Source organism: Gordonia malaquae, assembly GCF_037148075.1.
GTDB lineage: Bacteria > Actinomycetota > Actinomycetes > Mycobacteriales > Mycobacteriaceae > Gordonia > Gordonia malaquae.
This window is the reverse complement of record NZ_JBBCUB010000002.1, coordinates 978,433-1,035,286: the sequence shown is the minus strand read 5'-3', so window position 1 is coordinate 1,035,286 and position 56,854 is coordinate 978,433. Positions and strand designations below refer to the sequence as shown.

Sequence of the window (56,854 nt, the reverse complement as noted above, 5' to 3'; positions counted from 1 at the left end):
CGAATACTATCTACACCCTGTATGACGGGCGCATCCACTATCGTTCTCAAGATGAGCGAGCAGGCGACGACGACACCGACCGACGACGAACAGCGGGGTGCGTCCACGCTCGAGCTGTTCTTCGACCTCGTCTTCGTCTTCACGATCACACAGTTCACTCACGCGTTCGGCCACGAACCGACGTGGAAGTCAGCCGGAACGATCGCACTGCTCTTCGCGGTCATCTGGTGGATGTACTCGGGATATGTGTGGCTCACCAACGAAGTCGCTCCGTCGACGCCGGCACGACGAACGGTGCTCGTCGCCGGAATGTTCGGCTTCTTCACCCTCGCTCTCGCGGTGCCCGATGCAGTCCATGGTCACGGGGTCGTGTTCGGGTGGGCATTTCTCGGCGTCACGCTCGTTCACGCTGTGCTGTTCCGAGTCAGTGGAGGTGACGACGCGTCCGCGGCGATCCTGCGTATTCTGCCGACCAATCTGGCGTCGGCGATCTGCATGGTCGTTGGCGGGTATGCCCACGGAAACGCGACATACCTCTGGTGGGTCGGCGCCCTGCTGGTGATCGGGGTGTCGCCGCTACTGAGCACGGCTCGGGGATTCGTCCTGCGGACCAAGCACTTCTGCGAACGCCATGCTCTGGTCCTGATCATCGCCATCGGCGAATCCATCATCGGCGTCGGGACCGGTCTGGCAGAGGAGACGATGAACCTGCAGTTCTTCGTTCAAGTATTGCTCGGCTTGACGGTGATCTACGTGATGTGGTGGTCGTTCTTCGGAAACGACAACGAGCACGGTGAAGCTGCGCTCGACGACTTGCCCATGACCGACCGGACGCGCACTGCGCTCATCGCATACGGATACTGCTTCGTCCCGATGCTGCTCGGCATCGTCTTCGCCGCGGCAGGACTCGGCATGGCGATCGGACAGGGGGAGCGACAAGCGAGCTGGGCGGCGGCCGCAGCGTTGTCTGGAGGTGTGGCGCTCTATCTCGCCGGACAGGCGTTGTTCCGGGCCGCACTCGGACTACCTCGACCGTGGATGCGACTTCTGGCCGCGATCCTGGCCGTGCTGACCATTGCACTCGGCGTGTACGTCGCCGAATGGGTCCAACTGGCTGCGATCGCCGTCGTCGTGTACGGGGCGATCATCCTGGACGACGTCATCGGCCTACGAGCCGGTGAACGCAGCAGCTACCTCGTAGGCTGATTCTGCGTGATGCAGTGGATTCCGCCGCCACGAGCGAAGAACGGACGGGCGTCGACGGAGACCACTGTGCGTCCGGGATACACCGAACTCAAGATATCGACGGCCTCCGCGTCCGACGGGTCGTCGAACGAGCACGCCACGACGAGTCCGTTCGCCACGTAATGGTTGATATAGCTGTAGTCGACGAACCCTTCGTCGTCAGTCAGGGTGCGTGGAGCAGGGACGTCCACGATTGTCATCGGAGAGCCGTCCGATGTGACGGCGCCGTTCAACACGTCGCGGATGCGACGGGACACCTCGTAGTCCGGATGACCGGGATCCCGCTGGTCGTGGACGATCACCGTGCCGGGAATCGGCATGGCGGCGACGATGTCGACGTGACCGCGCGTGCCGTACTGCTCGGAGTCGCGCGTGAGGCCACACGGCAGCCAGATCACCGTGTCGACACCCAGCGTTCGGGCGAGTTCGCGTTCGACGTCCGCCTTGGTCAGGTGTGGATTGCGCCCGCGGTCGAGCTGGACGGTCTCGGTGACGAGAACAGTGCCCGCACCGTCTACCTGGATGCCTCCGCCTTCGTTGACAAGCCTTGAACCGATGCGCTCGACGCCGGCCCTCTCGATCACTGCCCGGGCGATGTGCTGGTCGTGGCCCCACGCGGCCCAATCCTGTCCGCCCCACCCGTTGAACACCCAGTCGACGCCGCCGACGCCTCCGTTCTCGGAGACGACGAACGTCGGCCCGATGTCGCGCATCCATGCGTCATCGAGTGGCGCCTCGACGATGTCGACGGTCGCGGACAGGTACTTCTTCGCGAACTCCGTCTGAGTCGGGTCGACGACGACGGTGACCGGTTCGTGGTCGACTATCGTGTTCGCCACCGCCGACCAGGCGGTCCGAGCCTCGTGATGGTCGGCTTCGGTGTCACCGAGAGAGTAGCCGGGAGCAGGGAACGCCATCCATGTTCGTTCGTGCGGTTCGTGCTCGGCGGGCATCCGCCAGGGGCCGGTGTCCAGCGTCATTGTGCTGATCCCGTCCGCGCGGAACCGATGGGCGCCGCGCGATCGACCGGTTCGGTCAAACGGTCGTAGGTGTCGGGACGACGCGTGGCCAAGAACGGAAACAAGGTGAGCCAGTCGCGTCGCTGATCGAGATCGAGGTCGGCGACGAGTACAGCGGACGCGTCGCGCGGTGCCTGAACCAGTACGCGGCCGTACGGATCGGAGATGAACGACGAGCCGTAGAAGGTGATCGCCCCCTCGTCGCCATAGCGGTTGGGAGCGATCATGAACGTGCCGTTCGAGATACCGTTACCCACGATGACCTGCTGCCACAGTGGCTGCGTGTCGAAGTCCGGATGGCCGGGCTCCGATCCGATGGCTGTCGGGTAGACGATCATCTCGGCGCCGCCGAGCGAGTACATGCGTGCGACCTCGGGGAACCATTCATCCCAGCAGGTCGGCATCGCGATGCGAGCGTCGTCGAGGCCGTCGGGGGTGTGGACGGTGTACGCCTCCTCGTCTGCGGGGCCGCCGCGGAAGTACGTGTCTTCGTAGTAGCCCTCGGTGACGGGGATGTGCAGCTTGCGGGTGCGGGCCACGAGCCCGTTCGCGTCGGCGAGGATCGCGGTGTTGAATCCGAGACCGTCGTCATAGGTGTGCTCGCCCGAGGACGAGGACTTCTCGTACAGCGACGCGTGGACGTAGATCCCGTTGCGTTCAGCCGCCGCCGTGGCGAACGCCAGGGTCGGGCCGGTGGCGAGGTCCTCAGCGGTCTCGCCCGGATTGTCTCCACCGCGGACGAATGCGGGATAGCGACTCAGCGTCAGTTCGGGGAGGAAGACGACACGGGCGCCCTGCGCCGCGGCAGCGTCGATTCCCTCGTCGAGTTCGGCGAGCATCTCCTCATCCGACTCGTGCCAACGGTGCTGGACCACCCCGACTCGCAGGGGAGCGCGTGTCGGTTCGTCGACGCGGGCGAATGAGGCCGGGGGAGTGAGGGCTGTGATGACCTGCATCAGAGAACTTCCTTCGAGGGTTCGGGAGTGCTGCGCTTGAGCGTCTCGCCGACGAAGAACGCAGGCGACGCGATGCGCATGACGACCATGAGGATGGCGCCGAGAATGAGGAGGCCGAAGCCGATGTAGAAGACGAGGCCGATGCCGAAGATCTGGGCGCCGCTGCCGTTGTCCGGGTTCAGGCTCTCTCGAACCGATACGACGAAGACCACGAGCAAGGCGACGCCACCGAGAAGCGGGAAGAGGAACCGGAAGATCACGTTGTGGACGTTGTCGAACAACGAGTGGCGGAAGTACCAGACGCACGCGAACGCCGTGATGCCGTAGTACCAGCAGATCATGATGCCGAGTGCGGCGATCGTGTCGCCGAGGGTCTTCTCCGACAGCAGTGTGACCGCGGTGTAGAAGACCGCGGTGACGACTCCGGCGACGATCGCGGCGAAAGCGGGGGAGAGGAACCGGGGGCTGATCTCGGCGAACTTCGCAGGGAAGGCACGGTAACTGCCCATCGCGAGCATGGTGCGGGCGACGGGCAGGAAGGTCGTCTGCAGGCTCGCGACAGCGGACGCGAGGATCGCGAGGAACAGGAACATGCCACCCCATCGACCCATCACCGGCTCGGCCAATGCGCCGAACACGTTGTCGCTGATGTCCTCGTTGCCCAGCCCCAGTCCGGTGTCGCCGACCCCCGCGTACATCATCGTGGCGAGCGCGACCATGAGGTAGGTGCCGAGAATCGTCAACACGCAGAGCAGCCCGGCGCGACCGGGAGTGCGTTTGGAGTCCTTCGACTCCTCACCGAGGGTCAGACACGTGTCCCAGCCCCAGAACGCGAAGATCGATCCGGTGAGGCCGAGTGCGAACGACGCGATCGACAGGCTCCCGAGGCCGCCGAACGGGTTGAACCATGACCAGCTGAAATCCAGGTGTCCCACATGGCCGCCCGCTTTCGCGAACGCGATCACCGAGAACACGACCAGGACGATCATCTGGAACCCGACCAGCCAGTACTGCAAGCGCTCACTCGTGGTGATGCCGCGCATCGACACATACGTGGCCGCCGCCAAGAGGACGAGCGTGGTCAGGATGTTGACCGGCTTGTTAGACGTCCCCAGCTGCTCCCAGCTCGGGTGATCGAACAGCCTCGCGAGCATCAGGTAGAAGAACTGGACACCGACGGCCGCCAGGTTCGACAGGACGATGATCGTCGCGAGCACCATTCCCCAACCGCACATCCACCCCACGTACGGGCCGAATGCCTTCGTCGACCACGTGAACGACGCGCCGGCGTCGGTCGTGTCCGAGTTGAGCTCGCGATACGCGTACGCGGTGAGGAACATCGGGATGAACCCGGCGATGAAGATCGCGGGCATCTTGAGACCGACCGCCGCGACGATCAGTCCGATGCTCGCGGTGAGCGTGTATCCGGGCGCCACCGTGGACACGCCGAGCACTGCTCCGGAGAGGACACCGACCTTGTTCGCGGCGAGGCCCTTGTTAGAGATCTGTGGTGTAGCCGATTCTGCTGGTGTAGCCATCGGTGACTCCTCGGGACTGGGGATGGGACGTACTACGGGGTGAGCGCGATGTACTTGGTGTTGAGGTACTCGTCGATGCCTTCGCTGCCGCCCTCGCTGCCGAGGCCCGACTGTTTGACACCGCCGAACGGTGCGGCGGGATCGGAGATGACTCCGCGGTTGACACCGACCATCCCCGCTTCGAGTGCCGACGACACTCGCAGCATCCGGTCGAGACTCTGCGTGTAGAAGTACGCGGCGAGGCCGTACTCGGTGTTGTTCGCCAGCGCGATCGCCTCGTCCTCGGTGTCGAAGCCGGTGATGACTGCGACGGGGCCGAAGATCTCCTCGCTGAGGATTCGTTGACCGACGGGGACCTCGTCGATGACTGTCGGCTCGAAGAAGTACCCGGGGGCGTCGACCGCCGCACCGCCGGTGCGGACTCGGGCGCCGGATTCGACGGCCTCACTGACGAGGGCCGCCACGGAGTCGCGCTGGCGGGCGTTGATGAGAGGGCCGAGAGCCGTTCCCTCGACGTAGCCTGCTCCCACCGTGGTGGCCGCGATCCTCTCGGTGAGCGCCGCGGTGAACTCTTCGCGGACGCTGTTGTGCACCAGCAGACGGTTGGCCGCAGTGCACGCCTCGCCGCCGTTGCGCATCTTCGCCGCCATCGCACCGTCGACGGCCGCGCTGATGTCGGCGTCGTCGAACACGATGAACGGCGCGTTGCCGCCGAGCTCCATCGATGTCCGCAGCACCTGATCGGCAGACTGCGCGATCAACTTCTTGCCCACCCCGGTCGACCCGGTGAACGACACCTTCCGCAGACGCGGATCACTCATCAGCGCGGCGACGACGTTCGGTGCGTCCATGGTGGGCAGTACCGACAGCACACCCGCCGGTAGTCCGGCGTCGGCGAAGACCTGCGCCAGCAGCATCGTGGTGAGCGGGGTGTCCTCGGCAGGCTTCACGATGACCGTGCATCCCGCGGCCAGGGCTGGACCGATCTTTCGGGTGCCCATCGCGAGCGGGAAGTTCCACGGGGTGATCGCCAGACACGGTCCGACGGGCTCCTTGGTGACCAGGATCCGTCCGTTGCCGGACGGGGCGGTGGCGGTGCGCCCGCCGACGCGGACCGCTTCTTCAGAGAACCATCGCAGGAACTCGGCGCCGTAGGCGACTTCGCCACGACTCTCCGCAAGCGTCTTGCCCATCTCGATTGTCATCAGAAGCGCAAAATCCTCGGTGCGCTCGATGACCAGTTCCCATGCGCGACGCAGAATCATCGACCGTTCGCGTGGAGCTGTCGCGGCCCACGCCTTCGCCGCTGCGGTGGCCGATGTGAGTGCGGCGTCGGCGTCGGCGACGGTTGCGTCTGCGATTGTCGTGAGGACGTCGCCGGTCGCGGGATTCCGGACCTCGAACTCGGCCGATCCCGACGCGGGTCGGGCTGCTCCGTCGATCCAGACGCCGGTGGGCACCGATGCGATCAGAGCCGACGCGTTCGCGGGGAGTTCGGTGCGGGTCACGATGCGGCCCCTGCAACTGCGGTGCGGACAGAGTCCTCGAGGACGGTCAGACCGTCGTCGAGCAGCTCGTCGGAGATCGACAGCGGCGGCAGCAGCCGGAACACGTTGCCGTACGTGCCGCAGGTCAAAGTGACGACTCCCGCTGCGAGCGCGGCGGCCGCCACCGCCTTCGTCAGGTCGGGGTCGGGAGTGTCGGTGCCCTTCTTGACCAGTTCGACGGCGAGCATCGCGCCACGGCCACGGACGTCGCCGATGACGCCGGTCTCCTCGGCCAGTGCCTTCAATCGCGGGACGACCTGATCGGCGATGGCCCTGGCCCGAGCTGCGAGATCCTGCTTCTCCATCACGTCGATCGCCGCGAGGGCGGCCGCACACGCTACGGGATTTCCTCCGTACGTGCCGCCGAGTCCGCCCGGGTGGACCTTGTCGAGAAGGTCCGCGCGACCGGTGACAGCGGACAGCGGCATGCCGCCCGCGATGCCCTTCGCCATCGTGATCATGTCGGGGACGACACCCTCGTGATCGCATGCGAACCACGAACCGGTGCGTGCGAATCCGGTCTGGACTTCGTCGGCGATGAACACGATGCCCTTGTCTCGCGCCCATTGGGCGAGCGCCGGCAGGAATCCCGGTGCGGGCACGATGAAACCGCCCTCACCCTGAATTGGCTCGATGATGATCGCGGCGACCGAGTCGGAGCCGATCTGCTTGTCGATCTGGGTTATCGCCCGCTCGGCGGCCTCCGCGCCGGTCATGCCCTGCGGGTCCCGGTACGGGTACGACATCGGCATCCGGTACACCTCGGGGGCGAACGGTCCGAAGTTCGTCTTGTACGGCATCGACTTTGCGGTCAACGCCATCGTCAGATTGGTTCGACCGTGATAGGCGTGATCGAACGCGACAACAGCTTGGCGGCCGGTCGCCAGGCGTGCGGCCTTGACCGCGTTCTCGACGGCTTCGGCGCCGGAGTTGAACAGCACCGACTTCTTCTCGTGATCTCCGGGGGTGAGCTCGGCGAGCTTCTCTGCGACGGCGACGTAGCCCTCATAGGGGGTGACCATGAAGCACGTATGGGTGAAGTGCTCGGCCTGAGCGGCGACAGCCGCCGCGACCGCGGGCTCGGACGCGCCGACACTGGTCACTGCGATGCCCGATCCGAAGTCGATCAGCGAGTTGCCGTCGACGTCGACGATCACGCCGCCGTCGGCGTCAGCCGCGTAGACCGGGACCGACGAGCCGACGCCTGCGGCCACGGCACCGGCGCGTCGAGCGGCGAGTTCGGCCGAACGGGGGCCGGGCATCGCTGTGACGAGCGAGCGGATCTGGGGAAGGCGGTAGTGCGACATGGTGTTCTTCTGACTCCAGAGATTGTGGGGGAGATGACGTGGCACAGATCAGTCGGCAGGGGTGACGACCATCGGAACCTGCAGGACGCGCAGCATCTTGGCGGCCGTGGAACCGAGGAACAACCGACGTGGTGCGGCGAGGCGGCTGGAACCGACCATGATGAGATCGCCGTCGTTCCACTCGAGTTTGTTGACCGCCTCTTCGACGGTCGGTCCGTCGACGACGTCCCAGGTGACGGTCGCATCGGCAGGCAGATGACTGCGGGCTTCGTCGAGCCGTTCGTGGGCGTGACGGGTGGCGTCGGCAAGCGCCTCCTCGGGTGAACCCCGATAGCCCGCGGCCCGGTCGAGGGCGACGAGCGAGACCACCCGCAGTGGGACCTGCGCCCGTTGGCTCGCGGCGACCGCGGTGTCGAACAGTGTGTCGGCCCCGGCCCGGGTCCCGAGCGCGCAGGTGATCTCCCGAACGCGGGTGACCTTCGATCGGCGCAGGCCACGCGGTGCGAGGACGATGGGCAGCGGCGCTGAATGGACCAACTCGGTGACGACGGAACCGAGTGTGTGGCCGCCGACGATTCCGCCGCCGCTGCCGCCGACGACGATCGCGTCCGCACCGAGCCGCTGCGCTTCAGTGATGATGCCCTCGGCCGCCGAATCGTGGAACGCGATGTGCGTCCTGATATCGATGTCGTCGGGGAGTCCGACTGTCGCCTCGGTGAGCCAGTCGGTGGCTTGCGAGGTGAGGACGTCCTCGAAGTCGCCGGAGTGAAGTGCCGCCGATCGGTCGGGTGGCAGGACCATCCCGATGTCCAGCTGGGCCGACATCGTGCGGGCGAGTCGGACGCCGAGGGCGACGGCGTCTGCGCCGCCGTCGGTGGCGAGATATGCGACGTACAGTCTCATGACGTCGCCCTCACTCGTGCCCGCACTGGCAGCCGTCGCCGCACCCGCAACCGTTCGAACTGCAGCACACCGACTTCTTCGGCGACGGCTCGACGTCGAGCGAGGGGTTCCGGTCGAAGAAGCCGAACGGCTTGAGCCAGAAGCTGACGATGTCGGCGGGCATGATCGGCCAGTCCTCGGGCCGCGTGATGTGGTGGATGCCGAACGTGTACCACATGACGACGTCGGTGTTCTCGATCCCGCGGTTGGCCTGCGTCCACTGGGGAAGTCCCATGCCCGCGCCACCTTGATTGACGAATTCGCCTGCAGGCCAACGCTCGTCGGCGTCGTTCGGGGTGACCCACAGGGTGTGCCGGATCGCTTCGCAGCGGGCCGCGATGGGGGAGTCGTCCGGGAACATCGCCGGGAACGCGCCGCTGGGCGACAACTTGTACGCGGGTTGACGTCCGATCCCGGTCGTCACGTTGTCGTTGGCGATCTTCCACGAGCGCTGGGTCGCGAAGTTCGGGTTCTGCTTGCCTTCGGATTCGGTGCGCAACGGCGTGTTGACCTGACGCAGTGACAGGCCGTACGGGTTGTCGGGCCCCACCGGCTCCATCACGGTGTCGCTGGCGTAAACGGTGTTCTCGGTGCCGTCGATGTCCATGTCGAGACGCGCGGTGATGAAGTGCTGGTGGTAGGGCGCGAACGTCTGGTGATCCACGAGCGTTCCGTGATCGCTCGACTCGCCGGGGTTCATGTGGCTGACCACCATGATGCCGGTGGCTCGCACCTCACACTCGATGTTGCCGTCCTGGTAGAACCGCCAGTACGTGAGGTACTCGTAGTTCGCGACCGTCACGTGAAACGACACCGTGAGCCGGCGCATGCGACGCACCTGCGTGTCGCCGTTGTGGTCCGCGTGCTTCCAGAGCACGGCGTTGTCTTCCTCGTGGATGCAGATCGCGTTCTTGATCGAGTACGGCTCGCCCTTGCTGTTGTGCAGCGTCGCGTCCAAGTAGCGGATCTCGCCGAGACAGTCGCATCCGAGTTCGAGTGAGGTGGTCATGAAGCCGAGACCCCATTCGCCGATGTCGAAGGCGGTGCGGCGGTAGTGATCGTCGCAGTGATCGCGGTACGGCACCATCATCTCGGCGAACGACATGCGGTGCGCGATCTTCCGCTCTGAGCCGTTGTCGTTGTACGAGATCGCATGAAGGGTCATGCCTTCGCGATAGTTGAATCCGACCCGCAACGACCAGTTCTGCCAGGACAGCTTGTTGCCCTCGAGGGTGAACGACGGCCCTTCGGACTGGGTGATGTCGAGCGGCTTGAGCGGCTCCCGCGTGCTGGCATTGCGGATCCGCTCCGGTACATGCGACGGGATGTACTCGCCCATGATCTCGGGACGCTCGACGCTGAACGTGTCCTCGATCCGGAGTAGTTCCATCGAGTTGAGATCGATGACGCAGTGGAATCCGTTGACCGGACCCGCGTACGGGTTGGCGCCCTCGCTCGCCCGGACCCAGGTGTCGGACCATCCGATGCGGCGGCCCGCGAACTCCTCTGGAATGAGTTCGGCGCCGTACGTCCAGGTGTCCATGAACACCAGGTCGAGATCGGTGATGCCACGTGCGGCAAGAGCTGCCACGACGTCGGGGTGAGCGCGCAGCGCCGCATCGGCCTCCTCCCACTCGTCGACTGTGACGTTCGGTTGGACGCCGGGGATGTGCTCCCACGTGAGGACCACGCCGTCGGTGAGCGAGATCAGCGTCGCGTAGGTGCTGTTCGTCGCGCGTTCGAGCAGCACGGCGCGGGCACGGCGGTCGCAGGGGGTTCCGTCGGCGTCGAACGCCGCGATGTCGGCCTTCGACGGCTCGATCATCTCGATCGAGGTGTAGCGCCAGCCGTCGCCCACCGAACGGGTATCGGCGAGGATTCGAGTGACCGCAGTGAACTCGGCCGCGGACAGCGGGTCTAGCGGATGGAAGTGAGTGAGAGTGTCGAGCTGGATGTCAGTCATCGGGAAAAGGTCCTTCGGTCGGTCAGACGGGCAGGCGGGGCGATCTCAGTCGTGTGCGCTCATGACGTGCTTGACGCGGGTGTAGTCCTCGAGGCCATAGATCGAGAGGTCCTTGCCGTAGCCGGAGTGCTTGAAACCGCCGTGCGGCATCTCGGCGACCAGCGGGATGTGGCAGTTCACCCACACGCAACCGGAGTCGATCCGCGCCGTCGCACGTGTCGCGGTGCCGTGGCCGGTGGTCCATACGCTGGCAGCCAGGGCGTAGTCGACATCGTTGGCGAGCGTGATCGCCTCGTCCTCGGTGCTGAAGCTCTGGACGGTGATGATCGGACCGAACGTCTCCTCCTGCACGATCGGGTCGTCCTGGCGGACACCGGTGATGACGGTCGGCTCCACGTAGAAACCCTTGTCGCCGATGCGTTTTCCACCGGTCGCGATCGTGGTGTGTGCACCGAGGGCGTCGATCTTGCCGAGCACCGCGGTGAAATGGTTGACGTTGTTGAGGGCGCCGTAGAACGCGTCTTCGTCGTCGGGCGCTCCGGGACGGAGTTGCTCGGCCTGCGCGACGAGGGCTTCGACGAACGCGTCGTACACCGACTCGTGAACGATCGCGCGGGTGGCGGCCGTGCAGTCCTGTCCACCATTGAAGAACGCCGCCTGTGCGATTCCCTCTGCAGCCTTGGCGATGTCGGCGTCGCCGAACACCACCGCGGGAGCCTTGCCGCCGAGCTCGAGGTGAGCGCGCCGGACGTCCTTGGCCGCCGCGGTCGCCACGGCGATGCCCGCTCGCACCGAACCGGTGATCGCGACGAGGCCGAGTGCAGGGTTCCCGACGAGGTCGGCTCCCGTGCCTCCGTTGCCGAGGACCACGTTGAACACGCCGTCGGGGAGGATGTCCTTGGTGAGTCGAGCGAGCACAAGGGTGCTTTCGGGTGTCGTGTCGCTCGGCTTGAGGACGATGGTGTTTCCTGCGGCGAGCGCGGGTGCGATCTTCCAGACGGCCATCATGAACGGGTAGTTCCACGGAGTGACCTGGCCGACCACACCGATCGGCTCGCGGCGGACGTACGAGGTGAAGCCCTCCATGTACTCGCCCGCGGCGCGGCCCTCGAGCAGACGAGCGGCGCCTGCGAAGAACCGGATCTGGTCGGCGCCGACCATCACTTCTTCCGACTTCACGAGCGTGGCGATCTGGCCGGTGTTGCGAACCTGTGCGGCGACTATCTCGTCGGCGTGCTCCTCGACGGCGTCGGCGAGTTTGAGGAGTGCGGCCTGACGGACACTCGGCGTGGTGCGTCCCCAGGTGACGGCGGCGCGCTCGGCGACGCGGACGGCGGCGGCGACCTCGTCGGCCGTCGACACCGGCGACACGGCCACAACGGTCTCGTCGGCCGGATTGACGACGTTGAGAGTCTCGTTTGATGTCGAGTCGACGAATGAGCCGTCTACGTAGTTCTGGAGCCGGATCGTCATGTCTGGCAGCCTCTCTGTCCGCGGTGGGTGGTCAGAATCACAGTGCACCTTCGAACTGTGCGCGACTACCTGACGAAACGGCTAGTCTGGGCTGGATCGACTAGACGATATGGAGTGCCGAAAGGAGCGTGGCCGCTGATGCCGGTGACCGTCCGGTGGCTCCTGCGACAATCTGAACTGCATCTGGCCACTGCGGGAAGCCCCGACGATCTGTCCGGCGAGATCGACTTCGTGGTGACCACTGAACTCGCCGATCCGGCGCAGTGGCTGTCCGGTGGCGAACTGGTCCTCACCACCGGAATCGGTCTGCTCGACCGCACAGGAGGCGTCGCCGGCCGAGACGGATGCGACGCCTACGTTCAACGCCTGGTGGACCGGGGGATCGTGGCGCTCGGGTTCGGTGTAGGGCTCACATTCGACGACGTTCCCCAAGACCTGACGGACGCCGCATCTGCGGCGGGTCTTCCGCTCATCGTGGTCCCGCGACCCACGCCGTTCGTGGCGATCGCCCGAGCCGTCGCCGACAGGTCCGCCGAACTCCAGTACCGATCGCAGGAACTCGCCGCCCGCGCGCAGCCGAAGATGACGCGCGCCGCGGTGTCCGGCGGCGCCGTCGCAGTGCTCAAGGAGCTCGCGACCGCCTGCGACGGTGCGGCGCTCCTGCTCGACGACGACGGGCGCGTGACCCAGAGCGCGCCGGCGGGGATCTCACCCGCGGTGATGCGCGCCGTCGGTGAACAGGTCCGGGGACATCGGACGTCGTCGGCCGTCGCGATCGACGCCGAGACGGCCATCGTCACGCAGCCGATCCGGGTGGCCGGCCGCACCTATGGACACCTCGCCGTCGCGTCGCGTCATGAGCCTCGACCCACAGACCACGTCCTGATAGGTCACGCCAACTCGCTCCTCGCGCTCGACTTCGACAAACCGCATCGCCTCGACGCGTTGGCCGGCCGAGTCAACATCGCAGTGTTCACCCTGCTCCTCGGTGACGAACCGGACGGCGCGCAGGTTCAGACTCTCGCCGTCGACGCCGCGGACGGCGACGGGCGTGTTCGAGTGCTGGTGTGTCGGGATCTGGGCGCGAACGCCGAACGCGTCGCCGACCGGCTTGTGGCTCGTCTCGCAGAACTACGACGCCCGGCGTTCGGTGTCGCTCGCCCCGGCGGCGATGTCGCCGTGCTGCTCCGCGGTACGGACGACGAGAAGTCGATCGCCGACCTGCTGAGCGCGTTGCCACGATCGACGCGGCGGCATCTACGGGCGGGGGTCAGCGCGAGTGTTCCGCTCACCGGTGTCGCCGACGCCTACCGAGACGCGATCACCATCGCCGGCGCAGCGCTCCGGGGCGGTCCGGTCGCCGATCGGACGTCGGCCGCGGGTGCGTCACTCGTGGCGACGACCGGTGGTCGACAGGCGCTCGACGGCCTCTCGCGACTGCTGGTCGATCCGCTCGTCGCCTACGACACCGCGCACGGCACGGCATTGACGGAGTCGCTGCAGTCGTACCTCGAGAATCACGGGCAATGGGAGACCGCAGCGGCCGACCTCGGCGTGCATCGGCACACGCTGCGCGCGCGGATCGCGAAGGTCGAGAGCGAACTGGACATCGACCTGGGATCCGCGCGCGTCCGTGCCGAACTCCTGCTCGCGCTCCTGATTCGCCAGTGACGTCCTACCGGGACGTTCGGCCAGGCGACGTGCGCTCGGCGTCCCGCCGACGCAATGTCGGTTTGTCGATCTTGCCCACTGGATTCTTCGGCAACTCGCTCAGTTCGATGATCTCGACGGGATTCTTGATCAGTGCGATTCGACGTCGAAGATCATTCGCGATCGTCTCGACATTCGACGCCGCCCCGGCTCGGAACGACACGTAGGCCACGGGCTCTTCGCCGAGGACGTCGTGGGGTCGCCCGATGACCGCTGCCTCGAACACACCGGGATCGTGGTAGATCTGCGCCTCGATCTCCTTCGGATAGATGTTCTCACCGCCGCGGATGATCATGTCCTTCACCCGGTCCACGAGCTGCAGGTAGCCGTCGTCGTCGATTCGGCCGACGTCTCCGGTCCGCAGCCATCCGTCGACGATCGTCTCCGCGGTCGCCTCCGGTCGATTCAGGTAACCGGCCATCACCACGTCTCCCGCGATCACGACCTCACCCGACTCGCCAAGTGGGACGTCGTTGAGCTGGGCGTCCACGATTCGGATTCGTTGCCCGGGCAGCGGTGGACCGACCGTTCCGGGCTTGCGGACGCCGTCGAGCGGGTTGATCGCCGACGCCGTCGTCGTCTCCGACAGCCCGTATCCCTCGACGATCGGAATCCCGAACCGCCGCTCGAATCGTGCGATCAGATCGGCGGGCATCGGCGCCGCGCCGCAGATCCCGAAACGCACCGAGTCCGTCGCCGGGCGCACCTCGTCGGGGAGCGCCGTCAGCATCGCGTAGATGGCAGGCACGGCCGAGAAGTATGTCGGACGATGACGTTGTACGGCGGGGAAGAACTCGTCGGGCCGGAATCGGCCCACGATCGTCGCGCGGCCGCCCGCACGCAGGGGAGTGAGGGTTCCGAGGACGACCCCGTTCGCATGGAACAGCGGCAGGACCAGCAGACTGTGATCGTCGGCGGTGAACCGGAAATGCTCGATGAACGAAGCCGTCATCGCATCGATGTTGTGATGCGTGATCATGACACCCTTGGGCCTTCCCGTGGTGCCCGCCGTGTAGATGAGCAGTGCGACGTCGGCGCCGTCGACGTCCTCCTCCAGTGCTGCCGGTCCGGGTGCGGGCTCCAGCAAAGCCGTGCATTCGACGGCGGTCATCGGGGAGGGCGCCTGTGCGCCCGGTTCGACGACGAGGACCCGCACCCCCGCGTCGGCGGTCTGGAACTCGACCTCTGGGACCGCGAGCGCAGGGTTCACCGGTGTCACCGCCGCACCCAGCCGCCATGCCGCGAACAACGCGACGACCAACTCGACCCGATTGGTCAGCAGGAGTCCGACTACGTCACCGCGTCGGACTCCGGCTGCGGCGAGATGCGTGGCGGCCGTGGCCACGGCGTTCGAGAATCCCTCATTCGTCAGCTCGATCCGATCGTCGGCGAGGGCAGGTGCGTCGGGCGCATCCGCCGCCCGCGTCTGAGGCAGACGCGGGACGGCGAGACCTCCGGTGCTCATGTCGGTCACTGGTGCACCGTGACGATCGGCGGTGCGATGAATCCGAAGGAGCGGAGCACTCCCTCGAGTTCGCGGTGGCCGAAGGCTTGGCAGCCTGATGCCAGTCCGACTCGGCGCGGAGGCTGCTGCAGCAGACTGTAGGCGGCGTACGCCTGGAGAAGGCCCGTCTGCTGGTAATTGCTGTTGCCGTGGATCACCACGTGCGCGCGGCCGAGTGGACCGGACGCGTGAACGGAGTCGAGGGATTTGTTGAGCCGCGGGTTCTCGCGCGGCGGCATCGAGTTCATCACCTGGGCGGCGACGGCGTCGAGGGCGGCGTCGCGTTCGTCCGGGGTCATGTCCTTGGTGGCTTCGAGCGCATCCGCGACGATCACGGGCACGCCGTGCATCAGTGCGGCGTTGAACACGCCTCCCTGTGCCTTGCATGTCGAGACGCGCGGGTCGCGCTTGAACCAGACGGGATGCGAGGTACCGCCCCACGGAAGCGACTGGGCGAGTTCGTGCTGACCCGGAACCACCAGCGGGACCAGGCCCTGGGCGGGATCGAAGGGGACGTACTGGTTCTCTTCGAGGTGGTATGCCGAGCCGCCTGCCGCGTTGACCAAGATGGTTCGCGTGGAGGCGATCGTCGGACTTCCTCCCCAGAACACCGCGATGTCGAGGGTGTCCAGCCCCGGCGTCTCCAACGCGATCTGTGCCGCGATCTCGCCGGTCGTGTACATCTGTGCGATTCCGGGAGCGAGCAGAAGGCCGGCGGCTGCGTAGCGCTCGCCGAACGTCTCGTCGAGATGAATGATCCAGTCCTGCTCGCCGGTCGTGTCGGTGTAGTGCGCGCCGACAGCCAACGCTGCTTCGACGACCGGGTCGCCGAGCTTCATGAATGGGCCGACGGTGTTGAGGACGACCGAGCTCCCGCGGAACAGGTCGGTGAGCGCGTCGACGGTGTGCTCGACTGCGACCACCTCGTAGTCGGCGGTCTCGATGCCCGGCACATGTGAGTTCATCGATTCGTTGAGTGTGTCGGCGTTGCGTCCCGCAGCGGTGAACGGGACGTTGTACTGCCGCAGGAACTCGCACACGAGTCTGCCCGTGTATCCGGACGCTCCGTAGACGACGACTGGCTTGCTGGTCATGACTTCTCCTGGGTGAGTGGGATCGAGTGAATGGTCGATGGTCGGGTCACATGCCCATGCCGCCGTCGACGGGGAGTCCGATCCCGTTGACGAAGCGCGAAGCGTCGGAGGCGAGGAAGACGACGGCGTCGGCCATGTCACGCACTTCGCCGAGCCGGCCGCTCGGAGTGAGTCCGACGACGGCTTCGACAGCCTCGTCGGCCGACCCGAACAGGCCGAGCTGGGCCATGTCGTTCGCGAGTCCGGCCCCCATCGCGGTGGGAACGAGCCCCGGGTAGATGCAGTTGACGCGGACGCCGTAGCCGAGCTTTCCCGATTCCATCGCGGCCACCCTGGTCAGTCGGTCGATGGCCGACTTGGTCGCGGAGTAGATCGAGATGCCGGGAAAGGCGATGGTGGCGGCCACCGACGCGACGTTGATGATCGTGCCGCCCTGTCCTGCCTGGCCGCCGGGCCGCATCGCCCGGAGCCCGTGCTTCACGCCGAGCGCGGTCCCGAGGACGTTGACGTCCAGTTGGCGGCGGATCTCGTCCGGGGTGATCTCGGTGATCAGGTTGCTGATCTCGATTCCGGCGTTGTTGACGACGACGTCGAGTCCGCCCAGCGTCTCCGTCGCGGACCTCACCGCGGAGACCCAGCTGTCCTCGTCGGTCACGTCGAGGTGGACCGATCCGTGGCCTTCGCCGAGTGCGGTTGCGACGCCCGCGGCGGCGTCGTCCTGCAGGTCGGCGACGACGACGTGAGCACCGGCGGCGGCAAGCGCCTGTGCCATTCCTTCGCCGAGTCCTTGGGCGCCGCCGGTGACGAGTGCGCGGCGGCCGGTGAGGTCGAGTGTGGTCATGAGGTCTCCTTGGTCGATGTCGAGCGGGATCGAACTCGTGGTGTGAGTCACACTAGCGAAATCTTGACGATCGTCAAGGAAAAATCGTGACAATCGGCAAGATTCTTGTTCCGGCCCGTCGAACACGCTTGCCTGTGCGGGTACTCTTGGTGGACTGTGCGATCCGAGCGTCGGGAGAGGGGTGCTGATGGCAGCCGAGACCATTGATCGTTCGGAGACCTCCGCGCCCGCGGAACGAGGCGTCGCCCGCAGGTCGTCGAAGGTTGCGGCCAAACGCGACGAGTTGGCGAGGGCTGCATTCCGCACGTTGTCCGAACTCGGATACGCGGGCACGAGCCTGCGGGAGATCGCTGCGAACTCCGAATACAGCCACGGAGTGCTGCACTACTACTTCGCGGACAAGCTCGAATTGATCTCGCACTGTGTCGCGCTCTACAAGCGCGAGTGCGTGGCCGCCTACGACGACATCCTCGACGACGTGACCGACGCCGACGTGCTGCGTCGGCGGTTCTCGGACCGACTGGTCACCACGATGACCGACGATCTGCCGACCCACAAACTCTGGTACGACCTGCGTGTTCAAGCGATGTTCGAACCGTCGCTCCGCAACGGGGTGCGGGAGATCGACGCCGAGCTCGAAGCGATGATCTGGCGTGTCGTGTCCCGATGCGCCGCACTCTCGGGCACCACCCCGGTTCTCGACTCCGCGGGCGTCTACGCCGCGCTCGACGGGCCATTCGAGCGGGCGGTCCGAAGGCTCGCGATCGGCGACTCCTCAGCCGCCGCGGACCTCTCCGTGCAGCTCGACACGCTCCTCGCCGCGGTGGTTCCGGCGCAGTCGTAGGCGATCACTACACTGGCCGATGTGCGCCTAGTGATTGCCGAATGCAAGGTCGAATACGTCGGACGTCTCACCGCGTTCCTCCCGATGGCGAAGAGGTTGATCCTCTTCAAATCGGACGGTTCGGTCAGCATTCACGCTGACGACCGTGCATACAAGCCGCTGAACTGGATGACTCCGCCGTGTTGGACCACGGAAGAGCCTGCGCCGGAGGACTCCGACGCTCAGGCGGTGTGGGTGGTCACGAACAAGGCGGGTGAACAGCTTCGGATCACCGTCGCGTCGATCGATCACGACTCGTCGCACGAACTGGGATTGGACCCGGGGCTGGTGAAGGACGGCGTCGAGGCGCACCTCCAGGAACTGCTCGCTGAACACGTGACGACCCTCGGCGACGGCTACACGCTGATCCGCCGTGAGTACATGACGCCGATCGGTCCCGTTGATCTGCTCTGCCGCGACGCCGACGGTCAGACAGTGGCCGTTGAGATCAAGCGTCGCGGAGAGATCGACGGTGTGGAGCAGTTGACCCGCTACCTCGAACTGCTCAACCGTGACACCACGATCGCGCCGGTCGCCGGAATCTTCGCGGCGCAGGTGATCAAACCACAGGCCAAAACCCTCGCCAATGACCGCGGAATCCGATGCGTCACACTCGATTACGACCGTCTTCGCGGTACCGAGAGCACCGAGTTCCGGCTGTTCTGAATCAGTCCGCTGTCAGGCGGTTGCGGAGTCGGCGCCGTCCTTCGACGACGGGCCGTAGTGCTTCGCGTCGTAGTCGTCGTCGCTGTACTCGTCACTGATCGCGTCGAGGACGTCCGTGGCCTCCGCTGCTCGCGTATCGGTGCGCGACGGATCAGCGGAGACGAAGCGGTCACGGCCGTCGAGTGTGCGGTTGAGCAGCGTCAGGTCATCCGAGTCGTCGGCGTTCACGAGATCGAGTTCGTCACCCGACAGAGCCAGTGCGTCCGGCAGGTCGCCGAGATGCTGACGGAGTGCGCCCAGATGATCGAGGATCTGGCGGTGCGCGTCGTGCGCGGCGCCTGCGATCTCGCGTGAACGGCCGAGCCTGTTCATCGCGATGTTGTGCGCGGCCCCGCGGAGTCGGGCGGCCTCGTCTTCTGCATCGGCGATGATTTGCGCTGCTCGCTCCTTCGCGTCGGCCTGAGCCTTCTCCGAGGCGATCCGGACAGTCTCGGCGTCCGCGTCGATGGCGGCTGCGCGCTCCTCGGCGTCGGTGATCAGCGTGTCGGCGTGGTCTTGTGCCAGTTCCCGAGTGCGAGCGGCATCGGTCGCCGCGCTGTCGCGTTCGGCCTTCGCCTCCTGGCGGGCGACGCTGATGGTCTCCGCGGCCTCCTCGCGCGCGTTGGCACGCAGTTCCGCGGCTTCGTCGGTGGCCAGCTGAAGCATCCGGGACACTCGCTCGGTCATCCCTGCGACGGTCGTCGGCGGCACCGACAGCGTGTCGACGTCGCGCTGCAGACTGTGCACTTGGGCGCGGGCCTGTTCGAGGCGCTCGTGCAGTTGATCGGCGCTGGCGTGTGCCGAATCGCGGTCGGCGGCCATCATCTGCAGCTCGGCGTCGAGCCGACGGATGTGGTCGGTGACCTGGTCGCGGTCATAGCCGCGCATGACGATGGGGAACGGGCTCTGGCGCTGACCGGGTGCTGACATGCCAACAGTCTAGGGCCGCCGGACCCCGAAACGCCGGACCCCACGCGCTGTGTCGGATCCGGCGTCTGCTAAGGAGCGGCGCTCAGTGGGCGCTCGCGGCGGGCTCCACCAGTTCGAGCAGCACGCCGCCGGCATCCTTCGGGTGCACGAAGTTGATGCGGGAATCGGCTGTTCCGCGCTTGGGCTGCGGGTAGAGGAGGCGGACGCCCGCGGCGGTCAGGCGCTCGGAGACCGCGTCGAGATCGGTGACGCGGACCGCCATCTGCTGAAGGCCCGGTCCATTGCGATCGATGAACTTCGCGATCGTCGACTGCTCGTTGAGGGGCGCGAGCAACTGGATCAGCGCGCCGCCGCCTCCGCGCGGGCCGACCATGGCTTCGCGGACGCCCTGCTCCTCATTGATCTCCTCGTGCAGGTTCTCGAAACCGAAGTTGTCGAGGTACCACTTCGCCGACGCGTCGAGATCAGCGACGGCGATGCCGACGTGATCGATGCCGACGACGAGGTCGGAGACGGAGGCCAGGGCGCTTGCCGAGGTGTCGTTGTTCACAGGATCGGATGCGGAGTTGCTCATGTCCTAACGGTAGCGTGGAGACCGACTACCGCTGCTGCGCGCAGGGCACAAACGCGCCCGCGCGACCTTCAACAAGGAGTTGGCTCCAATGTCCGACAACACCACCGTCATCGTCTCCGGCGCTCGCACGCCGCTCGGTCGCCTGCAGGGATCCCTCAAGGACTTCTCCGGCGTCGACCTCGGCGCAGTCGCCGTGAAGGCGGCGCTTGAGCGCGGAAACGTCGACCCCGCAGTGGTCGACTACGTGATCATGGGCCAGGTCCTCACCGCCGGTGCAGGCCAGATGCCCGCGCGTCAGACGTCGGTCAAGGCGGGAATCGGATGGGACGTCCCGGCGCTGTCGATCAATAAGATGTGCCTGTCGGGCATCGACTCGATCGCTCTCGCCGATCAGTTGATCCGCGCAGGCGAGTTCGACGTCGTCGTCGCAGGCGGTCAGGAGTCGATGACTCAGGCCCCGCACGTTCTGCCCGGCAGCCGTGGCGGCTTCAAGTACGGCAACACCGAACTCGTCGATCACATGGCGTTCGACGGCCTGCACGACGCGTTCACCGATCAGCCGATGGGTCTGCTGACCGAGCAGGGCAACGACACCGACGGCTACACCCGTGAGCAGCAGGACGCGTTCGCCGCCGAGAGCCACCGCCGCGCCGCACAGGCCATCGCCAACGGCGTCTTCGACAACGAGATCGTCCCGGTCGAGATCCCGCAGCGCAAGGGCGAAGCGATCCAGTTCACGACCGACGAGGGCGTCCGCGCCGAGACCACCGTCGAATCGCTCGGACGTCTGCGCCCGGCGTTCCGCAAGGACGGCACCATCACCGCCGGTTCGGCATCGCAGATCTCCGACGGTGCATGCGCAGTGGTCGTGATGAGCAAGAGCAAGGCGCAGGAGCTCGGCCTCACCTGGCTCGCCGAGATCGGCGCCCACGGTGTCGTCGCGGGTCCGGACTCGTCGCTGCAACTGCAGCCGGCCAACGCCATCAAGAAGGCGTGCGAGAAGGAGGGCATTAGCCCGGCCGACTTGGACCTCGTCGAGATCAACGAAGCGTTCGCAGCTGTCGGTCTCGCCTCCACCGACGCACTCGGCGTCGACCCGGAGATCGTCAACGTGAACGGCGGCGCGATCGCGCTCGGCCACCCGATCGGCACGTCCGGCGCACGCATCACGCTTCACCTCGTACTCGAACTGGCACGTCGCGGCGGCGGCGTCGGCGCGGCCGCACTGTGTGGCGCAGGCGGACAGGGCGACGCCCTGATCGTGCGCGTTCCGAAGGCGTGATCCGGCGATGAAGAACTTCTTCGACCTCAGCACTCCAGCCAAGCGCTTCCGCTTCGTCGCGATCGTCGAGGCGGTCACCTGGGCCGCACTCATCGTCGCGATGATCGTCAAGCGTGTAGCCGACATGGACTCGGCGATCCGGATCCCGGGCATGGTCCACGGCATCGTGTTTGTGATTTACGTGCTGCTCGCACTCCTGACGGCGCGGGCACTGAAATGGAACCTCAAGGTTCTCGCGTTGGCCCTCGTCGCGTCGATCCCGCCGTTCTTCACGGTGTGGTTCGAGGTGTGGGCACGTCGTAACGGTCACCTCGGTGAACTGTCCGCGGCTCCGGCCACGCCGGACGACGAGCGCGACAAGGTCTCGGCGTGACCGGTCCGATGGGCGCACGTCGGGGCGTCGGGGGAGCTGTCGACCTGTCGGCGCTGGCCGCACCCAAGCCCGAACCGACGCCGCCGCCCGCCGACGGCGGACCGTCGATCATCGAGGTCAGCGAGCCGACGTTTGAAGCGGACGTGATCGTCCGTTCCGAACGGGAACTGGTGCTGCTCCTGCTGTGGGCGCGATGGAGTGAGCCGAGCGTCCACCTCGGGCAGACGATGGAACAGCTTGCCGTCGCCGCGGGCGGTGCATGGACGTTGGCGCTGGTCGACGTCGACGCAGCGCCTCGCATTCCGCAGGCCTTCGGCGCGCAGAACGTGCCGATGGTGATCGCGATGTGGAACCAGCAGCCGGTGTCGGCGTTCGACGGCGCGAAGGAGCCCGCGGAGATCGCCGCGTGGATCCAGGACGTCGCCGCGCAGGCCGGCGTCCCGGTCGCGTCCGCGGCCGCCGAGCCGGAACCTGCGGACGATCCGCGGATGGTCGCGGCGGAAGAACTTCTCAACGCGGGTGACACAGACGCCGCGCTTGCCGCGTACGAGGCGATCGCCACGACTGACGGACCGAAGTCGGAGGCCGCCTCGGCGGTCCGCAACATCAGATTCATGGTCCGCGCGCAGCAGCACGATCCGTCGATCATCTCTACTGCGGCGGCCGACGATGTGGACGGCCAACTCGCGGCCGCCGACGTTCTGCTCCTCGGGCAACGTCCCGAGCAGGCGTTCGACGCGCTGATCAACCTGGTCCGCCTCACGGACGGCGACGATCGCACCCGCGCCCGCACTCGGCTCCTCGAGTTGTTCGACCTGTTCGACCCCGCGGAGCCGTTTGTCGTCGCAGCGCGCCGGAAGCTCGCCACCGCCCTGTACTGACTCGACCCTCCTGCTCGTCGAGCGGCGCCCTTTCCTGCTGTTCTAGGCGGGGCCCTTCCCGCTTGCTGGGCGTCGCCGCCTCCTGCTCACTGAGCGTCGCCATTTCCTGCTCGTTGAGCGCCTTTCGGCTCGCAAGCTCGCTCAAGAACCGCGCAGCGAGTCGCAGCGTGGTGACGTCGCCGCTTAGCTGGGGTGGACGATTCTTCGACTCGGTTCGGGTGCTTGTCACGACGCTTCGACTCGCTTCGCTCGCTCAACGAGCAGTGGGAGCAGGAGGTCAGGCTGGAACGAGCCAGATCGAGGAGCGGGCGGGGAGAGTGATCGAGGCGCTGAAGGGACGGCCGTGGCTCGGTCGGGCCTCGGCGTCGACGGCGCCGAAGTTGCCGATCCCGCGGCCCTGGTAGTCCAGCGCCCCGGAGTTGAGCACTTCGGCCCAGCGGCCGCCGCGCGGAAGGCCGATCCGGTAGTCCGGCAGGTCGGCGTCGGAGAAGTTGAACAGGCAGGCGACGAGACCGTCGCCTGCTGGGTCGCGTCGCACGAAGCCGATGACCTGGTTGCTCGTGTCGTTCGCGGTCAACACGTCGAGCCCGGTGGCGTCGCAGTCTCCCGCATAGAGCGCGGGAGTCTTTCGCAACAACCTGCCGAGGTCGCGGACGAGCGCTGCGACCCCTCGGTGCACCGGGCCGTCGTCGCCGTGCAGCAGATCCCAGTCGAGGCCGCGATGGTCGGACCACTCGTCGACCTGCGCGAATTCCTGACCCATGAACAGGAGCTTCTTCCCGGGATGCGCCCACTGATAGGCGAGCAGCGTTCGGACGTGATCCGCCCGTGTCCGCAGATCATCCCCGGGCATCCGGCTGACGAGGGTTCCCTTGCCGTGCACCATCTCGTCATGACTGAGTGGGAGCACGTAGCGTTCCCTGCTCGCCTCCGACAACGATGCGGCGAGCGATAGGACGCCGCCGTCGCCGGTCGGCGCGGCGAAGTGGCCGAGGGTGGTGTGCATCCAGCCGAGGTCCCATTTGAAGTCGAACCCGAGACCTCCGTCTTCGGTGCGCGTGGTGACGCCGGGCCACGCGGTCGACTCCTCGGCGATCATCATTACGCCCGGGTGACGGTCGTGCACGAGATCGGTGAGGTCAGACAGGAAGTCGACGGCCTCCTCGTTCCGGTGGCTTCCGTCGGCCGCGGGCCGCCACTGGCCTTCGCCGCGCGAGTAGTCGCGGTATAGCATCGCGGCGACCGCGTCCACCCGCAGACCGTCGACGTGGAACTCGCGGCACCAGTAGTCTGCGCTCGCGAGCAGGAACGCGCGGACCTCGTCGCGCCCGAGGTTGAACGCGTACGTGCCCCAGTCGGGTTGGTCGCGGCGCAGGGGATCGGCGTGCTCGTACAGCGGGGTGCCGTCGAACTCGCCGAGCGCAAAGGTGTCCTTCGGGAAATGGGCGGGCACCCAGTCGAGGATCACGCCGAGTCCGCGCGAATGCAGATGATCAACGAGGAACCGCAGGTCGTCGGGTTCGCCGAACCGAGCTGTCGGAGCGAAGAACGAGCCGACCTGGTAGCCCCACGACGGACCGTACGGATGCTCGGTGACCGGCAGGAGCTGTACGTGTGTGATGTTCAGGTCCGTCAGGTGATCGGCGAGCAGGCGGGCCGCGAGTCGGTAGTCGAGGCCCCGGCGCCACGACCCCAGATGGACCTCATACGCGCTGAACGGAACGCGGCCGTGGTCTTCGACGACTCGGTCACCGAGCCAGGTCGCATCGCTCCACTCGAACTCGCTCGGCGCGGTGACGATCGATGCGGTCTCCGGTGGGCGCTGGGTGCGGTGGGCGAGTGGATCGGCTTTGTCTCGGGTGAGGCCGTCGGCTCCGACGACCCGGTACTTGTACCTGTCGCCGATGCGGGCGCCCGGGACGAAGACCTCCCAGACGCCGTCGCGCAGCACCATCGGGAAGCTGCCCGCACCCCATGAATCGAAGTCGCCGAACACGGTCACACCGCGGGCGTTCGGCGCCCACACCGCAAAATGCACACCGTCGTCGACGGGGAACGATCCGAGCAGGTCGACGAGGAACCCCGCCCCCAGCCGAATGTCGCGGCGGTCGTCGTCGGTCAGACGCGATGGGACGCGGTAGGGGTCGTGAACGGTCTGCACGTGGTCGCCGTAGCGCACCTGCATCATCGAGTCGCCGGTGCTCGTGCCCTCCAGGAGCGGGCCGCGAATCCGACGCATCTCCGCACCGTCGATCCACGCCTGGTCTGCGCCGGGAAGGAGTGCGCGCAGCACGCCGTCGTGCCGCCCGAGGAGTGCGTCGGGGCGCGGATGAGTTCCGGCGAGCAGGCGATCGATCGGGTCGCGCATCGGTCAGCTCGACGCCAGGCGCCGCAGAGCCGCGACAACGGGCTTCGGATCGCGGGTGCGCCAGAACGGTGGCAGGCCGGCCATCAGATAGCCGCCGTATCGAGCTGTCGCGAGACGGGAGTCGAGGACGGCGACGACACCCTTGTCCGACGTGGATCGCAGCAGCCGGCCCGCGCCCTGGGCGAGCAGAAGCGCCGCGTGGTTGGCCGAGACGGTGAGGAAGCCGTTTCCGCCGCGCGCGTCGACGTCGCGCTGCCGCGCCGACAGCAGTGGATCGTCGGGGCGGGGGAACGGGATCCGGTCGATCATCACCAGTCGCAGTGACGAACCGGGGACGTCGACGCCCTGCCAGAGCGAGAGCGTGCCGAACAGACACGTCCGTTCGTCGTCGGCGAACTTCTTGATGAGCGTCGACGTCGCGTCGTCGCCCTGGCACAGGATCGGGAAGTCCACTCGATCGCGGAGCTTCTCGGTTGCCTCCTTGGCTGCTCGCATCGAGGAGAACAAGCCGAGTGTGCGTCCACCTGCGGCTTCCATCAGGCCGACCATCTCGTCGAGGGTCTTCGGGGAGAGCCCGTCGCGTCCGGGCGGGGGGAGGTGCCCGGCCACGTACAGGATCGCGGCCTTGGGGTAGTCGAACGGCGAACCCGCATCCATTCCACGCCAACCCGCGCCCTCCACAGCGGTGCTGTCCGGGGAGCCGCCCTGAGGGGGAAGTCCCCATGTACGGGCGAGTGCGTCGAAGTTGCCGCCGATCGTCAGCGTGGCCGACGTCAGTATCACCGTCGAATCGGTGAACAGCGACGTCCGCAGGAGCCCGGCGACCGACAGCGGCGCGATCCGGAGCACGTGACGGGTGTTGTTCCGGAAGTCGTCGACCGACTTCCACACCACGTCGTATCGCTTGGTGATGTCCTTCTCGCCGAACATCGTGAGGACACGGACCACGGCGTCGTGCATGGAGTCGGCGGATGACATCGCCATCTGGCGGGCGGCGGCGGCCTCCGGGTCGGTGCCTGCCGATCCCTGTCTCGCCGGACCGATGCTGCTCCGAGCATTCCAGAGGCGGTCGCGCAACGATGCGAGTATCTCTCCGGCGCCGTTCGGAAGCCGCACCCATTCGCCCGCGGGGGAGTCCTCGAGCAGGATGCCGAGCTGTTCGCCCGCACCGACGAGCGCGTCGGCGGTCTCGTCGTCGATCAGCTTCCCGCAGCGTCGCGCGACCTGCGACACACCTGCGGCGGAGATCTCCTCGGTGGTGACCGAGGTGATGCGGTCGACGAGTTCGTGCGCTTCGTCGATCACCACCACCTTGTGCTCGGGGAGGATCGTCGCCGGGCTCATCGCGTCGATCGCCAACATCGCGTGGTTGGTGACGATGACGTCCGACGCGCCGGCTTTGCGGCGGGCGATCTCGGCGAAGCAGTCTTCGCTGTACGGGCAGTTGTTGGCGCCGAGACACTCCCGCGAAGACACGCTGACCTGTCGCCACGACTGATCGCTCACGCCCTGTGGGAGATCGTCGCGGTCACCGGTCTCGGTGTCGGAGACCCATTCGCGCAGGCGGGTCACCTCGCGCCCGGTCCGGGACAGCTCGAACGCGTCGAACAGTTCCGTGTCGGGTTCCTCGGCGACACCCGAGTGGATCTTGTTCAGACACAGGTAGTTGGCGCGGCCCTTGAGGATCGCGAACGTGGGCTCGCGGCCGATGGGCTTCGCCAACGCCTTCGACAACCGGGGGAGGTCCCGTTCGGTGAGCTGGCGCTGCAGGGCGATCGTCGCGGTGGACACCACAACGGTGTCGTTGCTCTCGACCGCGTGCCGGATCGACGGCACGAGGTAGGCGAGTGATTTACCGGTACCGGTTCCGGCCTGGACGGCGAGGTGCACGTCGTCGTCGATGGCGGCGGCGACGGCAGTGGCCATCGCCAGCTGCCCCTCGCGCCGACTGCCTCCGAGTTCGGTGACCGCGTGGTCGAGGAGTTCGGGAACGGCGGGGATGTCGGTCACTGGGCGTCGGGCGTCGAACTGTCGGCGGGAGCACCGGTGTACAACAAGTCGCCGGAGAGCTCGACGCCGAGCTCACGCATCTGTGCGAACGCGGACTCGGTCGTGGCCTCGGCGACGGCTGCGGTGTACGGGAGCAGCACTCGCGTGCGCAGTCCCGCTTTCACTGCGTCGACGGCCGTCGCCCGGACACAGTGATCGGTCGCGATGCCGACCACGTCGACCTCGGTGACGCCGTGGTCGGCGAGCCATTCCGCGAGCGACGTGCCGTCGGCGTCGGAGCCTTCGAAACCCGAGTATGCGGCGCTGTACGCGCCCTTGTCGAAGACCGCCGCGAACGGTTCGGTGTCGAGCGTCGGGTGGAATCCGACGCCGTCGGTGCGGGCCCGGCAATGCGGCGGCCAGGAGTCGACGTAGTCGGGGTCGTCGGAGAAGTGGTCACCCGGATCGATGTGGTAGTCGCGGGTGGCGACGACGGTGCTGTAGTCGTCGGTGATCGTGTTGATCGACCCGGCGACGGCCGCTCCGCCGCGAACCGCGAGTGCGCCGCCCTCGCAGAAGTCGTTCTGCACGTCGACGACGATCAATGCGCGGTTGTCGGTCATCACTTCTCCGGTCGGGTCACGTATCGGGTGGGGACCGCAGGGTCGCCGTGGCTCAGGCCGAGGCCCTCCCATGGAAGCGACACGAGGCCACGAGCGAGGTGATCCCGCGCGTCGACCAGCGTGGGCAGACCCTCGACGACACGACCTTTGCGCACCAGCGGGATCTGCAGGTCCCGAACGTCCAGATTACCCGCGTCGACGAGATCGGCGGCGGCCACGTCCGTGCCGCCGGTCACGACGATCTCCTCGACGATGGTCCCGGTGTCGCGGGCTGCACGGATTGCGCGCTTGGCGCCGCCGTGGCTCTCCTTGTGACTGGCTCGCTTGGCGACCGGGACGCCGTCGACCTCGACGAGCTTGTAGACCATGCCCGCAGTCGGTGCGCCGCTGCCGGTGACGAGCGAAGTCCCGACGCCGTAGGTGTCGACGGGTTCGGCGCGCAGGGACGCGATCGCGTACTCGTCGAGATCACCGGAGACGACGATCTTCGTGTCGGGTGCGCCGAGCCCGTCCAACTGCGCTCGGACCTGACGCGCGAGGACACCGAGATCGCCGGAGTCGATGCGGACGCCGCCCAGCTCGGGGCCGGCGACGGCGACGGCGTTCGAGACACCCGTCGTGATGTCGTAAGTGTCGACGAGCAGGGTGGTCCCGACGCCGAGCGCGTCGATCTGCGCAGCGAATGCGGCCTTCTCGTCAGTGCCCGCGTGGGTGGAGAACAAGAGGGTGAAAGCGTGCGCGGCGGTGCCTGCACTGGGGACACCGTAGGTGCGTGCAGCCTCGAGGTTCGACGTCGCGGTGACGCCCGCGATGTACGCGGCTCGCGCCGATGAGACCGCCGACCGTTCGTGGGTGCGTCGACCGCCCATCTCGATGATCGGTCGACCGGCGGCCGCGCTCACCATTCGAGCGGCGGCCGAGGCGATGGCGCTGTCGTGATTGAGGATCGACAGGATCATCGTCTCCAGGATCACGGCGTCTGCGAAGCCACCGCGCACCGTCATGATCGGCGACCCGGGGAAGTAGAGCTCACCTTCCCGGTAGCCGTCGATCTCGCCGGTGAAGCGGTAGTCGGCGAGCCAGGCGAGAGTCTGCTCGTCGACGATGCCGTCGAGCGCGGCGATCTCGTCGTCACCGAAGCGGAAGTCGGCGAGCGCGTCGAGCACCCGCCCGGTGCCCGCGACGACGCCGTAGCGACGTCCGTCGGGCAGTCGGCGCGCGAATACCTCGAACACGCAGGGACGATCCGCTGTCCCGGCGCGCAGGGCGGCCGAGATCATGGTCAGTTCGTACTGGTCGGTGAGAAGCGCTGTAGCGGTCACGTTCGCTACCCTATTACTCATGGTGCGCGATGACGTGACGCCGGGCACGAGCACCGGTACGGCGGTAGCCGAACCCGAGGTCGTGACCGACAGGCCGTGGGTCACGGTGGTCTGGGACGATCCCGTCAATCTCATGAACTATGTCGCTTACGTCTTCCAGAAGCTGTTCGGGTACTCCGAGGTCAAGGCGCGTGAGCTGATGATGCAGGTGCACAACGAAGGCAAGGCCGTCGTGTCGTCGGGCGATCGCACCAAGGTCGAGGGTGACGTGCAGAAACTCCAGGCCGCAGGCCTGTGGGCGACCATGCAGCACGACAAATGACGGCTTGCGGCACGAGGAGCTGGGTATGAGGACTGCGGTATGAGAACTTGGCGGCGCACCGGATCCGGTGCCGACGTGCGGATCTGCTCGAACCTCGAGAGCTACGAGTGCCAACTCCTCGCATCGATGGTCGAGTCGATCGCGGAGATACTCACCGAGCGAGGCGACTCCGCGCCACGCGACGAACTGTCGGCCCTCACCGGCATCACCACCGGACACACCACAGCGCCGCAAGACGTCACCCTCGGGCGCCTCCTGCCCGATTTCCACCGGCCGGATCAGGAGCCCGAGCTCACTGCAGCGTCGTTGGCCTCCGATCTCAACGGCGGTCTCCGCAGCGTCAACGAACCGAAGATCATCGACGCGAAACTCGAGGCGGCGGCCACCGTCCTCGACACGCTGCCGTCGGGCGGCGGCGACATCCGGCTCACCGAGGGCGAAGCCGACCGGTGGCTCGCCGCACTCACCGACGTGCGACTGGCGCTCGGCGCGATGCTCGGGATCGACGAACAGCCGATGCGCCTGGCGCCGGATCATCCCCAGGCGGCGCACCGCGACGTGTACGACTGGCTGTCCGTCGTCCAAGGACTGCTCGTCGAGGCACTGATGGCCGATGAGTGGACCGAATCGGACTGGGAGACCGGCGAATGATCACTGCGACCGGTGGCACGATCTCGGACGTCGCAGGCGTCACGGTGGGACATGCGCACCGGATCGACGACGAGGTGGTCGTCGCCACCCTGACCGAACCCGGAGTCGGCTGGGCGACGGGCACCACCGTCGTGCGTGTCCCCGACGGTTCGACGACCGCGGTCGACGTGCGCGGAGGTGGCCCCGGAACTCGGGAGACGGACCTGCTGGAGCCGGGGAACAGCGTCCGCGGCGCACACGCGATCGTCCTCACCGGCGGCAGCGCCTACGGACTCGCAGCGGCCGACGGCGTGATGCTCGGACTGGAGGCCGACGGCGTGGGTCTGCCGATGGACCTGCAGGGCCACGTGGTTCCGATCGTTCCGGGCGCGGTGATATTCGATCTGCCGGTCGGACGATGGGACAACAGACCCGACGCCGACTTCGGACGCCGAGCGCTCGCCGCCGCGACCCGCGACGTCGAGGTCGGTTCCGTCGGTGCGGGTGCGGGAGCACGAGCCGGTGCACTCAAGGGTGGAGTCGGGACGGCGTCGTTGACGCTGGCCGACGGACCGGCCCGCGGACTGACGGTCGGTGCTCTTGTGGTCGCGAATCCCGTCGGCCAGGTGATCGATCCGGCAACGGGTCTCCCGTGGGGCTCGGACGACCTCGCTTGGCACGGGCTCACGACGCCCACGGCGGGGGAGATCACCGGACTTCGAGAACTGTCTGCGAAAGGAACAGTCTTGAACACCACGATCGGTGTGGTCGCGACGGACGCCGCGTTGCCGGTCGCGGCGCTGCGACGTCTCGCGATGTCCGGACACGACGGTCTCGCTCGCGCGGTCCGGCCGGCCCACTCGCCGTTGGACGGTGACACCCTCTTCGCTGTCGCGACCGGAGGGACTCCGGTGGACGCCGATGCCGCGGTGCCCATCCCACCGGGCATGGAACCCGACACCGCCGTCGTCGCCGCGTTGAGCGAGGCGTCCGCGGTCGTCGTTCAACGCGCCATCGTCTCGGCTGTCGTCAACGCGACGTCGGTCGCGGGGATCCCCGCCTATCGCGACGCCGTGCCGTCCGCGTTCGTGGCGTCGGGCCGCGACTCCGGTTCATCGAACGGAGTCGAGGCGGAATGATCCCCGACACGACGAGCCCAACGAAGCCCGACGCACCCTGGGGCCGGTGGTTGTCGGCGGTGATCGCCGTCGCCGTGATGGCCGCGGTGCTGTTCGCGATTGAACTGATCGACACCGTGATGGACGGCCGGCTCGATGCGCACGGCATCGTTCCACGCAGTTGGTCGGGCCTGCTGGGCATTCTCTGGGCGCCGTTCCTGCACGCCGACTTCGCACATCTCGTCGGCAATCTCCTGCCGGGCGTGGTGCTCGGGTTCTTCGTGGTGCTGTCCGGACACGCGGTCGCCGTGACCGCCGTCATCTGGGTGACGTCCGGGCTGGGAGTGTGGCTGATCTCGCCGTCCGACTCGGTGACGATCGGCGCGTCGGGAATCGTCTTCGGTTGGTTGACGTTCCTTATCGTGCGCGGAGCGTTCAACCGCGACGTGTGGCAAGTGCTCGGCGGGATCGTTGTGGTGTTCATCTACGGCGGCATCCTGTGGGGAGCGTTGCCGGGCACCGCGGGCGTCTCCTGGCAGGGACATCTTTTCGGAGCGATCGGCGGCGTGCTCGCCGCAGCGGTCAGCGCACGCGACAAGCCGGAGAAGCCGGCACTCGACCAGGGAGGCTTCCGCTGAATCACGGACCGATCGGCATCTTCGACTCCGGCGTCGGCGGTCTGACGGTGGCGCGCGCCGTCATCGACCTGCTGCCCGATGAGGACATCGTCTACATCGGCGACACCGGCAACGGACCCTACGGCCCGCTGACGATCCCCGAGATCCGCGGGCATGCTCTCGCAATCGGTGACGAGTTGGTCCGCCGGGGAGTGAAGGCGATCGTGATCGCGTGCAACACGGCGTCGGCCGCGATGCTGCGTGACGCGCGTGAGCGGTATGCACCCATCCCCGTCATCGAAGTGATCCTGCCCGCCGTCCGGCGTGCGGTCGCGACAACTCGGAACGGCCGGATCGGCGTGCTGGGAACGGAGGCGACGATCGCGTCTCGCGCATATCAGGACTCGTTCGCGGCGGCACGCGACATGGAGATCACCGCTGTCGCTTGCCCGCGATTCGTCGATTTCGTCGAGCGCGGGGTCACCAGCGGCAGGCAGATCCTGCAACTGGCGCAGGGATATCTCGAACCTCTTCAGGAGGCGGGCGTCGACACGGTGGTCCTCGGGTGCACTCACTACCCGCTCCTGTCGGGTGTCATCCAATTGGTGATGGGCGACGAGGTGACCCTCGTGTCGAGTGCGGAGGAGACTGCGAAAGACACCTTCCGGGTACTGACCGAATCCGATCAGCTGCATCCCCACGATGGCCGCGACGCTCACCGATTGTTTTCTGCCACAGGTGATCCCGAGAGTTTCGCGAAACTGTCCAAGCGCTTCCTCGGACCGCAGATCGGGCACGTCGCCCATTTCTAGGGCGATTTGTGTGACCCGTCCCATAAATGGACGGCGGTGAATTCGTCAGTCACGCGGCGGCCGTTCGACTCTTGATTCGCGACGGTGCATGGCAGAGTGGTGCCCATGCGATTGACGGTGCTCGGGTGCTCAGGGAGTGTGAACGGCCCCGGTGCTGCCTGTTCGGGATACCTCGTGCAGGCCGACGGCCACCCGCCCGTGTTGATCGATTGTGGACACGGCGTTTTCGGCGAACTTCTCCAGCACGCGAACCCCAACCACGTGGCTGTCCTGCTGAGTCATCTGCACGCGGACCACTGCATGGACCTCACGGCGATGCTCGTGTGGCGTCGATGGGCGCCCGAGAGTGCGACCGAGCGGTCTTTCCTGTTCGGGCCGGAGGGGACCGCACTGCGCATCGGTGCCGGCTCCAGCGAGTACCCCGGCGAGATCGACGACATCTCCGACACCTATGACGTCCGGGAGTGGCAGGACCGAGTGGCGGTCGACGTGCACGGCCTCCACATCGAGCCGTTCAAGGTCAATCACCCTCCCGCCACATTCGGTCTGCGGATCACCGGGCCCGACGGTGAGGTCCTCGCGTACAGCGGCGACACCGGCGTCTGCGACGAGGTGGTCGAACTGGCGCGCGACGCCGACCTCTTCCTCTGTGAGGCGTCGTGGACACACGACCCCGATGTCCGGCCGGAGGGGCTGCACTTGTCGGGCGTGGAAGCCGGGCAGGTCGCGGCGGACGCCGCCGTCCGGTCCCTCGCGCTTACTCACGTGGTCCCGTGGACCGACTCCGACGCCATCCTCGACGAGGCGTCCGGCGCGTACGCCGGCCCCCTCCAACTCGTTCACCAAGGTCAGATCATCGAGGTCCGCAAACCCGTCTGACGCGTGCAGCCCCTTCCTGCTCGTTGAGCCGTCGAGGAGCGCAGCGACGAGGCGTGTCGAAACGTCGCGAGCCCGGGCTGGTTCAACGGCACGCCGAGGCCTGTTGTCAGAACGGTCGTCGGTCCGCTCCCGCGGCACTTCTCGTTCCCGCGCTTCGTCCCGCCGAAGAGTGGGAACGGAAACTGCCGCGGGAACGCGCGGCGCTGTCGAAGCACGCCAGCGCGTGATCGAGGAATCGCTCAGACGCGGCGGCCGCGCATGGACCTCATCAATCGGCGATAACCTGCACTACATGGACGAACTTTCATCCACCGTGGGTCCCTTCGGCATGACCCGCGACGAGCTGATCGAGTTGGTTCGTGAGGCGATGGATCCTGAATCGGCCGCCGACGACCATGCCGCGGACGCGATCATGCAACGCATCTGCGACGCGGTGTCCGACCCGCAGATCAGCGACTACATGTGGTGGAGTCCGACATCGTTGACGCCTGAGCAGATCGTCGACAGAGCTCTGTCGTACCGGCCGCTCGCCTTCTGAGTCGCCGCCGAGCGATAGAGTGGGCATCGTGAGCACACGAGCAGACGGCAGGGCCGACAACGAGCTTCGACCCATCAAGTTCACCCGAGGATTCACCTCGCACCCGGCGGGTTCGGTCCTGGTGGAATTCGGCAACACACGAGTGATGTGCACGGCGTCCGTGACCGAAGGGGTGCCGTCGTGGCGCCGCGGTTCGGGACTGGGCTGGCTGACGGCGGAGTACTCGATGCTCCCGGCGGCCACGCACGAGCGCAACAAGCGTGAGTCGGTCCGCGGCAAGATCGGCGGCCGCACACACGAGATCAGCCGCCTCGTCGGACGGTCCCTGCGGGCGTGCATCGACCTCGCGGCCCTCGGTGAGAACACGATCGCCATCGACTGCGACGTTCTCCAGGCGGACGGCGGCACCCGGACCGCAGCCATCACAGGCGCATACGTCGCACTCGCCGACGCCGTCACCTGGCTCGGCGCGGCCGGCAAGCTCAACGACCCGCAGCCGCTGTCCTGCGTCATCGCGGCGATCAGCGTCGGCGTGGTCGACGGCCGCGTGCGGCTGGACCTGCCCTACGAAGAGGATTCGCGCGCGGAGATCGACATGAACGTCGTCGCCACCGACGCTGGAACCCTCGTAGAGGTCCAGGGCACCGGCGAAGGCGCGACGTTCCCGCGACGCACCCTCGACGCGATGCTCGACGTCGCAGAAGCGGGCATCGCACAGATCGTCGACGCGCAGCGCGCCGTCCTCGCCGAGCCGTATCCCGGCGACCTGCCGACCGCCAAGTGACCGGTCGAGTCCTCCTCGCCTCCGGCAACGCGAAGAAGCTCAAGGAACTTCGTCGCGTTGTCGAGGCGGCAGGCATCTCCGGGCTCACCGTGGTGGGCCTCGGCGACGTCGAGGCGTACCCGGAACCCGTCGAGAACGGGGCGTCGTTCGAGGAGAACGCGCTGATCAAGGCGCGTGAGGCGGTGGCGCGGACGGGACTGCCGTCGCTCGCCGACGACTCGGGAATCTGCGTCGACGCGTTGAACGGAATGCCGGGCATCCTGTCGGCGCGTTGGTCCGGCGGCTTGGTGTCAGGGAGTTCTGTCGACGAGGGCAACAACGATCTGCTGCTCGCCCAGCTGAGCGACGTGCCGGAGGATCGACGCGGGGCCGCGTTCGTGTCCGTGTGTGCGCTCGTCATGCCCGACGGTGCCGAGACCGTCGTGCGAGGGGAGTGGCGTGGGGCGATCATCGCGCAGCGCCGCGGCGGTGAGGGATTCGGCTACGATCCGCTGTTCGTACCCGACGACGCCGCTGCGGGCGGCCGCACGTCGGCTGAACTGGCGCCCGACGAGAAGGACGCACTCAGCCACCGCGGCAAGGCTCTGGTCCAGCTGGTTCCGCTGCTGCGGACCCTGGCCTGATCAGGACAGGGTCGAACTGCGCCTACGAGAGGTTGAATTCCGACTTCACTTCGCGGGTGCGAATGTGCTCGAAGTAGAACGACAGGAACGGGATGGTTCCGGCGATGGCGGTCAGCGCCAGCTTGGGCAGGGGCCAGCGAGCCTTGATGCTCAAGTCGACCGTGAAGATCAGGTACACGAAGTAGATCCAGCCGTGAGCTATGCCGACCCAGCCGTAACCGTCGACGTCGAAGCCGTACTTGGCGACCATCTCGGCGACCAGAGCCAGCAGCCAGATACCGGTGATCCAGGCGAGGACGCGGTAGCGGACGAGGGCGCCGTGCACGCGCTTCTGAGTGGCGGCGGACTCCGCCTTGGACATGTCGGTCACAGATGTTCCTTCGGTGCAGATCAGACAGTGCAGATCAGCGGACGTCGTCGCCGCGATCGTTGAGTTCGGAGAGATACCGGTTGTAGTCGGCGAGACCGTCGTCGGGTTCGTCGAAGACCGCGATGTGCGGATCACCTGCCGTCGGACGCGCAGGTAGGACGCCATCGGGGATCTCGGTGGGTCCCCGACGTTCGGCGGCGGTGTGAACAGCGTCCGGATCGGACTCCATCACGACGAACCGGCGATACGCGTACACGACGGCGATGGCGAACGCAGGCCACTGCAGTGCATAGCCGAGGTTCTGGAAGCTGCCCGATGACGATTCGAACCGGCCCCACTGCCACCATGCAAGCGCCAGGCAGGCTCCCGCGGCGACCACCACGAGTGCGATCAACGCAGGTCGGTGTCGCTTCGGGTGGGATGCTGCAGTGTCTGCCACGACCTCTACGGTACCTGGCCGGTCAGAGCGACCGGGGTCACAGCGCACTCGCATCGGGCAGGAGGTCCGGGCAGCCGTCGTCGGCCACGAGTTCGTAGTGCCAGAGCTCATTCGCGAAGATCTGGCACAACCCGTAGTCGGATCCGTTGCGCGACATCCAATCCATCGCGTCGGTGGGACCGACGTCGACCGCTTCGCCGGTCACGTGCTTCGACTTGTCGGGGGAGGCGACGAAGCGGGACGCTGCGTCCTCGGAACCGTACGTCCCGACTGCATCCGCGAACAACGACTGCTGGAAGTCCCTCGACCTCCAACCCGAGGTGATGCGGATGTCGATGTTCTGCGATCGTGCGTCGGCGACGGCACGACGCAGCGCATCCAAGAGATCCGGATCCAGTCGAGTGATCGCGGCCGACGACGAGTCGACCGTCACGCCCTCGTCGGGCAGCGACCCGTTCTCGGACGTGTCGACGAGCGAGCGGGAGACGTCGCCGATGCGGCAGGCGGTCGAGACGAGTATGAGCGACACGGACACGACGGCGACGGCGAGGAGGCGAACAATTCTGGTGGTCATGCACCCAGAATCGGCGGCGGATGTCCCGGTCAGGTCCCGCCGGTGGAGCTACTGTGCGGCGGTCGTGTCGTAGGTGGTCGGGTCTGCGAGTCGGCGACCTCTGCGACAAAGACCGTCGCAGGTGAGCCCTCGACGTCGGTGCGCAGGTATCGGACGTCGCCGCCGAGCAGTTGAGCGTTCTCCCTGGCGATCGCGAGGCCGAGGCCCGCGCCCCCGGTGCGCGTCCGAGCGTCCGACGCCTTGTAGAGGCGCTCGAAGATCCTCGACACGTGTTCGGCCGGGACCCCTGGGCCGCGGTCGACGACGGCGACCGTCAGCACTCCCGGTCGGTGCGAGACGTGGACCGACACGGGGGAGGCGCCGTGCCGGACGGCGTTCCCGACGAGATTCGTGACCACCGCGACAAGGCGCCTCGGGTCGGTCGACACCGATATCGTCGACCCTCGGATCTCGACGTCCGACCAGCCGCGGCGATCGAGCGCGTCGGTCAGGACCCGCAGGACGTCGACTGTCTCGACGGAGACGTCGGCCAGCCCCGCATCGCGGCGCGTCATCTCGAGCAGGTCCTCGACCAGGGCCGCCATCGCGGTGACCTCACGGGAGACCAGGCTCGCCGCTCGTCCCGCGAATCCCGGGTCGTCGGCCAGTTCCTCCTGCAGCACCTCTGCGGCGGGCACCATCGCGGCGAGCGGGGACCTCAGCTCGTGCGACACGTCTGCGACAAACCGTTGCGCGCGTTGTTCCTCTTCCTTCAGCACGGTCAGCGCGGCGTCCTGCTCATCAAGCATGTCGTTCAACGATGCCGTCACGTCCTGCAGTTCGCGCACGTCTGTCGGCGGCATGCGGACGCCGTCGTCACCTGCTGCGATCCTCTTGGCCGCGCTTTCGACATTCTTGAGCGGGCGCACGACGGACCGGACCACGAACGCGCCGAGCGCGATGCCGAGCACCACGCTGCCTGCCACGGCCGCAGCGAGAATCGTCATGAGGTGATTGAGGCGTTCGGACACGTCGAGCAGCGGCCTGACGACGAAGTAGCTGCGAGTGGGAAAGTCTCCGCCCGGCTGATACCCGATGGCTATCCGCTCGGAGGACAGTCGTTCGAACCGGAACAGGGTGGGATTGCGGTCGACGTTGGCGCGGAGGTCGGTCGGCACGAGATCGGCGGTGGCCCGCGGATCGGCGATCACCTCGCCGCCGACGGTGACGATGACATCGGCGGGGACGTCCATCGGGTTGTCGCGGAGCGCTGCCATCTCGTCGGTGAACGTCGCCAGAGCGGCGTCCTGCGCGTCCTGGTAGGCCCAGGATCGGGCGGACAAGGCGGTGGCGCCGCCCGCGCCGAGCGCTGTCACGAGCACAACGAGCACAGTCCCCAGGAGGACTCGGGCTCGCAGGCTGGGGAGCAGTCTGGCGATCACGGCGTCACGCGCATGGTGCGAACCGATAACCGAAACCGCGGACCGTCTCGATGTGGTGGTCTCCGATCTTGGTTCTCAAACGCTGAATCGCGTTGTCGACGAGGCGTGAATCTCCGAGATACGACTGGTCCCACACGAGTTCGAGGAGCTGATCCCGGCTCAGGACCTGGCCGACGTGATCGGCGAACGTCAGCATCAAGCGAGTCTCGGTCGGGCTCAGCGGCAACGGTTCCCCGTCCCGCCGCACCTGGGCGGCACCGCGATCGACGATCAGGTCGCCGAGGGTCACGGAGTCGGCGGTCGCCGTCGACGGAGGTGGACCGACCGTGGCACTCGCGACGCGCCGGACGTTCGCCTTGATCCTGGCGTCGAGGACTCGCGGGCTCACCGGTTTGACGACGTAGTCGTCCGCGCCGGCTTCCAGCCCAGCGACCATGTCGATGTCGTCCGACCTGGCGGTCAGCATGATGATCGGGATGTCACTGATCGCCCGAATCGAACGGCAGACGCTGAAGCCGTCCGCGCCGGGCAGCCCGATGTCGAGAATCACGACGTCTGCTGCGTCGAGAAGCCCCGACAGTCGGACGCCGGGGTCGGCGGGCTCGGCCCGCACAGTGTGATCGAGGCGTTCCAGGCTCATCTGAAGCGCCTCGACGATGTGCGGGTCGTCCTCGATCAATAGAAGTCGCATGCTTGGACTAGCTTTGCACAGTGTGGAGCCTGGTCCCGGGGTTCGTCTGATGCGCGGCCACGCGGCGACCGCGAACGGGCACCAGGCACTCAGCGGCCGCCGCGGCGGCGATCGCGATGAGCCAGCCCCCGATCACATCCGACGGCCGGTGCCACTGCAGGGCGACGACGGCGGCCGACACGACGACGGCTCCGACGCTCGATCCGACTGCTACCACCGTCCTGACCCGCTGCGGAACCACAACGACCAGGGCCATCCCTGCTGCGACGAACGCCGCGACGGTGTTCGACGGGAACGAGTTGTTGGCGGTCCCGACACCGAACGACGGCCGGTCGAGGCCGTGCTTCAGAAACACTGCGGCGGCGACGGCGCCGAGAATGACGGCCGCGGCGTGCACTGCCAGCCGCGTCGATCGGCGCCACACACAGGCCGCGCCGATCACGACGCCGATGACGGCGAGCAGTATCAGCTGATGGTCGCCGAGCCAGCCGGTGGTCGGCACGTCGTTGCCCCACCGCGCCGCCCATGCCTTCATCGCGGCGTCGTCTGCGGTCTGTCCGGGGTAGGAGGCGACGAACATCGCGAAGGAGGCCACCGCTAGGCCGAAAGCTATGACGGCGCAGGTGAACGCGCCTATCCGGTGAGCAGAATTGGTCATGGTGTCCACCTTGCCGATCGGATGTCTCGGATCGGGGCGTCGGCGGACGCAGGAATGTCGCAACTGTGTCGCAGTTATCCTCGACTGGTGACCGATGTCGAGACGATCCTCGCCGAACTCGCCGACCTCGCCGACGAGAAGACGTCGGCGATCAATCGCAGGCACGGAGACGACCACGCGGTGAAGCTGTCGACGCTGCGTGCGATCGCGAAACGATGCAAGACGCAGCACCCCCTGGCCGTCGACCTGTGGGCGACCGGGGACACCGCGGCGCGACTGGTCGCTCTTCTGGTCTGTCGGCCGAAGGAGTTCACCGCGACCGAACTGGACACGATGCTGCGCGAGGCCCGCACACCGAAAGTGACCGACTGGCTGATCGGCAACGTCGTCGCGAAGAGTCCCCATCGGGAATCGTTGCGGGTCGCCTGGCTCGACGACGCCGATCCGGCAGTCGCCGCGGCGGGATGGTCGCTGACCGCGGACCGGGTGGCCAAGGACTCCGAAGGCCTCGATCTTCCGGCGCTGCTGGACGTCATCGAAGCCGAGATGAAGGACGCGCCGGACCGGCTGCAGTGGTCCATGAACACCACTCTGGCGCAGATCGGCATCGGCCACGCGGAACTGCGGGACCGGGCAGTCGCGATCGGTGAACGGTTGGGGGTGCTCGAGGACTACCCGACATCGCCGGGATGCACCTCGCCGTACGCGCCGACGTGGATCGCGGAGATGGTGCGCCGCGCGGAGGTGTGAACCACTCCTCTAAGATTAGGCAAACCTAATCTTCAGGAGAGTTCATGGGAACTGGATTCCAGGGCGCGATGCTGCGTGCACTCGGCGCGAAGAACCATCCGGCGACGGTCACCGGCGTCCGGTGGATCACCGACCACGTCGTTCGCATCGACTTCAGCTGCACCGAGATCATGTACCCGGCAGGCGAGAAGCCGACCGCCTGGATCCGTGCATGGTTTCCCGACGCAGACAATCCGTCCAAGTTCCACCAGCGCGGATACACCTTCGTCGACCCGGACCCGGCCGCCGGGACGTTTGCGCTCTGCTTCCTCGTCCACGAACCGGCAGGTCCGGCGTCGACGTGGGCCCGAACCGCGTCGATCGGCGACGAACTGCTGATGACCAGGCTCAGCGGTGACGGCAACGACGTGCCCGAGGACCCGCTCGGGTACCTGCTGCTCGGCGACGTCGCATCGTGGCCCGCGTTCGTCTCCCTGGTCGAGCAGATTCCGGCAGGCGTGCCGATCCGGATGGTTCTGGAGTATCAGAACGACGACGACCTCGACCTTCCCACGCCCGCTCACGACGGCCTGACCATCGATTGGGTGCCGACGAGCCCCGACCGCCGCGCGCTGGTGGACGCCATCGGCGACGACGACTACCGCGGGTGGGCCACCTGGGTGACGGCTGAAAGCACCGCGGTGCGGCTGGCGAAGTCCGCGCTGGCACGCGATCACGGCCACAACAAGGCCACGATGCATGCGCAGGCGTACTGGGCTGCAGGCCGTGCGATGGGCAAGCAGGCGGATGTGGACATCGCCGCCGAAGTGCCGGATGTCCGGGAAGAGACCTCCACGAAGGCCACGTCGGTGCTCGCCCCCGCCGTGCCGGCAATGGTCATCGCCGGATTGTTCGCACTGGTCCTCGCGGTGCTCGAGGTGATCCCACTCGTCCTCTTCGCCGAACTGGCTCGACGACTCGTGTCTGGCGCCGAACGAGCCGAACTCGTCAGCGTTGGTGTCACGGCGTTGATCGTGCTGGTCGCAGGTGGTGTGGGCAGCGCCCTCTTGATCGCCGTCATGCACTTCTACGACCAGGTGTACGCGGCGGCGCTGCGCCGCCGGGTGCTCGACAAACTGTCGCGACTCCCGCTCGGATGGTTCGCCGGACGACGCCACTCCGACATCCGCAAGACAGTGCAGGACGACGTCTCCGGACTGCACTATCTGATCACGCATGCGGTGCCCGACGTCATCGCCGCGATCGTCACACCGCTGGTGATTCTCGGATACCTGTTCTCCGTCGACTGGCGTCTCGCGCTGGTGCTGCTTGTCCCGGTGATCGTGTACGTCGTGATGATGGGCCGCCTGGCCACAGCCGACAAACCGCGTCTGACCAGGCGAATGCAGTGGTACGCGACGCTTCCCGGCGATGCAGAGCGATTCATCGGCGGGCAGCAGACCTCGCGTGTGTTCGGTGATCGGGCGACCGTCGATCTGCCTGGCGAGGTGCGGCGCCTCACCGATTTCGTGAAGGACTGGCAGAACGCGACTGTCGGCACCAAGTCGGTCCTGTTGCAGCTCAATCGACCGATGACGTCGATGGTGCTGGTCTGCCTCGCCGGCACTGCGTTGATCACCGCGGGCTGGATGGATGCTGTCGCGGTCCTTCCGTTCCTGATTCTCGGGACGTCGTTCGGCGACCGACTTCTCGGCGCGTCGTTCGCCGCCAACGGGCTGCGTGAGGGGATGGAGGCCAAGGCCGGCCTCGACCTGCTGCTGACCACCGGGGAGCTTCCTCTCGCCGACGACGACGTGCCGCCCACATCCGGACCTGCGACCGTCGCGCTGCGCGGGGTCACGTTCGGGTACACGCCCGGACGTCCGGTGCTCGACAACGTCGATCTCCGACTCGCGGCCGGAACGACGACTGCGCTCATCGGGCCGTCCGGGGCCGGAAAATCGACGGTCGCGGCGCTGGTGGCACGACTCTGGGACCCGACATCGGGCACGGTGCTGATCGACGGCGTCGACTATCGAGATGTGCCCGAAGCGCAGTTCCGTGGCCAGGTCGCCGTGGTGTTGCAGGACGTGCAACTGGTCCGCGGGACAATCGCCGACAACATCGCGCTCGGGATGCCGGACGTCGACCGGTCGGCGGTCGTGGAGGCCGCGCGCGCAGCGTACATCGATGACGTGGTCTCGACGTTGCCCGACGGATACGACACCGTCGTGGACCGCGAGAGTCTGTCCGGTGGCCAGCGGCAACGCATCGCGATCGCCCGCGCCATCCTCGGAGATCCGCGGCTGGTGGTGCTCGACGAGGCCACCGCAGCCGCTGATCCAGATTCCGAATGGGAGGTGCGACAGGGTCTCACTCGGCTGCTCGACGGCCGAACGGTACTCGTCGTCGCACATCGTCTGCACACGGTCGCCGATTCGGATCGCATCGTGGTGCTCGACGGCGGGCGGATCGTCGAGCAAGGACCACCGGCCGAACTGCTCGAGGCGGGTGGGCGATACGCGGCGATGACCGCACAAGCACAGGAGGCGCTCCGATGATCTTCACCGACCTTGCTGCGGTCACCGGCGGGACACACCGTGCCGACCGGGCAGCCTTTTACGGACTGACGATCTTCTCGACAATCCTGCAAGCCGCTGCCACGATCGGCCTGGTACCTGTGCTCTCGGCGCTCTTCGGCGACGAGCCGGCCGATGCGTGGCCGTGGGTGGCGATGATGGCGGCGGCGCTGATCGTCGGGTGGGCGACCGACATGGCCGCCACCAAAGCCGGCGTCCGAGTCGGATTCGGCGTGATCGACGCGGCGGAACGGGCGGGTGTGCAGGCGATCCGGACGCTTGACACCGCCGACCTGCACGGTGAGCGCGCATCGATGCTCCGTGACCTCGTCGCGAAGTCGGGACCGGACGCCGTGTCGGCGATCGTCCTGCTGTTCTCCCCGCTGATCCGAGCGGCTCTCCTCGTGCCGTTCCTGTCGATCGGCTTGTTCCTGGTGTCGTGGCAACTCGGCCTCGTCGGACTCGTGGCCGGAGCCGCCCTGTTCGGCGCGTTCTTCCTCAGTCGACGCGCCGTGGCGAAGGCCGAGGACGGATTCGCTGCCGCCGGCCGCGAACTCGACGACCGGATGCTGGAGTACGCGTGGGCACAGCCGACCCTGCGCGCTGCCGGGGTGGGACCGCGACTGGTGGACGACGTGATCTCCAGGTCGCGCAGTCGTGGCTTCCGACTGCTCGCGTGGCAGATCCCCGGAGACGTCCTCTTCAGTGTGGTCGGACAGATCGTCCTCATCGCGCTCGGTGTGACGGCGGGCGCCCTGTACCTGTCGGACGATCTCTCCGGGTCGACCGCCGCCGCGCTCATCGTCGTCGCATTGCGCATGGTCGAGAGCACCGGGTCGTTGTCGTTGTTGGCAACGCCGTACGCGGGAATCCAACGGACGCTCGCCGACCTGCGGGAACTCGTCGAGTCGGAAGATCAGGTCCAGACATCGGCTGACGGCGCGGACGGCCCGGTCGACGTCGTCCTGAACGCGGTCGACTACAGCTATCCGGACGGAACTCGTGCGCTCGACGGTGTTGATCTGACGATCGGTCGAGGCGAGATCACGGTGATCGTCGGACATTCGGGGTCGGGCAAGTCGACGCTGCTCGATGTCGTCGCGGGCCTGCGCGAACCGTCAGGCGGACAAGTGTCGGTCGGTGGTTCGCCGTCGGACGCGGACACGCGACTCGCGGGCTCCGCGGTCGTCTTCCAGACCACACTCCTTCGGCCCGGAACCGTCCGCGAGAACGTGATGACCGGAGACGCCGCCGACTTGGTGGAGATCGCGGATCTCGCTCAGCTGGACTCCGTGTTGGCGGGCCTGCCCGACGGCTGGGAGTCGAAGATCGGTGAGGGTGGAAACACCCTGTCCGGAGGCGAACGTCAGCGGGTCGGTCTCGCTCGGGCACTGGCCAAACCGGCCGGTGTGCTGTTGGTGGACGAAGCGACGTCGTCGCTGGACGTGGTGACCGAACGGGCGGTCGTGGACTCGCTGCAGCGCATTCGGGGCACTCGCACGATCGTGGTCGTCACGCACCGTCCTGCGCTGGTGGCGATCGCCGATTCGGTCGTGGTGCTCGATGGCGGGCGGGTGGCCGAGTGCGGCCCTGTCGACGGTCTCCTCACAGGCGGCGGTGTGTTCGCCGATCTCTGGGAGCGCTGGCGAGCCTCGGAGGGCTGGCAGGTCTGACACGCGTCTACGGGTGTGTCACCCACGTTGTTCCGCTGCACATGATGAACAGGCCGTTCTCATCCTTCGCAACCGAGTCGACGGCGCTGTCGCATGGCTCGCCGACATTGTGGATCTCGCCGGATTCGTCCGCGTGTTGGAGCCAGTGCGGCGCGTCTGTCCCGGAGTAGCCACACACCAGGCTGCGTCCCGACGCATCGGTACCGAAGCTCCGGACTTCAGAAGGAAGACACTCGCCGCCTTCTGTGACGAGTGATCCGCTCGGCGTCTCGACGGTCGGCTCCACGTAGACGGGTGTCTCCACGAGCGGGGCCGTCGTCGTCGCAGTGCTCGGAGTCGTGGTGATCACGGTTGTGGTGGTCGCCGGTGCCGCGGACGGCGACTCCGAGCCGTCGAGCACCACGATGGTCACGGCAACACCGACCACGACCGCCAGAACGGCGGCCGTGCCGGCGAGCACTGCGGTGAACGATTGCGACGACATCCGACGAAGGTACCCGTAACGGCCGTGTTACCGCGACATGGCCGACCCCTCGCATCGTCACCCCAGCTCACTGTGCGTTTCCGGAACCTCCGACCATGGAGCGATACGACGATGAGGAGGCCGAAGGATGACGAGGAACGATCGTGAGATGACGCTGCGTTTCATGGCGGCGCCGACCGACGTGGCGACGATCGGCGGCGGTGTCCGGGGCGGGCGGATCCTGGAGTGGGTCGACAAGGCGGCGTACGCCTGTGCGGCGGCGTGGTCGGGCGGGTACAGCGTGACCGCGTACGTCGGGAACATCAGCTTCGGCCGGGACATCGAGTCCGGCGACATCGTCGAAGTGACGGCGACCCTCGTCCACACCGGACGGACGAGCATGCACATCGAGTGCTCGGTGGCTTCCGCGGATCCTCGCGTCGGCACGTTCACCGAGGCGAGTCGATGTCTTCTGGTGTTCGTCTCGGTCGATGAGGAGGGGACCCCGACGCCCGTTCGACAGTGGGAGCCCGTCTGGGCGGCCGACGTCGCACGGTCGGACGCAGCGTGTGCCCGCACCGAGGTTCGGAACAGGATCACGGCGGCGATGAGCGACGCGGACTACTCCGGCACGTCAGCGGCGCTCAACGTCTCGACGCGCTTCTTGGCGGCCCCGACCGATGTCAACTGGGGCGGCAAGGCGCACGGTGGGCGGGTGATGGGGTGGATCGACGATGCCGCGTACCTGTGCGCGGTGCGCTGGTGGTCGGGGGAGGCGGTGACCGTCTACATGGGCGGAGTGCGCTTCTACCGGCCCATTCACATCGGTCAAGTGGTCGAGGTGCAGGCGCGTCTGATCCACACCGGCCGTCAGACGATGCATGTCGCCGTGCACGTGTACGCGCATTGGCCGAGGGAAGGACGTGAGACGAGGCGGCTCGCCGCGCATAGCCTGACTGTTCTGGCCGCTCTCGACGTGAACGGTGATGCCACCGACGTGAAGCCCTGGACCCCACAGCTCCCGAAAGACGTCGCGCTAGACCTGCACGCGCGTGACCTGATCACGATTCGCGGCAAGCGCCGACCAGCCCGCGAACATCGGATGGTCGAGATCTGACCTACTCCGTCGCGAGTCGGACTCCGAAGCCGATGAGGGCGACGCCTGCGACTGCGTCGATGCGTCGGCGGATGCGCGGCGTCTGCATCCAGTTGGCGATGCGGCCTGCGGCGAGGACGAGGGCCGCGAAATACACGCAGGTCAGGGCTACGTAGAGCATGCCGAGGCCGAACGTGGTCCATGCTGCCGAGTAGCCGTCCGGCACAAAACCGGGCAGGAGCGTGATGAACAGGATGCCGATCTTGGGATTCAGAATGTCCGTGAGGAATCCCGCGAGGAACCCTCCTGCGCGCCCGGCGGGCGGCGCAGGCACCGGTTGGGCGTGCAGGGCACGCATCGACCGCAGAGTCTGGACGCCCATCCAGACCAGGTAGACGCCTCCGACGATCTTCAGGATCTCGAAACCGATCTCGCTCGCTTGGAGCAGTGCGGACAGTCCGAGGACCGCGGCGATCACCCAGACGAGCAGTCCGCAGACGACGCCGAGCGAGGTTCGAACCCCACCGGCCCGCCCGTCGCGTGTCAGGCCGCGGATCACAACGAGTGAGTCGGGTCCGGGGAGGATCACGAGGAGGACGGCCGCCACGGTGAACGACGCGAGGGAGGCGAGCATAGTGTCATCGTAGATAGTCGACGACTCGCCGATCCTCGCACCGGTCGGTTGCCGGTGTCAGCGACGAAGGGTGGCATTGATGGCCACAGCGTCGTCACGCGCGACGGTCAATGCGTCGATGACCTGGTCGAGTACCGCGATCGGCACGCTGAACTCACGTGGGTGGCGGCCGTCGGTAAGCGATATCGTCGCGTCCTGCGCGGTCACGCGCCCGTCATCGCCTTGCATCGTCTTGACGCGAGTCTCTATTCGCACGCCTCGATGGAACGTGACGCGATTGCGCCACCACGTTTCGCGTCCGGTCCGGTGGCGGTAGGAACGTTCGGGGTCATCGGAGTGTTCGTGTTCCACGGAGGGTGTGCGCGACGCCGCGACGGTCGACACGTCCGAGAGTGTTCCTCGCCGCTGAGCCTGCCGGATAGCCAACCTCCATCGGTCGGCACTCGTGTCGAACGACACGTCCTCTGCGAGGAGAAGCAACAACGATCGCATGACGGTGTGCGCGTCGATCTGCGTCTCGACCCGGTAGGCGACTACATCGCCGACGATGGGATCGTCGTTGCGTTCGTGAAAGACGACGTTCCATTCATCAGCTTCGCCGGTACTGACGCCGTGCAGCACGAAGCGGGGTATCACGGCGTGCCCGGGCCGGTTCTGGTGGTACTGCACGGCTGTCGCAAAGGTTGGAAAAAGGTGACGGCCGATGCCGACTGATGAAGAAGAACTCATACGTCTCGCCGCCTTGCTCGAGGTACTCACCTCGGCTGATCCGCCACGACGACAGCGGTCCGCTGCTTGTTGGTGACGACGCAGCCTCCAGCCTACGCGCGTTCGGCGGACGCTGTTCTGGTCGTGATCAGCGTACGGTTGGGGTAGCCGCACGAACAGTTCGCGGGATTCCGCCGGCGTCGTCGCGACTGCGGAACCGGCTGCCTGTCGTGGCCGAGTTTGGTCGAAACTGTGGACAACACCGACTTTCTCGAGATGGTCGAAGCCCAAGGCCGACTATATCCGGACGTACGCGACTACATGCGTGCACGGCCAGGACACGGCGGGCGTCGCAGATCCGTGGTCGCCGGTATTCAGGAGCAGGACTCGGTCGAGACATCTGGTGATCTCCTCGCGCAATGGGACGTGGTCTTCTACCCGAGCGTGATCGTGCATGGGCAGGGGGACGTAGTCGCTCACCGGGTCCTGCGCCGGTCACGGTACTCCCGGACAGTGATCGTGCAGCGAGACGAGCACCCCGTCATCATGGTGGCGCAGGATGTGACTCGTGCTGAGGCGGATGCGGCCTGGCGTTCGGTCACCGAAGGGACACGCGCCGGGACTCTCGAATCGCTGCTCGTCGAGTGTGGAGGGCGGTGACTCGACATGGCGCACCGCAACGACCTGCCGCCGATCACCCGTCGGCTCAACGCTGATCTGGACGCTGCGTTTCGTTCCGAATCGATCGACTGTGATCTGAAGGCTGCCTTGACAGAGCTTCGCCTCGGCATCGTATCTGCAGTCGGAGCACTCGAAGTGGATCTGATCACGAGCCGTCCTCGTCAGGTCGGTCATGCTTGAATGCCCGCACCCAGGGCTGCGCCCTAGCATGCAGTGTCGTGGCTGCACTTCGGGCGCAGGTGGAACGTGACTGACAAGATCGATTTCGAGAAGGCACTCGGCAGCCCATCACCCCGGTCGAACCCGATTCCGGTGCGCGAGGGGGGACTTGAACCCCCACACCCGAAGGCACTGGAACCTAAATCCAGCGCGTCTGCCAATTCCGCCACTCGCGCGTGCCGCCGAATCGCGTCGGCGTGCGATGAACACTGTACCGGTACGCTCGGGCGGTGACGGCATACCCACTCTCAGATCCAGACCTCGTCGACGCCCTTGGTGGGGCACTGCGTGCCGCGGACTTCTCCTCGGAGGGCATCGACGGTCTTCTCGGCGAGCAGGCGAGTACCGCGCTCGTCAACGGATCATGGTGGCCCGCGCTGCGTGCCACTCGCAGGGCCGACGCCGATCCTGCGCTCGCAACCCTCGTCAGGCTCTTTCTGCTCGGTTCCACCGAGCCCGAGTTCCAGGTCGCCGAAGCACTCGCTCCCGTGACGGTGCAGGCGCTCGTCGACGGAGGTGTGCTCGATCGGTTCGACGGTGGGGTCCGCGCGCTCCTCGACATCCGTCCTCACGGCAGTGACGCGTCCGACTACCTGGTGGTCGCCGATCAGGATGCGTCGATGCGTCCGGGCGCCGTTGAGCACGATCATGTGCTGGGCATCGGCGGTGCGTCGATGTCGTTGGCGCAGGCCGTGATTCGCACTCCCGCCCGGCGTGCGCTGGACCTTGGAACCGGATGTGGTGTGCAGGCCCTCCATATGGACGGCCACTGTGATGAGATCGTCGCCACCGACACCAACCCGCGGGCGCTCGCGCTCGCGGCAGCGACAGCACGGCTCAACGGAATGCAGTGGGATCTACGGGACGGCAGCTTGTACGAACCGGTCGACGGAGAGACGTTCGACCTCATCGTCTCCAACCCGCCGTTTGTGGTCGGGACCGGAGCGCAGGACTACATCTACCGTGACTCCGGCATCGTCGGAGACGGCGTCAGCAGGCAGCTGATCGAGAACGCCGCCACGTACCTCAACCCCGGTGGGATCGCGCAGATGCTCGCCAACTGGGTGGTCTACGACGAGGAGCGCTGGGACGAACGCGTCCGAGCGTGGGTGGAGACCAGTGGTCTCGACGCCTGGGTGGTGCAGCGCGAACTCGCCGACCCGATCAGTTACGTGTCCCTCTGGGTGTCCGACGCGGGCGAGTCGCCCGAGGACGCGGCCCGTCGAGGGGCGGACTGGCTCGACTGGTTCGAACGCGAGGGCATCGTCGGGATCGGCATGGGGTCGGTCACTCTCCGTCGGCCGCTGGAGGATCGTGCGGCGGACGTCACGATCGAGGAGATCACCGCGGCAGGGCAGGAAGTCACTGGTTTCGAGGCTCAGGGTTGGTGGCGACGCCGTGACTTCCTGCGCACCACATCCGACGAGGACCTCCTCGCCGCGCGTCTCACCACGCCTCCGGTCTTTCTGGAAACCCAGTCGCTTCCCGGGGACGAGGGCTGGCAGCAGGTCGGTGCGTCCGTCACCCGCCCGGGCGGTCCCGGGGCGGTGCTCGGCGTCGACGAAGTGTTGACCGCGCTGCTCGCCGGCTGCCGCGGCCAGGTACCGCTGGCTGCGCTGATCACCCTGCTCGCCGACTTCCACGGTGTCGACGCCGACGCATTGGCACAGGCCGCGTTGCCGTCTGTGCGCGACGCGATCGGCCGGGGGATCCTGCACGTCGCCGACTAGGCGCCTCGACGTCAGCGTCGGGCGTACTCGTCGACGTACGGCAGGTCGCCGAGGCGGCGGATGGCGGCCATCAGGTCGTCGGTTGCCGCTCGAACATCGTGCTCGCGTCCCAAGATATCGTCTGTCGACAAGGGCTCGCCGATGTGAACCGTCACTGCTCCGCGACGAACCCGACGTGATCCGGCGGGCGTCACGTCGCGCGTCCCGGAGATTGCGACGGGGACGACAGCGGTGCCCGGCACTCGCGCAGCGACACGCATCGCACCCGTGTGGCCACGGTGCAACCTCCCGTCGGGAGACCGAGTCCCCTCGGGGTAGATGGCCCACGCCCGACCGCTGCGAAGGACCCGTTCGGCGGCGTCGAGGGCTGAGTGATCCCCGCCGGAACGGTCCACCGGGATCTGACCGGTGCCGGCGAAGAAGGCTCGTGCGGCGCGTCCGCGAAGGCCGGAGCCGGTGAAGTACTCGGCTTTCGCGAGGAACGACAGTCGTCGTCGGATCGCCAAGGGGAGGATCAACGAATCGATCTCGGCGAGGTGGTTCGACGCGACGATCACCGGTCCATCAGCGGGAACGTTGTCCCGGCCGATCACGGTGACGCTGATCCGCCGCCTGAGTGCAGGGCCGATGAGGACGTGTTTGCAGAGCGGGTACAGGACTGAGGCGGCAGTCGGCATCGGTATCCTCCACGAGTGGTAGACAGTGTCTACTCGACATTCTGTGGTGCCTTCGTAGACACTGTCAACATGGAGGCCACGCGTGACCGTCTCGTGGCGGCAGGAGTCGAGATCGTCGACGAGTCGGGACTCAGCGCTGTCGGCGTTCGAGCAGTGGCCGCGAGAGCCGGTGTCTCGCACGGTACCCCGCGGCGATACTTCCCGACGCTGGAGAGCCTGCTCTCCGCGATCGCGGCGAGTGGCGTCGCCGACCTGCACCGAGTGCTGTCGCCCGCGATCGAGCACGGCATCGCCGACGCGGCTGTCGAGTACTGGCGATTCGCGCAGCGGCGACCGGGGATGTTCGAACTGATCTTTCGTCACGATCTGCTCGACGGTGCAGGGGAGGATCTGCGGTCGACGACGGGTCCGTGGTTTCGTGCGATCGTGTCTGCAGTCGGTGAACCCGACCGCGCGCTGACCTGCTGGGCCGCGGTCCACGGTCTGTGCGTCTTGGCGGCCACCCGAGTCCCCGACGCCGTCGGCGTGACCGTCGACGAGGACGTGATACGCCGCGTCGCAGGTGGATTCGGGCGCTGAGTCGGAACGTCGGATTGCAGTCGTCGCCTGCGGTCAGGAGCAGGCGATGTCGAGAGCCGCGGCGAGATCGGCCTTCAGATCGTAGACGTCCTCGAGACCGACGGAGAAGCGCAGATGACCGTACTCGCGGAATCCGTCGGGGTAGGCGGCGACACGAGGTCCGGTGGTGCCGACGTGCACGATCAGCGATTCGTCGTGACCGACCGACACCGCCGACGTGATCACGCGCAGCGCCGCGACGAAGCGATTCTGCAGGTCGGGATCGCCCTTCAATGCGAACGACATGATGCCGCCGAATCCCGCGTCGGGTGTCGCCGCGCCGCCGAACTGTCGGACGGCGAGGTCGTGCTGGGGATGTGATTCCAGTCCGGGGTAGGCGACGTATGCGATGCGCTCGTCTGCCTCGAGGAATCGCGCGAGTTCCAGAGCCGACCCCTGATGCTGGCGAAGCCGCAGGGGGAGAGTGACGGAGCCGCGCATGATCAGCCATGCGTTGAACGGCGAGATCACACCGCCGACGTCGACCATCGCCTCCGACCGGATCGGCTCCACCGCCGTCGCGGTGCCGATCACCGCACCGCCCATCGCGTCGCCGTGCCCGTTGATGTACTTGGTCAACGAGTGCACGACCAGGTCGGCGCCGTGGTCGAGCGGACGGAACAGCGGCGGGGGAGTGAACGTCGAATCCACCATGAGCAGTGCGCCTGCGGCATGAGCGAGGTCGGCGAGCGCCGCGATGTCCGCGACCTTCGTCGTCGGATTCGCGATCACCTCGGTCACGATCAACTTGGTGTTCGGCCGGATCGCCGCGCGCACGTCGTCGAGGTCGGCGATGTCGACGAACGTCGCGTCGATCCCGTACTTCCTCGGCAACAGAGACGTCCACAGTTTGTAGGTCGCCTCGTACGTCGCGTCGGCCACCACGACGTGATCGCCGACTGAGACATGCGAGAAGAAGACCGCGTGCAGCGCGGCGACTCCGGACGCCAGTGCAACCGCGTCCTGCCCGTGCTCCAACGCGACGAGCTTGTCCTGCAGTGCGATCTGGTTGACGCCGGTGTTTCGGGTGTACGTGAGGTGCTCCGGGTTCGACCAGTCCATGGTCGACGGGTCCGCAGGCAGGTGATACGAGTTCGCCATCGTGACCGGAACCCGGATCGCGCCGCCCTCGCCCTCGGCGTGATTCCCTCCGTGGACACTCCACGTCTGCTCACCGACCGTCGACGCGTCGTGCTTGTCCGGGCGCTGTGTCATCGCTGTGCTCTCCCTGCTCGCTGTATCCCCGCCGCGCCTGCCTGGACCATCTGTATCGGCAGCCGGTGGAGCTTGTCGATCCGGAACCGACTGCGGGCTTCGGCCCACAACCAGCATGTCGCGAAGACCGCCACGGCCACCGTCATCGCCGTCGAAGGCGACCAGGGACGCGCGACGAGGACCGCGGGGACCGCGAGCAGCGCCAGCGCCTGGATCACGTACGAATCGAGACTGCGGGCACCGGTCGAGACAAGCGGACGCAGCACATCGCGACGAGTCCAGCGTAGGACTGCGCGGAACACGCCGTACAACGTGGTCACCACCAGGAACGCCACGATCACCCGGACGACCCCGAGGTCGACTTTGTCGATCAGCCAACCGGAGTGGCGAACAACGGACTTGGACCGGATCACGTCACGAACCGTGAGGCCGACTGCCAGCGACACGGCGACCAGCACGGGGAGTGCGGTGTCGACCCGCTCGGGAACGCGCAGTCGGTCCCAGTGCCAGCCGATCACCAGCGCGACCACGAACAAGACCTGCCAGGCCGCCCAGTTCTGCACTTCGAGCCCGCCGGGGAACGACGTGACGACCATCCACCCGGCAGTCGAAGTCTGACTGACCACGTACAGCCCGATCGATCCGACCACGACGAGCGGCCACCATCGACGCATCAGAATCGGGATCACGGCCAACGCGAGAATCATCAGAATCAGGTAGAGCAGCAGGATGTTCCCACCACTGGGCAGGTAGCGCAGACCGAGCGCCCAGCGGACCTTCTCGCCGACGTCATCCGGATACGGCAACAGCGAGACTCGGCGGAACTCACGGCGAGTGAATGCCTGGGCCGCCACCACTGCGGCGAGTCCGATTGCGGCCTGGCACACGTACAGGACGGCGATCCGACGAATCAGCCGGTCCACGCTGTATCGCAGCGAGAACCGGCTGATCCACCGTTGATGGACGATGCCGAGCACCAGACCGGACAGCAGGACGAACGCACTCATCCCGTCCATGTAGGGGAACAGATGAGTCGGTTCGGCCGCCCAGGTGCCGTCCGCGAAGTGCAGACTGACCATGCTCCAGATGGCCAGCCCGCGCAGCGCGTCGATCGCCAGATCGCGGCCGTGAGCGGACCGCGTCACGAGGTGAACGCGGGCGCAGCCCTGTCGATCACGAGTACAGGTCGGCGATCGCCTGCTGGTACGTCTCGTGAATCACGTTGCGCTTCAGCTTCATCGTCGGGGTCAGCTCGCCGGTGTCGATCGTGAAGTCGGTGTCGAGGACCTCGTACTTCTTGATCGCCTCGGCGTTCGACACCTTCTTGTTGGCGTCGGCGACCGCCGCGTCGAGTTCGGCGCGGATCGCCGGGTTCGTCGTCAACTCGGTGAGTGACGTGTCGGCGGGGAGCCCGTTGCGCTCGAGCCACCCGGGCACGGCCTCGGGATCCAGGGTGATCAGCGCTGCGATGAACGGCTTCTTGTCGCCGACGACGAGGCACTGGCTCACCAGCGGGTGCGCACGGATCGAGTCCTCGAGCTGTGCCGGGGAGACGTTCTTGCCGCCTGCGGTGACGATCAATTCCTTCTTGCGGCCGGTGATGAACAGGAACCCGTCCTCGAGGCGACCGATGTCACCGGTGTGGAACCAGCCGTCCCGGATCGAGTCGGCGGTGGCCGCCTCGTTCTGCCAATAACCGCTGAAGACCATGCCGCCCTTGAGCAGGACTTCGCCGTCCTCGGCGATCTTGACGGTCACGCCCGGCACTGGGCGGCCGACTGAACCGATCCGGCTGTGCTCCTGGCTGTTGGCGGTGACAGCGGCCGTCGTCTCCGACAGTCCGTAACCTTCGTAGATCGGAACGCCCGCGCCGCGGAAGAAGTGGCCGAGACGATCGCCGAGCGGTGCGCCGCCCGAGATCGCGCCCTCGCAGTTGCCGCCGAGGGCGTCGCGGAGCTTGCCGTAGACGAGCTTGTCGAAGATGGTGTGCTTGATCTTCAGAACCAGACCCGCTCCGCCTGCCTCCTCGGCGCGGCTGAACTCGATCGCGGTGTCCACGGCCTTGCCGAAGATGGAGCCCTTGCCGCCGTCGATCGCCTTCTGCTCGGCGGTGTTGTAGACCTTCTCGAACACTCGAGGGACCGACAGCACGTAGTTCGGCTTGAACACGGCCAGGTCGGCGATCAGGTTCGGGATGTCCGAGGTGTGCCCGAGGACCACTCCGTTCTCGAGCGCGGCGACGGCGACGACACGGGCGAACACGTGGGCCAGCGGCAGGAACAGGAGGGTCGACTTGCCCTCCTCCATGCCGGTGCCGACCGCGGCGGCCGTCGCCGCGGTCTCGGAGAGGAAGTTCTCGTGCGTCAGGACGACACCCTTCGGGCGGCCCGTGGTGCCGGAGGTGTAGATGAGGGTCGCGGCGTCGCTGCTCGTGGCAGCTGCCTCGCGCGCGTCGAGTTCGGAGTCGGGAACGTCCGCGCCGCGCTTGCGGAGGGCGTTCACGGCGCCGTCGTCGATCACCAGGGTCTCGCGCAGCGCCGAGGCGCCTGCGATCACTTCCTGGTGCTTGCTGCGCTGGCCTGCGTCTTCGACGATCAGGACCGACGCCGCGGAATCGGTGAGAATCCAGTCGACCTGATCGGGGGACGAGGTCTCGTAGATGGCGACAGTGGTGGCGCCCGTGCGCCAGATCGCGTAGTCGAAGAGGGTCCACTCGAAACGGGTGGACGAGAGCAGCGCGACGCGGTCGCCCGCGGTCACACCGGCGGCGATCAGCCCCTTGGCGACGGCGTCCACCTCATCGGCGAACTGTCCGGCAGTCACCGTCACCCACTGCCCGCCGTCTCCACGACGCTTGAACAGCGGGAGAGTCGGGCGTTCCTTGCGGTAACGCTGCAGAGTGCTGATCGTCGTTGCACTCGGATCGACGACCAAACTGGTGGGAGTGGTGTACTCCTGCATGTTCATTCCCCTCAAGTGGAAATCGCTCGAACCGCCCGGCGGGCGAATTCTTCGCTCGCACAGTACCAGTAGACCGGTGAGGCATGTCACAGGCCCTTTTCGGGGTAGCATCTACAGACGATGACTAAAGATTCCGCCGACGATTCGGCACCGGTGTCCAGCTTCGACGACTTCGACATCGACGGTCGCGTGCGCGCAGCAGTCGACGAAGTCGGGTACGAGACGCCGTCGCCCATTCAGGCGGCGACCATTCCTCCGCTTCTCGAGGGACGCGACGTGGTCGGCCTCGCGCAGACCGGCACGGGTAAGACGGCGGCGTTCGCCATCCCCGTGCTCTCGCGCATCGACACCTCTGCCCGCAAGCCGCAGGCGCTCGTCCTGGCGCCGACGCGTGAACTCGCGTTGCAGGTGTCCGAAGCGTTCGGTCGGTACGCCAGCAAGATGCCCGAGGTGAAGGTTCTGCCGATCTACGGCGGCCAGAGCTACGGGGTTCAGCTGTCGGGTCTCCGCCGCGGTGCGCAGGTCATCGTCGGCACCCCGGGTCGAGTGATCGACCACCTCGACAAGGGCACGCTCGACCTGTCTGAGCTCGAATTCCTCGTCCTCGACGAGGCCGATGAGATGCTCACAATGGGCTTCGCCGAAGACGTCGAGCGCATCCTCGCCGATACTCCGGACAAAAAGCAGGTCGCGTTGTTCTCGGCGACCATGCCCGCCTCGATCGGCCGCTTGGCGCGCAAGTACCTGAACAATCCGCAGGAGGTGACGGTCAAGGCGAAGACCGCCACCGCGTCGAACATCACGCAGAAGTATCTGCAGGTGTCGCACCAGCGGAAGCTCGACGCGTTGACTCGTGTCCTCGAAGTCGAGACCTTCGACGGGATGATCATCTTCGTCCGCACCAAGTCGGCGACCGAAGAACTCGCCGAGAAGCTGCGCTCGCGTGGCTTGTCGGCGATGGCGATCAACGGCGACATGGTCCAGGCGCAGCGTGAGCGCACCATCAACCAGCTCAAGGACGGCTCGCTCGACATTCTCGTCGCCACAGACGTGGCCGCGCGAGGGCTGGACGTCGACCGCATCTCGCACGTCGTCAACTACGACATCCCGCACGACGTGGAGTCGTACGTCCACCGCATCGGCCGCACCGGTCGCGCCGGACGATCGGGCACCGCGCTGCTCTTCGTCTCGCCGCGTGAGCGTCACCTGCTCCGCTCGATCGAGCGCCATACGCGTCAGAGCATCGAAGAGATCGACCTGCCGAGCGTCGACGACGTGAACGCGCAGCGTGTCGCCAAGTTCGCCGACTCGATCACGTCGAATCTC

At 66.8% G+C, this 56,854-nt stretch carries 54 protein-coding genes and 1 tRNA gene (1 of these 55 cut by a window edge); 24 read left to right on the top strand and 31 right to left on the bottom strand.

Going from position 1 to position 56,854, the window contains the following annotated elements; genetic code table 11:
- Positions 1–51: 51 nt before the first annotated feature.
- Positions 52–1,206 (top strand): low temperature requirement protein A, encoded by a 1,155-nt coding sequence (locus WFK36_RS12015; RefSeq protein WP_336791900.1) that lies wholly within the window; start codon positions 52–54, stop codon positions 1,204–1,206.
- Here WFK36_RS12015 and WFK36_RS12010 read toward each other — a convergent pair.
- From WFK36_RS12010 to WFK36_RS11975, 8 genes are read right to left on the bottom strand one after another with little or no spacing between them, the layout of a single operon-like run.
- A complete protein-coding gene (locus WFK36_RS12010) occupies positions 1,191–2,225 on the bottom strand; it encodes an agmatine deiminase family protein (RefSeq protein ID WP_336791899.1) in 1,035 nt (344 codons plus the stop codon). The two genes, WFK36_RS12015 and WFK36_RS12010, sit on opposite strands and share 16 nt — an antisense overlap.
- Positions 2,222–3,220 carry a nitrilase-related carbon-nitrogen hydrolase gene (locus WFK36_RS12005; RefSeq protein WP_336791898.1) on the bottom strand — a complete coding sequence of 333 codons (999 nt, stop codon included), beginning with the start codon at positions 3,218–3,220 and terminating at the stop codon, positions 2,222–2,224. Before WFK36_RS12005 ends, WFK36_RS12010 begins: the two co-directional genes overlap by 4 nt.
- Entirely contained in the window at positions 3,220–4,758 is a 1,539-nt protein-coding gene (locus tag WFK36_RS12000) for an APC family permease (RefSeq protein ID WP_336791897.1), read from the bottom strand. Before WFK36_RS12000 ends, WFK36_RS12005 begins: the two co-directional genes overlap by 1 nt.
- 32 nt (positions 4,759–4,790) lie before the next feature.
- On the bottom strand, positions 4,791–6,266 hold the full coding sequence (locus WFK36_RS11995; RefSeq protein WP_336791896.1) for an NAD-dependent succinate-semialdehyde dehydrogenase: 1,476 nt from the start codon (positions 6,264–6,266) through the stop codon (positions 4,791–4,793).
- The gene (gene gabT, locus WFK36_RS11990) at positions 6,263–7,612 is read right to left on the bottom strand and encodes a 4-aminobutyrate--2-oxoglutarate transaminase (protein WP_336791894.1); all 1,350 of its coding nucleotides are present in this window, start codon (positions 7,610–7,612) and stop codon (positions 6,263–6,265) included. Before gabT ends, WFK36_RS11995 begins: the two co-directional genes overlap by 4 nt.
- A gap of 48 nt (positions 7,613–7,660) precedes the next feature.
- Entirely contained in the window at positions 7,661–8,515 is an 855-nt protein-coding gene (locus tag WFK36_RS11985) for a universal stress protein (protein ID WP_336791893.1), read from the bottom strand.
- A gap of 10 nt (positions 8,516–8,525) precedes the next feature.
- Positions 8,526–10,517: a primary-amine oxidase gene (locus WFK36_RS11980; protein ID WP_336791892.1), complete on the bottom strand. Its 1,992-nt coding sequence runs from the start codon at positions 10,515–10,517 to the stop codon at positions 8,526–8,528.
- 45 nt (positions 10,518–10,562) lie between these two features.
- Positions 10,563–11,990: an aminobutyraldehyde dehydrogenase gene (locus tag WFK36_RS11975; RefSeq protein ID WP_336791890.1), complete on the bottom strand. Its 1,428-nt coding sequence runs from the start codon at positions 11,988–11,990 to the stop codon at positions 10,563–10,565.
- Between the two features lie 138 nt (positions 11,991–12,128).
- On the opposite strand from WFK36_RS11975, the gene WFK36_RS11970 reads away from it, so the two are divergent.
- Positions 12,129–13,661 carry a PucR family transcriptional regulator gene (locus WFK36_RS11970; protein ID WP_336791888.1) on the top strand — a complete coding sequence of 511 codons (1,533 nt, stop codon included), beginning with the start codon at positions 12,129–12,131 and terminating at the stop codon, positions 13,659–13,661.
- A 4-nt stretch (positions 13,662–13,665) separates the two neighbouring features.
- Here the strand turns inward: WFK36_RS11970 and WFK36_RS11965 are convergent, their stop codons facing one another.
- The 3 genes from WFK36_RS11965 to WFK36_RS11955 are packed head-to-tail and all read right to left on the bottom strand — an operon-like array spanning position 13,666 to position 17,139.
- Positions 13,666–15,165, bottom strand: coding sequence for a class I adenylate-forming enzyme family protein (locus WFK36_RS11965; protein WP_336791941.1), 1,500 nt, complete (start codon positions 15,163–15,165; stop codon positions 13,666–13,668).
- Positions 15,166–15,170: 5 nt separating this feature from the next.
- Positions 15,171–16,298, bottom strand: a complete 1,128-nt coding sequence (locus tag WFK36_RS11960; RefSeq protein WP_008378757.1) for a DUF5938 domain-containing protein — start codon at positions 16,296–16,298, stop codon at positions 15,171–15,173.
- Positions 16,299–16,344: 46 nt separating this feature from the next.
- The gene (locus WFK36_RS11955; protein WP_336791886.1) at positions 16,345–17,139 is read right to left on the bottom strand and encodes an SDR family NAD(P)-dependent oxidoreductase; all 795 of its coding nucleotides are present in this window, start codon (positions 17,137–17,139) and stop codon (positions 16,345–16,347) included.
- Positions 17,140–17,326: 187 nt separating this feature from the next.
- Here WFK36_RS11955 and WFK36_RS11950 point away from each other — a divergent pair, with 187 nt between their 5' ends.
- Together WFK36_RS11950 and nucS are read left to right on the top strand one after the other, a co-directional pair.
- Positions 17,327–17,983, top strand: coding sequence for a TetR/AcrR family transcriptional regulator (locus tag WFK36_RS11950; RefSeq protein WP_336791884.1), 657 nt, complete (start codon positions 17,327–17,329; stop codon positions 17,981–17,983).
- 21 nt (positions 17,984–18,004) lie between these two features.
- Positions 18,005–18,688, top strand: coding sequence for an endonuclease NucS (gene nucS, locus WFK36_RS11945; RefSeq protein ID WP_336791882.1), 684 nt, complete (start codon positions 18,005–18,007; stop codon positions 18,686–18,688).
- A 12-nt stretch (positions 18,689–18,700) separates the two neighbouring features.
- Here nucS and WFK36_RS11940 read toward each other — a convergent pair whose 3' ends face one another.
- Both WFK36_RS11940 and mce read right to left on the bottom strand, forming a co-directional pair.
- Positions 18,701–19,657, bottom strand: a complete 957-nt coding sequence (locus tag WFK36_RS11940) for a hypothetical protein (protein ID WP_008378765.1) — start codon at positions 19,655–19,657, stop codon at positions 18,701–18,703.
- An 82-nt stretch (positions 19,658–19,739) separates the two neighbouring features.
- Positions 19,740–20,231 carry a methylmalonyl-CoA epimerase gene (gene mce, locus WFK36_RS11935; protein ID WP_336791880.1) on the bottom strand — a complete coding sequence of 164 codons (492 nt, stop codon included), beginning with the start codon at positions 20,229–20,231 and terminating at the stop codon, positions 19,740–19,742.
- Positions 20,232–20,319: 88 nt separating this feature from the next.
- Between mce and WFK36_RS11930 the strand changes: the two genes are divergently transcribed.
- The 3 genes from WFK36_RS11930 to WFK36_RS11920 are packed head-to-tail and all read left to right on the top strand — an operon-like array spanning position 20,320 to position 22,767.
- Positions 20,320–21,513 carry an acetyl-CoA C-acetyltransferase gene (locus WFK36_RS11930; protein WP_008378768.1) on the top strand — a complete coding sequence of 398 codons (1,194 nt, stop codon included), beginning with the start codon at positions 20,320–20,322 and terminating at the stop codon, positions 21,511–21,513.
- A 7-nt stretch (positions 21,514–21,520) separates the two neighbouring features.
- Positions 21,521–21,886 carry a DUF3817 domain-containing protein gene (locus WFK36_RS11925; protein ID WP_336791878.1) on the top strand — a complete coding sequence of 122 codons (366 nt, stop codon included), beginning with the start codon at positions 21,521–21,523 and terminating at the stop codon, positions 21,884–21,886.
- A complete protein-coding gene (locus tag WFK36_RS11920) occupies positions 21,883–22,767 on the top strand; it encodes a tetratricopeptide repeat protein (RefSeq protein ID WP_336791877.1) in 885 nt (294 codons plus the stop codon). Before WFK36_RS11925 ends, WFK36_RS11920 begins: the two co-directional genes overlap by 4 nt.
- 277 nt (positions 22,768–23,044) lie before the next feature.
- On the opposite strand, the gene glgB is transcribed toward WFK36_RS11920, so the two are convergent.
- From glgB to WFK36_RS11900, 4 genes are read right to left on the bottom strand one after another with little or no spacing between them, the layout of a single operon-like run.
- Positions 23,045–25,135, bottom strand: a complete 2,091-nt coding sequence (gene glgB / locus WFK36_RS11915; RefSeq protein WP_336791876.1) for a 1,4-alpha-glucan branching protein GlgB — start codon at positions 25,133–25,135, stop codon at positions 23,045–23,047.
- Positions 25,136–25,138: 3 nt separating this feature from the next.
- Complete coding sequence (locus WFK36_RS11910) at positions 25,139–27,145, bottom strand: ATP-dependent DNA helicase (RefSeq protein WP_336791875.1); 2,007 nt, start codon at positions 27,143–27,145, stop codon at positions 25,139–25,141.
- Positions 27,142–27,747: an isochorismatase family protein gene (locus WFK36_RS11905; protein ID WP_336791873.1), complete on the bottom strand. Its 606-nt coding sequence runs from the start codon at positions 27,745–27,747 to the stop codon at positions 27,142–27,144. The genes WFK36_RS11910 and WFK36_RS11905 overlap by 4 nt, the downstream gene beginning before the upstream one ends.
- Complete coding sequence (locus WFK36_RS11900) at positions 27,747–29,090, bottom strand: nicotinate phosphoribosyltransferase (protein ID WP_336791872.1); 1,344 nt, start codon at positions 29,088–29,090, stop codon at positions 27,747–27,749. The genes WFK36_RS11905 and WFK36_RS11900 overlap by 1 nt, the downstream gene beginning before the upstream one ends.
- On the opposite strand from WFK36_RS11900, the gene clpS reads away from it, so the two are divergent.
- The 9 genes from clpS (at position 29,089) to rdgB (ending at position 35,392) form a co-directional block, all read left to right on the top strand.
- The gene (gene clpS / locus WFK36_RS11895; RefSeq protein WP_008378781.1) at positions 29,089–29,391 is read left to right on the top strand and encodes an ATP-dependent Clp protease adapter ClpS; all 303 of its coding nucleotides are present in this window, start codon (positions 29,089–29,091) and stop codon (positions 29,389–29,391) included. The two genes, WFK36_RS11900 and clpS, sit on opposite strands and share 2 nt — an antisense overlap.
- Positions 29,392–29,430: 39 nt before the next feature.
- Positions 29,431–30,042 carry an oxidative stress transcriptional regulator AosR gene (gene aosR, locus WFK36_RS11890; RefSeq protein WP_336791870.1) on the top strand — a complete coding sequence of 204 codons (612 nt, stop codon included), beginning with the start codon at positions 29,431–29,433 and terminating at the stop codon, positions 30,040–30,042.
- Positions 30,039–31,160, top strand: coding sequence for a P1 family peptidase (locus tag WFK36_RS11885; RefSeq protein ID WP_336791869.1), 1,122 nt, complete (start codon positions 30,039–30,041; stop codon positions 31,158–31,160). Before aosR ends, WFK36_RS11885 begins: the two co-directional genes overlap by 4 nt.
- Entirely contained in the window at positions 31,157–31,777 is a 621-nt protein-coding gene (locus WFK36_RS11880) for a rhomboid family intramembrane serine protease (protein ID WP_336791868.1), read from the top strand. The genes WFK36_RS11885 and WFK36_RS11880 overlap by 4 nt, the downstream gene beginning before the upstream one ends.
- Positions 31,774–32,568 (top strand): glutamate racemase, encoded by a 795-nt coding sequence (murI, locus tag WFK36_RS11875; RefSeq protein WP_336791939.1) that lies wholly within the window; start codon positions 31,774–31,776, stop codon positions 32,566–32,568. Before WFK36_RS11880 ends, murI begins: the two co-directional genes overlap by 4 nt.
- Before the next feature lie 105 nt (positions 32,569–32,673).
- Positions 32,674–33,447, top strand: a complete 774-nt coding sequence (locus WFK36_RS11870; RefSeq protein WP_336791866.1) for a cyclic nucleotide-degrading phosphodiesterase — start codon at positions 32,674–32,676, stop codon at positions 33,445–33,447.
- A 292-nt stretch (positions 33,448–33,739) separates the two neighbouring features.
- Positions 33,740–33,985: a hypothetical protein gene (locus WFK36_RS11865; protein WP_336791865.1), complete on the top strand. Its 246-nt coding sequence runs from the start codon at positions 33,740–33,742 to the stop codon at positions 33,983–33,985.
- A gap of 28 nt (positions 33,986–34,013) precedes the next feature.
- Positions 34,014–34,769, top strand: coding sequence for a ribonuclease PH (gene rph, locus WFK36_RS11860; RefSeq protein WP_336791863.1), 756 nt, complete (start codon positions 34,014–34,016; stop codon positions 34,767–34,769).
- The gene (gene rdgB, locus WFK36_RS11855; RefSeq protein ID WP_336791862.1) at positions 34,766–35,392 is read left to right on the top strand and encodes an RdgB/HAM1 family non-canonical purine NTP pyrophosphatase; all 627 of its coding nucleotides are present in this window, start codon (positions 34,766–34,768) and stop codon (positions 35,390–35,392) included. Before rph ends, rdgB begins: the two co-directional genes overlap by 4 nt.
- A gap of 22 nt (positions 35,393–35,414) precedes the next feature.
- Here the strand turns inward: rdgB and WFK36_RS11850 are convergent, their stop codons facing one another.
- Genes WFK36_RS11850 through WFK36_RS11825 form a run of 6 tightly spaced genes read right to left on the bottom strand, consistent with a single transcriptional unit; the run spans position 35,415 to position 39,545 of the window.
- Positions 35,415–35,753 carry a DUF3817 domain-containing protein gene (locus WFK36_RS11850; protein ID WP_336791937.1) on the bottom strand — a complete coding sequence of 113 codons (339 nt, stop codon included), beginning with the start codon at positions 35,751–35,753 and terminating at the stop codon, positions 35,415–35,417.
- A 43-nt stretch (positions 35,754–35,796) separates the two neighbouring features.
- The gene (locus tag WFK36_RS11845) at positions 35,797–36,201 is read right to left on the bottom strand and encodes a glucitol operon activator (RefSeq protein ID WP_040519903.1); all 405 of its coding nucleotides are present in this window, start codon (positions 36,199–36,201) and stop codon (positions 35,797–35,799) included.
- Positions 36,202–36,238: 37 nt separating this feature from the next.
- Positions 36,239–36,775: a M15 family metallopeptidase gene (locus tag WFK36_RS11840; RefSeq protein ID WP_336791861.1), complete on the bottom strand. Its 537-nt coding sequence runs from the start codon at positions 36,773–36,775 to the stop codon at positions 36,239–36,241.
- Between the two features lie 29 nt (positions 36,776–36,804).
- Complete coding sequence (locus tag WFK36_RS11835; protein ID WP_336791860.1) at positions 36,805–38,196, bottom strand: sensor histidine kinase; 1,392 nt, start codon at positions 38,194–38,196, stop codon at positions 36,805–36,807.
- 4 nt (positions 38,197–38,200) lie between these two features.
- A complete protein-coding gene (locus tag WFK36_RS11830; RefSeq protein ID WP_336791858.1) occupies positions 38,201–38,887 on the bottom strand; it encodes a response regulator transcription factor in 687 nt (228 codons plus the stop codon).
- Positions 38,888–38,894: 7 nt separating this feature from the next.
- The gene (locus WFK36_RS11825) at positions 38,895–39,545 is read right to left on the bottom strand and encodes a phosphatase PAP2 family protein (protein WP_336791856.1); all 651 of its coding nucleotides are present in this window, start codon (positions 39,543–39,545) and stop codon (positions 38,895–38,897) included.
- 54 nt (positions 39,546–39,599) lie between these two features.
- On the opposite strand from WFK36_RS11825, the gene WFK36_RS11820 reads away from it, so the two are divergent.
- The 3 genes from WFK36_RS11820 to WFK36_RS11810 are packed head-to-tail and all read left to right on the top strand — an operon-like array spanning position 39,600 to position 44,526.
- Complete coding sequence (locus tag WFK36_RS11820; RefSeq protein WP_336791854.1) at positions 39,600–40,295, top strand: DNA alkylation repair protein; 696 nt, start codon at positions 39,600–39,602, stop codon at positions 40,293–40,295.
- A 44-nt stretch (positions 40,296–40,339) separates the two neighbouring features.
- Complete coding sequence (locus WFK36_RS11815) at positions 40,340–42,835, top strand: ABC transporter ATP-binding protein/permease (protein ID WP_336791852.1); 2,496 nt, start codon at positions 40,340–40,342, stop codon at positions 42,833–42,835.
- A complete protein-coding gene (locus WFK36_RS11810) occupies positions 42,832–44,526 on the top strand; it encodes an ABC transporter ATP-binding protein (RefSeq protein ID WP_336791850.1) in 1,695 nt (564 codons plus the stop codon). The genes WFK36_RS11815 and WFK36_RS11810 overlap by 4 nt, the downstream gene beginning before the upstream one ends.
- A gap of 7 nt (positions 44,527–44,533) precedes the next feature.
- Here WFK36_RS11810 and WFK36_RS11805 read toward each other — a convergent pair whose 3' ends face one another.
- Positions 44,534–45,010, bottom strand: a complete 477-nt coding sequence (locus WFK36_RS11805; RefSeq protein ID WP_336791849.1) for a hypothetical protein — start codon at positions 45,008–45,010, stop codon at positions 44,534–44,536.
- 127 nt (positions 45,011–45,137) lie between these two features.
- Between WFK36_RS11805 and WFK36_RS11800 the strand changes: the two genes are divergently transcribed.
- A complete protein-coding gene (locus WFK36_RS11800) occupies positions 45,138–46,106 on the top strand; it encodes an acyl-CoA thioesterase (RefSeq protein WP_336791848.1) in 969 nt (322 codons plus the stop codon).
- A gap of 1 nt (position 46,107) precedes the next feature.
- On the opposite strand, the gene WFK36_RS11795 is transcribed toward WFK36_RS11800, so the two are convergent.
- The gene (locus tag WFK36_RS11795; protein WP_336791846.1) at positions 46,108–46,719 is read right to left on the bottom strand and encodes a LysE family translocator; all 612 of its coding nucleotides are present in this window, start codon (positions 46,717–46,719) and stop codon (positions 46,108–46,110) included.
- Between the two features lie 57 nt (positions 46,720–46,776).
- On the bottom strand, positions 46,777–47,718 hold the full coding sequence (locus WFK36_RS11790) for a hypothetical protein (RefSeq protein WP_336791844.1): 942 nt from the start codon (positions 47,716–47,718) through the stop codon (positions 46,777–46,779).
- A gap of 30 nt (positions 47,719–47,748) precedes the next feature.
- Between WFK36_RS11790 and WFK36_RS11785 the strand changes: the two genes are divergently transcribed.
- The gene (locus WFK36_RS11785) at positions 47,749–48,087 is read left to right on the top strand and encodes a hypothetical protein (protein ID WP_336791842.1); all 339 of its coding nucleotides are present in this window, start codon (positions 47,749–47,751) and stop codon (positions 48,085–48,087) included.
- 334 nt (positions 48,088–48,421) lie between these two features.
- Here WFK36_RS11785 and WFK36_RS11780 read toward each other — a convergent pair.
- Positions 48,422–48,503: transfer RNA gene (locus tag WFK36_RS11780), tRNA-Leu, on the bottom strand.
- A gap of 54 nt (positions 48,504–48,557) precedes the next feature.
- Between WFK36_RS11780 and WFK36_RS11775 the strand changes: the two genes are divergently transcribed.
- Positions 48,558–50,057, top strand: a complete 1,500-nt coding sequence (locus WFK36_RS11775) for a DUF7782 domain-containing protein (RefSeq protein ID WP_336791840.1) — start codon at positions 48,558–48,560, stop codon at positions 50,055–50,057.
- Between the two features lie 11 nt (positions 50,058–50,068).
- Here WFK36_RS11775 and WFK36_RS11770 read toward each other — a convergent pair whose 3' ends face one another.
- Positions 50,069–50,734: a lysophospholipid acyltransferase family protein gene (locus WFK36_RS11770; RefSeq protein ID WP_008378815.1), complete on the bottom strand. Its 666-nt coding sequence runs from the start codon at positions 50,732–50,734 to the stop codon at positions 50,069–50,071.
- Positions 50,735–50,803: 69 nt separating this feature from the next.
- On the opposite strand from WFK36_RS11770, the gene WFK36_RS11765 reads away from it, so the two are divergent.
- Positions 50,804–51,313, top strand: a complete 510-nt coding sequence (locus tag WFK36_RS11765) for a TetR/AcrR family transcriptional regulator (protein ID WP_336791837.1) — start codon at positions 50,804–50,806, stop codon at positions 51,311–51,313.
- Positions 51,314–51,346: 33 nt separating this feature from the next.
- Here the strand turns inward: WFK36_RS11765 and WFK36_RS11760 are convergent, their stop codons facing one another.
- From WFK36_RS11760 to WFK36_RS11750, 3 genes are read right to left on the bottom strand one after another with little or no spacing between them, the layout of a single operon-like run.
- Entirely contained in the window at positions 51,347–52,567 is a 1,221-nt protein-coding gene (locus WFK36_RS11760; RefSeq protein ID WP_336791835.1) for a trans-sulfuration enzyme family protein, read from the bottom strand.
- On the bottom strand, positions 52,564–53,712 hold the full coding sequence (gene opgC, locus WFK36_RS11755) for an OpgC domain-containing protein (protein WP_336791833.1): 1,149 nt from the start codon (positions 53,710–53,712) through the stop codon (positions 52,564–52,566). The genes WFK36_RS11760 and opgC overlap by 4 nt, the downstream gene beginning before the upstream one ends.
- A 28-nt stretch (positions 53,713–53,740) precedes the next feature.
- Entirely contained in the window at positions 53,741–55,528 is a 1,788-nt protein-coding gene (locus WFK36_RS11750; protein WP_336791831.1) for an AMP-dependent synthetase/ligase, read from the bottom strand.
- A gap of 120 nt (positions 55,529–55,648) precedes the next feature.
- Here WFK36_RS11750 and WFK36_RS11745 point away from each other — a divergent pair, with 120 nt between their 5' ends.
- A protein-coding gene (locus tag WFK36_RS11745) for a DEAD/DEAH box helicase (RefSeq protein WP_336791829.1) crosses the window boundary here: on the top strand, positions 55,649–56,854 show its 5' portion. 519 nt of this gene lie beyond the right edge of the window; the window shows 1,206 of its 1,725 coding nt (coding positions 1–1,206); it begins with the start codon at positions 55,649–55,651; the stop codon falls past the right edge of the window.

Coding starts and splice junctions, on each gene's coding strand:
- WFK36_RS12015 (WP_336791900.1), top strand. CDS start 52: ATGAGCGAGCAGGCGACGACGACACCGACCGACGACGAACAGCGGGGT.
- WFK36_RS12010 (WP_336791899.1), bottom strand. CDS start 2,225: ATGACGCTGGACACCGGCCCCTGGCGGATGCCCGCCGAGCACGAACCG.
- WFK36_RS12005 (WP_336791898.1), bottom strand. CDS start 3,220: ATGCAGGTCATCACAGCCCTCACTCCCCCGGCCTCATTCGCCCGCGTC.
- WFK36_RS12000 (WP_336791897.1), bottom strand. CDS start 4,758: ATGGCTACACCAGCAGAATCGGCTACACCACAGATCTCTAACAAGGGC.
- gabT (WP_336791894.1), bottom strand. CDS start 7,612: ATGTCGCACTACCGCCTTCCCCAGATCCGCTCGCTCGTCACAGCGATG.
- WFK36_RS11985 (WP_336791893.1), bottom strand. CDS start 8,515: ATGAGACTGTACGTCGCATATCTCGCCACCGACGGCGGCGCAGACGCC.
- WFK36_RS11980 (WP_336791892.1), bottom strand. CDS start 10,517: ATGACTGACATCCAGCTCGACACTCTCACTCACTTCCATCCGCTAGAC.
- WFK36_RS11975 (WP_336791890.1), bottom strand. CDS start 11,990: ATGACGATCCGGCTCCAGAACTACGTAGACGGCTCATTCGTCGACTCG.
- WFK36_RS11970 (WP_336791888.1), top strand. CDS start 12,129: ATGCCGGTGACCGTCCGGTGGCTCCTGCGACAATCTGAACTGCATCTG.
- WFK36_RS11965 (WP_336791941.1), bottom strand. CDS start 15,165: ATGAGCACCGGAGGTCTCGCCGTCCCGCGTCTGCCTCAGACGCGGGCG.
- WFK36_RS11960 (WP_008378757.1), bottom strand. CDS start 16,298: ATGACCAGCAAGCCAGTCGTCGTCTACGGAGCGTCCGGATACACGGGC.
- WFK36_RS11955 (WP_336791886.1), bottom strand. CDS start 17,139: ATGACCACACTCGACCTCACCGGCCGCCGCGCACTCGTCACCGGCGGC.
- WFK36_RS11950 (WP_336791884.1), top strand. CDS start 17,327: ATGGCAGCCGAGACCATTGATCGTTCGGAGACCTCCGCGCCCGCGGAA.
- WFK36_RS11940 (WP_008378765.1), bottom strand. CDS start 19,657: ATGTCAGCACCCGGTCAGCGCCAGAGCCCGTTCCCCATCGTCATGCGC.
- mce (WP_336791880.1), bottom strand. CDS start 20,231: ATGAGCAACTCCGCATCCGATCCTGTGAACAACGACACCTCGGCAAGC.
- WFK36_RS11930 (WP_008378768.1), top strand. CDS start 20,320: ATGTCCGACAACACCACCGTCATCGTCTCCGGCGCTCGCACGCCGCTC.
- WFK36_RS11925 (WP_336791878.1), top strand. CDS start 21,521: ATGAAGAACTTCTTCGACCTCAGCACTCCAGCCAAGCGCTTCCGCTTC.
- glgB (WP_336791876.1), bottom strand. CDS start 25,135: ATGCGCGACCCGATCGATCGCCTGCTCGCCGGAACTCATCCGCGCCCC.
- WFK36_RS11905 (WP_336791873.1), bottom strand. CDS start 27,747: ATGACCGACAACCGCGCATTGATCGTCGTCGACGTGCAGAACGACTTC.
- clpS (WP_008378781.1), top strand. CDS start 29,089: ATGGTGCGCGATGACGTGACGCCGGGCACGAGCACCGGTACGGCGGTA.
- WFK36_RS11900 (WP_336791872.1), bottom strand. CDS start 29,090: ATGAGTAATAGGGTAGCGAACGTGACCGCTACAGCGCTTCTCACCGAC.
- aosR (WP_336791870.1), top strand. CDS start 29,431: ATGAGAACTTGGCGGCGCACCGGATCCGGTGCCGACGTGCGGATCTGC.
- WFK36_RS11885 (WP_336791869.1), top strand. CDS start 30,039: ATGATCACTGCGACCGGTGGCACGATCTCGGACGTCGCAGGCGTCACG.
- WFK36_RS11880 (WP_336791868.1), top strand. CDS start 31,157: ATGATCCCCGACACGACGAGCCCAACGAAGCCCGACGCACCCTGGGGC.
- WFK36_RS11870 (WP_336791866.1), top strand. CDS start 32,674: ATGCGATTGACGGTGCTCGGGTGCTCAGGGAGTGTGAACGGCCCCGGT.
- WFK36_RS11865 (WP_336791865.1), top strand. CDS start 33,740: ATGGACGAACTTTCATCCACCGTGGGTCCCTTCGGCATGACCCGCGAC.
- WFK36_RS11850 (WP_336791937.1), bottom strand. CDS start 35,753: ATGTCCAAGGCGGAGTCCGCCGCCACTCAGAAGCGCGTGCACGGCGCC.
- WFK36_RS11840 (WP_336791861.1), bottom strand. CDS start 36,775: ATGACCACCAGAATTGTTCGCCTCCTCGCCGTCGCCGTCGTGTCCGTG.
- WFK36_RS11830 (WP_336791858.1), bottom strand. CDS start 38,887: ATGCGACTTCTATTGATCGAGGACGACCCGCACATCGTCGAGGCGCTT.
- WFK36_RS11825 (WP_336791856.1), bottom strand. CDS start 39,545: ATGACCAATTCTGCTCACCGGATAGGCGCGTTCACCTGCGCCGTCATA.
- WFK36_RS11820 (WP_336791854.1), top strand. CDS start 39,600: ATGTCGCAACTGTGTCGCAGTTATCCTCGACTGGTGACCGATGTCGAG.
- WFK36_RS11815 (WP_336791852.1), top strand. CDS start 40,340: ATGGGAACTGGATTCCAGGGCGCGATGCTGCGTGCACTCGGCGCGAAG.
- WFK36_RS11810 (WP_336791850.1), top strand. CDS start 42,832: ATGATCTTCACCGACCTTGCTGCGGTCACCGGCGGGACACACCGTGCC.
- WFK36_RS11805 (WP_336791849.1), bottom strand. CDS start 45,010: ATGTCGTCGCAATCGTTCACCGCAGTGCTCGCCGGCACGGCCGCCGTT.
- WFK36_RS11800 (WP_336791848.1), top strand. CDS start 45,138: ATGACGAGGAACGATCGTGAGATGACGCTGCGTTTCATGGCGGCGCCG.
- WFK36_RS11795 (WP_336791846.1), bottom strand. CDS start 46,719: ATGCTCGCCTCCCTCGCGTCGTTCACCGTGGCGGCCGTCCTCCTCGTG.
- WFK36_RS11785 (WP_336791842.1), top strand. CDS start 47,749: ATGCGTGCACGGCCAGGACACGGCGGGCGTCGCAGATCCGTGGTCGCC.
- WFK36_RS11770 (WP_008378815.1), bottom strand. CDS start 50,734: ATGCCGACTGCCGCCTCAGTCCTGTACCCGCTCTGCAAACACGTCCTC.
- WFK36_RS11765 (WP_336791837.1), top strand. CDS start 50,804: ATGGAGGCCACGCGTGACCGTCTCGTGGCGGCAGGAGTCGAGATCGTC.
- WFK36_RS11760 (WP_336791835.1), bottom strand. CDS start 52,567: ATGACACAGCGCCCGGACAAGCACGACGCGTCGACGGTCGGTGAGCAG.
- WFK36_RS11750 (WP_336791831.1), bottom strand. CDS start 55,528: ATGCAGGAGTACACCACTCCCACCAGTTTGGTCGTCGATCCGAGTGCA.